The organism is Streptomyces sp. NPDC057438 (assembly GCF_042802995.1).
Lineage (GTDB): Bacteria > Actinomycetota > Actinomycetes > Streptomycetales > Streptomycetaceae > Streptomyces.
On sequence record NZ_JBHVDD010000056.1, the window covers coordinates 1 to 56,817 of the forward strand.

The 56,817-nt window shown below is 71.1% G+C and carries 49 protein-coding genes and 1 pseudogene; 17 read left to right on the top strand and 33 right to left on the bottom strand.

Features of this window, described 5'->3' with window-relative positions; all coding sequences use genetic code 11:
- The 3 genes from ACFU5F_RS26505 to ACFU5F_RS26515 form a co-directional block, all read left to right on the top strand.
- A partial coding sequence (locus ACFU5F_RS26505; protein ID WP_383892018.1) for a DUF6817 domain-containing protein occupies positions 1-456 on the top strand: 456 nt, incomplete at its 5' end.
- Positions 457-517: 61 nt separating this feature from the next.
- Positions 518-1,057 carry a winged helix-turn-helix domain-containing protein gene (locus ACFU5F_RS26510; RefSeq protein WP_383892021.1) on the top strand — a complete coding sequence of 180 codons (540 nt, stop codon included), beginning with the start codon at positions 518-520 and terminating at the stop codon, positions 1,055-1,057.
- Complete coding sequence (locus ACFU5F_RS26515; protein ID WP_383892024.1) at positions 1,054-1,584, top strand: transposase; 531 nt, start codon at positions 1,054-1,056, stop codon at positions 1,582-1,584. The genes ACFU5F_RS26510 and ACFU5F_RS26515 overlap by 4 nt, the downstream gene beginning before the upstream one ends.
- 238 nt (positions 1,585-1,822) lie before the next feature.
- Here ACFU5F_RS26515 and ACFU5F_RS26520 read toward each other — a convergent pair whose 3' ends face one another.
- Both ACFU5F_RS26520 and ACFU5F_RS26525 read right to left on the bottom strand, forming a co-directional pair.
- Positions 1,823-2,305 carry a Pycsar system effector family protein gene (locus ACFU5F_RS26520; RefSeq protein ID WP_383892027.1) on the bottom strand — a complete coding sequence of 161 codons (483 nt, stop codon included), beginning with the start codon at positions 2,303-2,305 and terminating at the stop codon, positions 1,823-1,825.
- 202 nt (positions 2,306-2,507) lie between these two features.
- Positions 2,508-4,397 carry a tetratricopeptide repeat protein gene (locus ACFU5F_RS26525; RefSeq protein WP_383892030.1) on the bottom strand — a complete coding sequence of 630 codons (1,890 nt, stop codon included), beginning with the start codon at positions 4,395-4,397 and terminating at the stop codon, positions 2,508-2,510.
- 650 nt (positions 4,398-5,047) lie between these two features.
- On the opposite strand from ACFU5F_RS26525, the gene ACFU5F_RS26530 reads away from it, so the two are divergent.
- Both ACFU5F_RS26530 and ACFU5F_RS26535 read left to right on the top strand, forming a co-directional pair.
- Positions 5,048-5,638: a TetR/AcrR family transcriptional regulator gene (locus ACFU5F_RS26530; RefSeq protein ID WP_383892033.1), complete on the top strand. Its 591-nt coding sequence runs from the start codon at positions 5,048-5,050 to the stop codon at positions 5,636-5,638.
- Positions 5,638-6,396 (top strand): GAP family protein, encoded by a 759-nt coding sequence (locus tag ACFU5F_RS26535; RefSeq protein WP_383892036.1) that lies wholly within the window; start codon positions 5,638-5,640, stop codon positions 6,394-6,396. Before ACFU5F_RS26530 ends, ACFU5F_RS26535 begins: the two co-directional genes overlap by 1 nt.
- A 279-nt stretch (positions 6,397-6,675) precedes the next feature.
- Here ACFU5F_RS26535 and ACFU5F_RS26540 read toward each other — a convergent pair whose 3' ends face one another.
- Positions 6,676-7,158 (bottom strand): GNAT family N-acetyltransferase, encoded by a 483-nt coding sequence (locus tag ACFU5F_RS26540; RefSeq protein ID WP_383892039.1) that lies wholly within the window; start codon positions 7,156-7,158, stop codon positions 6,676-6,678.
- A gap of 50 nt (positions 7,159-7,208) precedes the next feature.
- Positions 7,209-7,379 (bottom strand): hypothetical protein, encoded by a 171-nt coding sequence (locus tag ACFU5F_RS26545; protein ID WP_275455035.1) that lies wholly within the window; start codon positions 7,377-7,379, stop codon positions 7,209-7,211.
- Between the two features lie 495 nt (positions 7,380-7,874).
- Here ACFU5F_RS26545 and ACFU5F_RS26550 point away from each other — a divergent pair, with 495 nt between their 5' ends.
- Complete coding sequence (locus ACFU5F_RS26550) at positions 7,875-8,423, top strand: hypothetical protein (RefSeq protein WP_383892042.1); 549 nt, start codon at positions 7,875-7,877, stop codon at positions 8,421-8,423.
- Here the strand turns inward: ACFU5F_RS26550 and ACFU5F_RS26555 are convergent.
- The 5 genes from ACFU5F_RS26555 to ACFU5F_RS26575 all read right to left on the bottom strand — a co-directional run bounded on the left by ACFU5F_RS26555 (position 8,402) and on the right by ACFU5F_RS26575 (position 14,997).
- Positions 8,402-9,904 (bottom strand): SDR family NAD(P)-dependent oxidoreductase, encoded by a 1,503-nt coding sequence (locus ACFU5F_RS26555; RefSeq protein WP_383892045.1) that lies wholly within the window; start codon positions 9,902-9,904, stop codon positions 8,402-8,404. The two genes, ACFU5F_RS26550 and ACFU5F_RS26555, sit on opposite strands and share 22 nt — an antisense overlap.
- A gap of 269 nt (positions 9,905-10,173) precedes the next feature.
- The gene (locus ACFU5F_RS26560; RefSeq protein WP_383892048.1) at positions 10,174-11,520 is read right to left on the bottom strand and encodes a wax ester/triacylglycerol synthase family O-acyltransferase; all 1,347 of its coding nucleotides are present in this window, start codon (positions 11,518-11,520) and stop codon (positions 10,174-10,176) included.
- 216 nt (positions 11,521-11,736) lie between these two features.
- The gene (glgC, locus tag ACFU5F_RS26565; RefSeq protein WP_383892051.1) at positions 11,737-12,957 is read right to left on the bottom strand and encodes a glucose-1-phosphate adenylyltransferase; all 1,221 of its coding nucleotides are present in this window, start codon (positions 12,955-12,957) and stop codon (positions 11,737-11,739) included.
- Positions 12,958-13,006: 49 nt separating this feature from the next.
- Entirely contained in the window at positions 13,007-14,158 is a 1,152-nt protein-coding gene (gene glgA, locus ACFU5F_RS26570) for a glycogen synthase (RefSeq protein ID WP_383892053.1), read from the bottom strand.
- 95 nt (positions 14,159-14,253) lie between these two features.
- The gene (locus ACFU5F_RS26575; RefSeq protein ID WP_383892055.1) at positions 14,254-14,997 is read right to left on the bottom strand and encodes a (2Fe-2S)-binding protein; all 744 of its coding nucleotides are present in this window, start codon (positions 14,995-14,997) and stop codon (positions 14,254-14,256) included.
- Positions 14,998-15,225: 228 nt separating this feature from the next.
- Between ACFU5F_RS26575 and ACFU5F_RS26580 the strand changes: the two genes are divergently transcribed.
- Positions 15,226-16,368 (top strand): DMT family transporter, encoded by a 1,143-nt coding sequence (locus ACFU5F_RS26580; RefSeq protein WP_383892058.1) that lies wholly within the window; start codon positions 15,226-15,228, stop codon positions 16,366-16,368.
- A 52-nt stretch (positions 16,369-16,420) separates the two neighbouring features.
- Here ACFU5F_RS26580 and ACFU5F_RS26585 read toward each other — a convergent pair whose 3' ends face one another.
- Entirely contained in the window at positions 16,421-17,524 is a 1,104-nt protein-coding gene (locus ACFU5F_RS26585; RefSeq protein WP_383892061.1) for a transglycosylase family protein, read from the bottom strand.
- A gap of 335 nt (positions 17,525-17,859) precedes the next feature.
- Here ACFU5F_RS26585 and gndA point away from each other — a divergent pair, with 335 nt between their 5' ends.
- On the top strand, positions 17,860-19,299 hold the full coding sequence (gndA, locus tag ACFU5F_RS26590) for an NADP-dependent phosphogluconate dehydrogenase (protein ID WP_383892064.1): 1,440 nt from the start codon (positions 17,860-17,862) through the stop codon (positions 19,297-19,299).
- Positions 19,300-19,767: 468 nt separating this feature from the next.
- Here gndA and ACFU5F_RS26595 read toward each other — a convergent pair whose 3' ends face one another.
- The 4 genes from ACFU5F_RS26595 to ACFU5F_RS26610 all read right to left on the bottom strand — a co-directional run bounded on the left by ACFU5F_RS26595 (position 19,768) and on the right by ACFU5F_RS26610 (position 22,321).
- Positions 19,768-20,112 (bottom strand): GNAT family N-acetyltransferase, encoded by a 345-nt coding sequence (locus ACFU5F_RS26595; protein ID WP_383892067.1) that lies wholly within the window; start codon positions 20,110-20,112, stop codon positions 19,768-19,770.
- Between the two features lie 48 nt (positions 20,113-20,160).
- Complete coding sequence (gene panD / locus ACFU5F_RS26600; RefSeq protein WP_383892070.1) at positions 20,161-20,580, bottom strand: aspartate 1-decarboxylase; 420 nt, start codon at positions 20,578-20,580, stop codon at positions 20,161-20,163.
- A gap of 338 nt (positions 20,581-20,918) precedes the next feature.
- Entirely contained in the window at positions 20,919-21,695 is a 777-nt protein-coding gene (locus ACFU5F_RS26605) for a hypothetical protein (RefSeq protein ID WP_383892073.1), read from the bottom strand.
- A complete protein-coding gene (locus ACFU5F_RS26610) occupies positions 21,692-22,321 on the bottom strand; it encodes an ABC transporter ATP-binding protein (RefSeq protein WP_383892076.1) in 630 nt (209 codons plus the stop codon). Before ACFU5F_RS26610 ends, ACFU5F_RS26605 begins: the two co-directional genes overlap by 4 nt.
- Positions 22,322-22,614: 293 nt before the next feature.
- Between ACFU5F_RS26610 and ACFU5F_RS26615 the strand changes: the two genes are divergently transcribed.
- Positions 22,615-23,844 (top strand): flavin-containing monooxygenase, encoded by a 1,230-nt coding sequence (locus ACFU5F_RS26615; RefSeq protein ID WP_383892079.1) that lies wholly within the window; start codon positions 22,615-22,617, stop codon positions 23,842-23,844.
- Positions 23,845-24,579: 735 nt separating this feature from the next.
- Complete coding sequence (locus tag ACFU5F_RS26620) at positions 24,580-26,265, top strand: ribonuclease J (protein WP_383892082.1); 1,686 nt, start codon at positions 24,580-24,582, stop codon at positions 26,263-26,265.
- Positions 26,266-27,186: 921 nt separating this feature from the next.
- Here the strand turns inward: ACFU5F_RS26620 and ACFU5F_RS26625 are convergent.
- The 18 genes and pseudogenes from ACFU5F_RS26625 to ACFU5F_RS26710 form a co-directional block, all read right to left on the bottom strand.
- Entirely contained in the window at positions 27,187-27,675 is a 489-nt protein-coding gene (locus tag ACFU5F_RS26625; RefSeq protein ID WP_383892085.1) for a GNAT family N-acetyltransferase, read from the bottom strand.
- A gap of 146 nt (positions 27,676-27,821) precedes the next feature.
- Positions 27,822-28,007, bottom strand: a pseudogene (locus tag ACFU5F_RS26630) (MBL fold metallo-hydrolase); the annotation flags it as partial.
- Positions 28,008-28,425: 418 nt separating this feature from the next.
- Positions 28,426-29,670 carry an ATP-grasp domain-containing protein gene (locus ACFU5F_RS26635; RefSeq protein WP_383892088.1) on the bottom strand — a complete coding sequence of 415 codons (1,245 nt, stop codon included), beginning with the start codon at positions 29,668-29,670 and terminating at the stop codon, positions 28,426-28,428.
- A 53-nt stretch (positions 29,671-29,723) separates the two neighbouring features.
- On the bottom strand, positions 29,724-30,566 hold the full coding sequence (ddaH, locus tag ACFU5F_RS26640; RefSeq protein WP_383892091.1) for a dimethylargininase: 843 nt from the start codon (positions 30,564-30,566) through the stop codon (positions 29,724-29,726).
- Between the two features lie 54 nt (positions 30,567-30,620).
- On the bottom strand, positions 30,621-31,808 hold the full coding sequence (locus ACFU5F_RS26645; protein ID WP_383892094.1) for an acyl-CoA dehydrogenase family protein: 1,188 nt from the start codon (positions 31,806-31,808) through the stop codon (positions 30,621-30,623).
- Position 31,809: 1 nt separating this feature from the next.
- Positions 31,810-32,316 carry a flavin reductase family protein gene (locus tag ACFU5F_RS26650; RefSeq protein ID WP_319109024.1) on the bottom strand — a complete coding sequence of 169 codons (507 nt, stop codon included), beginning with the start codon at positions 32,314-32,316 and terminating at the stop codon, positions 31,810-31,812.
- A gap of 19 nt (positions 32,317-32,335) precedes the next feature.
- On the bottom strand, positions 32,336-33,691 hold the full coding sequence (locus tag ACFU5F_RS26655; RefSeq protein ID WP_383892098.1) for an FAD-binding oxidoreductase: 1,356 nt from the start codon (positions 33,689-33,691) through the stop codon (positions 32,336-32,338).
- Complete coding sequence (locus ACFU5F_RS26660; RefSeq protein ID WP_383892101.1) at positions 33,688-34,032, bottom strand: hypothetical protein; 345 nt, start codon at positions 34,030-34,032, stop codon at positions 33,688-33,690. The genes ACFU5F_RS26655 and ACFU5F_RS26660 overlap by 4 nt, the downstream gene beginning before the upstream one ends.
- Positions 34,029-35,327: an acetyl-CoA carboxylase biotin carboxylase subunit family protein gene (locus ACFU5F_RS26665; protein WP_383892104.1), complete on the bottom strand. Its 1,299-nt coding sequence runs from the start codon at positions 35,325-35,327 to the stop codon at positions 34,029-34,031. The genes ACFU5F_RS26660 and ACFU5F_RS26665 overlap by 4 nt, the downstream gene beginning before the upstream one ends.
- On the bottom strand, positions 35,324-36,397 hold the full coding sequence (locus ACFU5F_RS26670; protein ID WP_383892107.1) for an FAD-dependent oxidoreductase: 1,074 nt from the start codon (positions 36,395-36,397) through the stop codon (positions 35,324-35,326). Before ACFU5F_RS26670 ends, ACFU5F_RS26665 begins: the two co-directional genes overlap by 4 nt.
- Before the next feature lies 1 nt (position 36,398).
- Complete coding sequence (locus tag ACFU5F_RS26675) at positions 36,399-37,937, bottom strand: class I tRNA ligase family protein (RefSeq protein ID WP_383892109.1); 1,539 nt, start codon at positions 37,935-37,937, stop codon at positions 36,399-36,401.
- Entirely contained in the window at positions 37,934-38,305 is a 372-nt protein-coding gene (locus ACFU5F_RS26680; RefSeq protein ID WP_383892112.1) for a cupin domain-containing protein, read from the bottom strand. The genes ACFU5F_RS26675 and ACFU5F_RS26680 overlap by 4 nt, the downstream gene beginning before the upstream one ends.
- Positions 38,305-39,585 carry a SidA/IucD/PvdA family monooxygenase gene (locus ACFU5F_RS26685; protein ID WP_383892115.1) on the bottom strand — a complete coding sequence of 427 codons (1,281 nt, stop codon included), beginning with the start codon at positions 39,583-39,585 and terminating at the stop codon, positions 38,305-38,307. The genes ACFU5F_RS26680 and ACFU5F_RS26685 overlap by 1 nt, the downstream gene beginning before the upstream one ends.
- A gap of 168 nt (positions 39,586-39,753) precedes the next feature.
- Entirely contained in the window at positions 39,754-41,130 is a 1,377-nt protein-coding gene (locus tag ACFU5F_RS26690; RefSeq protein ID WP_383892118.1) for a helix-turn-helix domain-containing protein, read from the bottom strand.
- Positions 41,131-41,278: 148 nt separating this feature from the next.
- Positions 41,279-42,106, bottom strand: coding sequence for an isocitrate lyase/phosphoenolpyruvate mutase family protein (locus tag ACFU5F_RS26695; protein WP_383892121.1), 828 nt, complete (start codon positions 42,104-42,106; stop codon positions 41,279-41,281).
- 352 nt (positions 42,107-42,458) lie between these two features.
- Positions 42,459-43,733: an MFS transporter gene (locus tag ACFU5F_RS26700; protein ID WP_383892124.1), complete on the bottom strand. Its 1,275-nt coding sequence runs from the start codon at positions 43,731-43,733 to the stop codon at positions 42,459-42,461.
- 110 nt (positions 43,734-43,843) lie between these two features.
- Positions 43,844-45,766 (bottom strand): FixH family protein, encoded by a 1,923-nt coding sequence (locus ACFU5F_RS26705; protein ID WP_383892127.1) that lies wholly within the window; start codon positions 45,764-45,766, stop codon positions 43,844-43,846.
- A gap of 121 nt (positions 45,767-45,887) precedes the next feature.
- Complete coding sequence (locus ACFU5F_RS26710) at positions 45,888-46,697, bottom strand: dimethylarginine dimethylaminohydrolase family protein (protein ID WP_383892130.1); 810 nt, start codon at positions 46,695-46,697, stop codon at positions 45,888-45,890.
- A 681-nt stretch (positions 46,698-47,378) separates the two neighbouring features.
- On the opposite strand from ACFU5F_RS26710, the gene ACFU5F_RS26715 reads away from it, so the two are divergent.
- The 6 genes from ACFU5F_RS26715 to ACFU5F_RS26740 all read left to right on the top strand — a co-directional run bounded on the left by ACFU5F_RS26715 (position 47,379) and on the right by ACFU5F_RS26740 (position 54,189).
- Positions 47,379-48,617, top strand: a complete 1,239-nt coding sequence (locus ACFU5F_RS26715; RefSeq protein ID WP_383892133.1) for a 3-deoxy-7-phosphoheptulonate synthase — start codon at positions 47,379-47,381, stop codon at positions 48,615-48,617.
- A 73-nt stretch (positions 48,618-48,690) separates the two neighbouring features.
- Positions 48,691-49,509, top strand: coding sequence for a 2,3-dihydro-2,3-dihydroxybenzoate dehydrogenase (locus ACFU5F_RS26720; protein ID WP_383892137.1), 819 nt, complete (start codon positions 48,691-48,693; stop codon positions 49,507-49,509).
- Positions 49,510-49,663: 154 nt separating this feature from the next.
- Positions 49,664-50,341: an isochorismatase family protein gene (locus ACFU5F_RS26725; protein ID WP_383892140.1), complete on the top strand. Its 678-nt coding sequence runs from the start codon at positions 49,664-49,666 to the stop codon at positions 50,339-50,341.
- Positions 50,338-52,536: an anthranilate synthase family protein gene (locus ACFU5F_RS26730; protein WP_383892143.1), complete on the top strand. Its 2,199-nt coding sequence runs from the start codon at positions 50,338-50,340 to the stop codon at positions 52,534-52,536. Before ACFU5F_RS26725 ends, ACFU5F_RS26730 begins: the two co-directional genes overlap by 4 nt.
- A 30-nt stretch (positions 52,537-52,566) precedes the next feature.
- Entirely contained in the window at positions 52,567-53,265 is a 699-nt protein-coding gene (locus ACFU5F_RS26735) for an HAD family phosphatase (protein WP_383892146.1), read from the top strand.
- Between the two features lie 150 nt (positions 53,266-53,415).
- A complete protein-coding gene (locus ACFU5F_RS26740) occupies positions 53,416-54,189 on the top strand; it encodes an SDR family NAD(P)-dependent oxidoreductase (RefSeq protein ID WP_383892149.1) in 774 nt (257 codons plus the stop codon).
- Between the two features lie 187 nt (positions 54,190-54,376).
- On the opposite strand, the gene ACFU5F_RS26745 is transcribed toward ACFU5F_RS26740, so the two are convergent.
- Positions 54,377-55,375: a ScbA/BarX family gamma-butyrolactone biosynthesis protein gene (locus ACFU5F_RS26745; RefSeq protein WP_383892152.1), complete on the bottom strand. Its 999-nt coding sequence runs from the start codon at positions 55,373-55,375 to the stop codon at positions 54,377-54,379.
- A 178-nt stretch (positions 55,376-55,553) separates the two neighbouring features.
- On the opposite strand from ACFU5F_RS26745, the gene ACFU5F_RS26750 reads away from it, so the two are divergent.
- Entirely contained in the window at positions 55,554-56,195 is a 642-nt protein-coding gene (locus tag ACFU5F_RS26750) for a ScbR family autoregulator-binding transcription factor (RefSeq protein WP_383892156.1), read from the top strand.
- Positions 56,196-56,817 lie beyond the last annotated feature (622 nt).

Consider the following 56,817-nt stretch of genomic DNA (forward strand, 5'->3'; position numbering starts at 1 on the left):
GCCCATCTGAAGAGGGTCGAAGCTCTGCTCGCCTCGTGGGAAGGTCGCCCGGCCCTGCGGGCTGCGGGTTTGTGCCATGCCTTCTACGGCACCGACGGGTTTCCGGTCCCACTGCTGGACTTGGAACATCGAGCAGACTTGGCACAGGCGATCGGAGCAGACGCCGAGGCGCTCGTCTACCTGTACGCCTCCTGCGACCGCAAGGCCACCTATCGGACGCTTGCCGAGGATGACGCGATGCTCCTCGACCGATTCACCGGTGCCAGAGTCCAGCCAAATCTCGGCCAGCGTCGGGATCTCGCCGAGCTGACCGCCGCCAACGAGCTGGATCTCGCCGCGATCAGTCCGGAGATCCGAACGGAGCATGGCGCCAGTCTGCTCAGCCTGTTCGCCCGGTGGCGCCCACTGCTGTCCGAGTCGGCATGGGCGCACTGCCGCAACGTGTTGGGCTACTGAGGTTGAACTCGTGTTGTCGTGGGGGCTGTCGGGCGGCTTCCTCCTGCGGTATCACCGTGGGATGCGGTATCCACAGGGTGGCGGGCTGACGGCCGAACGGCAGCAGTTCCGGGAAGAGTTACGGCTCCGGGCGGCCGACAGGTTCGCCCAGGGCGAGGCGAGCTCGGTGATCGCCAAAGACCTGCGCGTCAGTGTCCGGTCGGTGCAGCGGTGGCGGCGGACGTGGGACGAGGGTGGTCCCCGCGCTCTGCGGTCCCAGGGGCCTCCATCGCTGCCGAGGCTGAGCGAGAAGCAGTTCGCACAGTTGGAAGCAGAGCTTGCCAAGGGGACGGCCGCGCACGGCTGGCAGGACCAGCGGTGGACCCTGGCACGGATCAAAACCGTGATCGGCCGGCGCTTCCACCTGACCTACACGGTCCAGGGCGTGCGCAAGCTGCTGGTCCGCAACGGCTGGTCCTGCCAGGTCCCAGCCCGCCGCGCGATCGAGCGGGACGACGAAGCCGTGGCCGGGTGGGTCAAGGATGTGTGGCCCTGCGCGGAAGACTCGCGGCGGCCCGTGGAGCCTGGCTCGTTTTCGAGGACGAAGCCGGCTTCTCCATGACGCCGCCGCAGGCGAAGACCTGGTCACGGCGCGGCCGGACCCCGGTGGTGAGAGTCCGCGGCCGCTCCCGCAGACGCATCTCCATCGCCGCACTGACCTGCTACAGACCCGGCCACCGATCCCGGCTGATCTACCGGCCGCGCCGGGACGACGGCCGACGCGACGGCCGCAAGAGCTTTTCCTGGCGCGACTACCGCGACCTGCTCATCGCCGCACACCAGCAGCTCGGCGGCCCGATCGTGCTCGTCTGGGACAACCTCAACGTCCACAAGGCCGCCGACCTGCGGGAGTTTGCTGAGGCCCGGGACTGGCTGACCATGTACTACCTGCCGCCCTACGCACCCGACCTCAACCCCGTCGAAGGGATCTGGTCACTTCTGCGACGCGGCTGGCTCTCCAACGTCGCCTTCAGCACCCCCGAACACCTCGTCCAGACCACCCGGCGGGGCCTGCGGCACATCCAGTACCGCAGCGAACTCATAGACGGCTGCCTCGCGGAAACCGGCCTGACCATCAGACCCGCCTGAGACACAGCACGACACCACGAGTTCAACCTCAGTAACCGCAGTCACCAATCCCTTTGCCATCCACAGGTATTGACTATTTCTCACCAACCGGACAGGCACATCCGATCAACCGACGCGCAGATCAAGGAGACACGCTCTAGTGTTCGTGTGCGCCAACGAGGCGAGCCACGCCCGGAGTTGCACGAGGCTCGCTCGGTGTGTGGTGTCCTGCTACCGGGTCCGGGACTGGTAGGACGTGTCAGTCCGCCAGGGCGGCAAGTACTGCGTTGATGACGACGGCCAGGACGAGGAAGCTCACGCCAGTCAGCATGCAGTCAACCGCGTGCTGAATCTGACGGAACTTGAGGTGGACAGCTGCCTGGAGAGCCCGGACATCGGCGACGCTGTGTCCACGGGTGAGCCAGCCCTGCAGCTCAGCGTCGGCGAGCTGGTGCCAATTCGTCCAGCCAGTGCCGCCCAACCTGGGCCGGACGGTCAGAAGCAGAAGCACGGTCGCCGACACGAGTGCGAGCGCTCCAAAAACTCCTGCGGTCATCGCTGCCGCGTGGATGTCGAGATCTGGCGCGACGGAGCTGATGCCGGCGAGTCCGGCCCCGGTGAGCGCCAGTAATATCGACGCCTTGCTGTCGGCACGCCCCAGCTCGCCCCGGAGCATGGCGGCCGCCTGATCAGCCCCCTGTGTGGTGGTGGCGCGGACAGGCTCCGGTCCTACGGTGGTCATAATGTGGCTACTCCCTATCGTGCCGCCCCGGCTTGAACACGCGGAGAGTCTCGACAATGTTCATCGCCTGCAAACCGTCCGGAAATGGATCATTGCCTCGCCTCCGCTGATTCGTTTGTCCTCGGAGCTGGCAACAGCCTGGTGGTCTCCCGGTCACCCATGACGGGCGGGCGCCGCGTTCTGCCACGAGGGATGGTGGGAGCTACCACTGAGGAGAGGGCCTGCCGTCGGGGTCGAGACCATATGGCCACAGACCCATCTTTCTGTCCGCATGGGCGCTATCTCGAATCTTCGCGAGCCAGAGAAAAATACCGATGCTGCCCGTGTCCGCCGCCTGCCGGGCGATCTCCTCGGCTCCCTCCGGATCACCCTTCTCCTCCCGCGCTTTGGCGAGCCAGAGCCAAACAGTAGTGTCGCCAACTTCCGCGGCCCGCCGCGCGATCTGCTCGGCGCCCTTCCGATCTCCGTCCCCTTCCTGCGCTTTGGCGAGCCGGAGAAGGGCACTGGTGTCGCCCGCGTCCGCGGCCCGCTGATAGAGCTGTTCGGCCTCCTGCAGATCCCCGTCCTGCTCCCGCAGCACAGCGAGCTTGACCAGAACGCCAGTGTTGCCGGCGTCCGCGGCCTGTCGATAGAGCCGTTCGGCCTCCAGCAGCTCTCCGCCCTTCTCCCGAATCTCAGCGAGACGAACCAGAGCACCGATGTTGCCTGCGTTCGCGACCTGCCGATAGAGGCGTTCGCCTCCTGCCAAGTCCCCAGCTTTCCCCTGCATCTCGGCTAGCCGGACCAAAGCAGCCGTGCTATCCGCATCTGCGGCTTGTTGGGCGATCTGTTCGGCTCCTTCCCGGTCCCCGTCCTCCTCTCGAATTTCGGCAAGCCAGAGCAGAGCAGTGGGATCGCCCGCGTCCATGGCCCGCTTATAGAGCCGTTCGGCTTCCAGCAGCTCTCCGTCCTTCTCTCGCAGCACAGCGAGCCAAACAAGGGCATCCGTGTCGCCTGCTTCCGCAGCACGCACGGCGACCTGTTCGGCTCCTTCCCGGTCCCCGTCCTCCTCCCGTAGCCTGGCGAGCCGGATCAGGGGCCTGGTGTCGCCTGCATCTGCGGCTCGCTGGGCGATCTGTTCGGCTCCTTCCCGGTCCCCGCCCTTCTCCCGAATTTTGGCAAGCCAGAGAAGGGCACCGGTGTCACCCGCGTCCGCAGTTTGCCGGTACAACTGCTCGGCCCGTTGCCTGTCCCCGTCCTTCTCCCGCAACACAGCGAGCTGGATCAGGGCGGTGGTGTTGCCTGCGTCTGCGGCTTGCTGGGCGAACTGTTCGGCTGCCTGATGGTCCCCCTCCTCCTCCCGAACCCTGGCAAGCCGGATCAAGGCAGAAGTGCTGCCTGCATCCGCGGCCTGCCGGTACAGCAGCTCGGCCCCCTGAAGGTCCCGGTCCTTCTCTCGCATCCGGGCGAGCCAAAGAAGGGCGGTGGTGTCGCCGGCGTCTGCAGCTTGCTGGGCGATCTGTTCGGCTGCCTGCTGGTCTCCGGCGTCCTCCCGCATCCTGGCGAGTGAGAACAGGGCAGTGGGGCTGCCCGCATCGGCGGCCCGCCGAAACAGCTGTTCGGCCCAGCGAAGACGGTGACGGACGCGGGCTGAAGCGGCGAGGTTGGCGACGTTGTCAGACGTGAGGTGGTCGTGCGCGGCCTGCCAGAACGATTCCGGTGGGCACAGGTGTGCACGCTGGCGGCGTCCGTGCTGTTCGAGGTAGTCGGCCAGGCGGTAGGACATGGCAGGCGGGCTCGCCGCCGATGCAGTCCGGCGCGAGGGGCGTGGGCGGATGCGGCGCAGGGGGGCGAGACGGCCGTGGACAGGGCGAGTGGTGTCGGCGATGGCCTGTTCGAGCCAGTTGTCGGAGAGGTCGTCGTACTCGTCGTCACTGAGGTAGTCCTCTGCCGCCTGTTCAAGGAAGCCCACCGGCAAGTGGAGTCCGGCGCCGAGGCGCCGGGCATCCATGGCTACTTGCAGTAGCGCGCGGGCTGAGGGCGACGCGGCGGCGTAGCGGCGCAGCAGTTCTGGCGCACCGGCCAGGAACTGCGTCAGCCGCCCGTTGTTCATGTGATCCAAGGCGTGGGCGAGCTGCCTGAGGTTCCCCCGCACTGCGGGGGAACCTCAGTGCTGCTTGTCCACCTCGGCGCCGCATCCGAGCATGGTCCCTACGGCCACGAGCACGTACATGCCGTGGACTGCCCTCTTGGCCTGCGGCACTGTTCCCCCCTTTTGTGGGCGAGCGATCGCTGGTGATCCTTGCATGCTCACTGCACACCAGAAGATGCGGGTCAGAGTCTCAGCGCGCAGGACCGTTCAGCCGGCTGAGTTCTGCGGCAATGGTGGCGGGCGTGGAGCGGGCACGCTCCCGGCCCCCCGAGACGCCCAGGTCGCCCGTTTGAAGGCCGAGAACCACACCCGGTGGTGGCCGGGCCGGTGACCATCAGGGACGGGCGGGCGGTGACCCTCTGGTGGCGGCCCAAGATCATCAGGGGGCGCACGCTGCCCGAGAGGTTCTCGACGAACCGCGTCACCAGTCCCGACACAGATCCAGACCCCGAAACGCCGAAGTGAGTAAACCGCCTCAAGCGGCACCGGGCCGTGGCCACCCGCTACGAAAAGCTGGCGGTCCGTTTCGAAGCCACCGTCCTCGTCGCCGCCATGAACGAGTGACTGTGACGTACCGGTCACCAAAATAATATTGCGGTACTATTTTTTTCATGACGCAACACGCCGACGCTGACACAAGACGCGGCCAGGTCGCCTCCGCGCTGATGAGCGTGGTCGCCGAACAGGGATTGGCGCGGACCACCCTCGCTGACGTGGCACGGACGGCGGGTGTGTCCGTGGGACTCGTCCAGCGCTACTTCCGTTCAAAGGACGAGCTGCTGAGGTTTGGCATCGAGTATGTCTACCAGCGCGCCGAGGAGCGCATCGCCGCCATCCCGGTCGAGCCGCCGGTCCGTGGGTTCGTCGTGCGGCTGATGGAGACGTTCCTACCGCTGACGGTCGAGCGCGGCGCCGAGCTCCGGGTCTGGCTCAGCTTCGTGCAGGCGTCGCTTACCGACGCCGACATGGCTGCGATTCACCGGGACGCTACCGTGCGGCTCCTGCGGGGTGTCGAGGAGGCATTGTGTGGCGCGCAACGGGCCGGCGAACTCGCCGCGGGTGTCGACACCGAGGCCGAGGCGGCGGCGCTGGTCGCGTTCGTGGACGGGATGTGCCTGCACCACGCGGCGACCGGGGACGGGTTCGACGTGTGCCGCGTCAGCGCCGCGTTGGAGGCCTACATTGACCGGCTGTTCGACTGATGAACGCGACGCTGGCGCTGGCGCTGGCCGGGCTTGGGCTGCTGGACAGTACAAGCTTCGGCACCCTCCTGATTCCCATCTGGCTGTTGCTCACTCCGGGGCGAGTGCGCGTCGGCCGGATCGCCGTCTACCTGGCTACGGTTGCAATGTTCTACTTCTGCGTCGGCGTTCTCCTGGTGCTGGGGGCCGATGCGGTGCTGGAGGCCGTCCGGGCGGCCTTCGCCGACGTTGCCCCGACGCACCTGCGGATCGGGCAGCTCGTCCTCGGTTTCATCGTCATCGTCTTGAGCTACCGGCTGGAGGCACGCGCCCGCAGCCGGGCGGGCAGGCCGGGCCGACTGCAGCGCTGGCGGGCGGCGGCGATGTCGGGTGCCGTGCCGGACAGCGAAGGCCTGGAGGGCCGGGACACGCGAGGCGGAGGCGCGCGCGGCCTGATGAGCCTCGCGTTGGTGGCCACGGCGCTGGAGATCGTCACCATGGTGCCCTACCTGGCGGCCGTGGGCTTACTCGCGAACGCCGATCTGACCTGGCAGGTCATCGGCGGGGCGCTGGCCGGCTATTGCGTCGTCATGATCCTCCCGGCGGCCCTCCTCGGCGTCGTCCGGATCACCGCGCACGACCGCGCCGAGCCAGTGCTGCAGCGGATCAACGACTCGTTCACCCGCAACAGCGCCAAGGCGCTCGGCTGGACTGTCGGGGGGATCGGCATTGGAATGGCCCTCAACGCCGTGATCGCCCTGCTCGCTCAACCCGTCTGAACTTGCGTCAGACTCCGGAGTCTCCAACAACTGCAACTTTCGATACACGCCCTAGAAAGCTCATGAAGATCTTGGGTTCTGGCCCTGCCGGCGGATCTCCGTGGGAGAAGGAGCGGTGTTCGGTGCGTGCTCTCGGCGTGCCGGGCGGAAGACCTCGTACTGGACGTACGTGGGCTTTCGCCCACTGCGGCGAGAGGGCGTGCCGGGCGTCGCGACGCCGCGGAGATCCGTCACAAGGGCCCTAGCCCCGTTCCACCGGCCGCGTCGGAACGCCCCGGATCACAGGGCCTTGTACATGATGTGCAGCCCCACCAGGCCGTCCTTCGGATGCTCGAAGGCGTCCGGGACGGTGCCGAGGACGGTGAAGCCGAGCGAGGTCCACAGCCGTACGGCGGGGTTGGTCTCGACGACCGCGTTGAACACCATGCCCCGGAAGCCCTGGGCCCTGGCCTCGGCGAGGACGTGGACGGCGAGGGCACGGCCGATACCCCGGCCGCCGTGGTCGGGGTCGACCATGAAGCCCGCGTTGGCGACACGGGCGGCGGGACCGCCGTAGTTGGGGGTGAGGAAGGCGGAGGCGACCGGTGTCCCGGTCTCGTCCTCGACGACGTAGACGCGCTTGGCGGGGGCCATCCACAGGGCGCGGGCGGCCTCCTCGGAGGTCTCCGGGTCCCAGGTGTAGGTGTCCGCGGCGGCGACGACGCGGTGCCAGAACGGCCAGATACCGGGCCAGTCGTCGGCGGTGGCTTCTCTGATCTGCATGGGCGCGAGTCTGGCACGCCCATGCAGACGGCGATCGTGCGTCCTGCCGGTCAGTCCACGCTGGGCAGGATGTGGGGCTCGGCGAGGTCGTCCTCGTAGCCCGCCAGCCGGATCGGGGCGGACCTGGCCCACACGTCCAGGCTGCCCAGGTCCTTCTTCGACCGGCCGCCCTCGGTACGTTCCTTGGGGCGTTGATCGCCCTTCGTCTTCTCTGGTGTCACCGCGCACTCCTTATGTGTCGGTCACCCTCGGGATGTCGGCCCAGCCTGCCGCTGTGCGCCTGACGCCCGCTCGGGTCTGAGTCGATGTCAGTTCGGACGCGGTGGCGCCGGATCGTATGGGTGTGAGATCAGGCCGTGGTGACCGGCTTGTCCCGGGACGGACCATGGGTGTGGGTGGGACCCAGATAAGGCTGTCCGTCCGGTACAGAGTAACCAAATGAGCGGGTGGCCGCTCTATGGGGCTGGAAACAAGAGGTAACTGTCTTGAGTCGTTCAGCGCCCAGCAGGCCCCACCCTAGGGCAATTTGACCCATTTAGCGGGTTTTCTCATCACCCGTTCGGCTCAGTTCCCGCTCCGCGCACCGGTCCGACGACCCATCGGATCACCGGCCTCGGCGCGTAGTTCAGGTCCCGTTGGCCGAATGGCAAGCCGACCATGATCTGCTCATGTGCCGCAACGGCATTTCTCGCGGGCGGACTCGGGAGGACCGGCGGATGGAACTGCGCGGCGTCGATGAGCTGATGGATCTGCTGCACGCCCGCCGGAGCGGCGGGCCGGCGCCGGATCAGCGCCGGGACGGTCCGGACCTCCCTCCGGGCACCCGCCCGGACCCGCACGACCACGCGCTGCGGACCGCCGCGCTGCTGCGCCGGGGCCGGCCCGCCGACAAGGAACTGCAGGTGGCCGGTCTGGTGCACACCCTCGGGCAGTTGCTCCGACCGGGTGACGACACGAGCCACGCGGATCTGGCGGCCGACGCGGTCCGGCCGCTGCTCGGCGACCGCGTCGCCCGTCTCGTACGCCTGCACGCCCTCGGCCCCGACCACCTCGTACGACTGCACGCGGGCGGCTGGGTGGACGCCGGTCTCGTCGAGGACGTACTGACGCTACGCCAGGCGGACGAGGCGGGCCGGTCGGCCGGGCTGGACGCCGGGGACCCGGAGGACTGGCGCTCCGTACTGGAACTGGTGGCGGACCGGGCGGACCGCGCCGAGCGGGCCCGCCGGGTCGGTGCGTCGTCTCACCACTTGCCGGGCGCGTAGTCCTTCAGGAAGACGCCGTACACGTCCTCGCCTCGCTCACCGAGCACGACGGGGTCGTAGACACGGGCCGCGCCGTCGACGAGGTCGAGCGGGGCGTGGAAGCCCTCGTCGGCGAGGCGCAGCTTGTCGAAGTGGGGACGTTCGTCGGTGATCCAGCCGGTGTCGACCGAGGTCATCAGGATGCCGTCGCTCTGGAACATCTCCTGGGCGCTGGTCCGCGTGACCATGTTCATCGCGGCCTTGGCGGCGTTGGTGTTCGGGTGGCCCGCGCCCTTGTAGCCGCGGCCGAAGACGCCCTCCATCGCCGAGACGTTCACGACGTACGCCCGTCCGCTGGCGGCCTTCCTCGCGGCCTCGGCCATGACCGGGCGGAGCTTGCTGATCAGGATGAAGGGCGCCGTGTAGTTGCACAGCTGGGTCTCCAGCAGCTCCACCGGGGAGATCTGCTCGATGGTCTGCACCCAGGTGTTGCTGTCGACCACGTCGGGGACGAGGCCGCCCGCGTCGATGGCGGTGCCGTCGAGGTGCCGGGCCACGCTGGCGTTGCCGGCGACCAGGGCGAGGTCGGCGACCTGCTGCGCGTCGAGTCCGCTGACACCCGCCGGGAGCGCGGTCAGCCCGGTCAGGCCGTCCACCGCGCCGGAGTTGAAGGCGCCGATGACGTGGTGCGGGGGGAGCTCACCGGCGGGCAGCGGGGCGCTCTCCCCCTCGACCAGGGCGGCGTAGGCGGAGGGCAGCCGGCGTACGGTCTGGGTCGCGTTGTTGATGAGGATGTCCAGCGGGCCCGCCTCGGCGACCCGCTCGGCGAGGGCCACGGCCTGGGCCGGGTCGCGCAGGTCGATGCCGACGACCTCCAGGCGGTGCATCCAGTCCGCCGAGTCGTCCATGGCGTTGAAGCGGCGGATGGCGTCCTTGGGGAAACGCGTGGTGATCGTCGTGTGCGCGCCGTCGCGCAGCAGCCGCAGGGCGATGTACATACCGATCTTGGCGCGGCCGCCGGTGAGCAGGGCGCGCTTGCCGGTGAGGTCGGCGCGGGCGTCGCGCTTGCCGCGGTTCAGGCGGGCACAGTCGGCGCAGAGCTGGTGGTAGAAGTAGTCGACCTCGACGTACCGGGTCTTGCAGGTGTAGCAGGACCGGGGGCGCTGGAGTATCCCCGCGATCTTCCCTTCCTCGGTCACGGACGACGGCAGGATGCCCTCGGTCTCGTCGTCGATGCGCTGGGCGGAGCCGGTGGCGGTGGACTCCGTGACCGCCTTGTCGTGGGCGGTCTTGGCGGCGCGGCGTTCCTGGCGGCGGCGCTGCTTGACCGTGCGGTAGACGCCCGCGGTCGCCCGGCGCACCGCGATGGCGTCCGGGTGGTCGACCTCCAGCTTGTCCAGCTCCTCCAGCACGCCGAGGCACACCGCGAGCCGGTCCGGGTCGATGCCCGGGCCGTACACGACCTCGTCCGTGGTCGCCGGGCCGTCCTCTGTCACCGTCATCGCGCTGCCGCTTCCCTGATCACCCGCGGTCCGCCGGGGCGCGTCCGCTGTCGAACGGGGAATTGTACGGAGGGGAGGCTGTGGTGGCCAAACTTCGGGCGCGGGCCGGTGGGGGCTGGTCGCGCAGTTCCCCGCGCCCCTGAGAAAGCGGGGCTGCGCCCCTGCTTTTTCGCCCGAAGAGCACCGGGCGCAGCCCCGGCTCTTCAGGGGCGCGGGGAACTGCGCGCGAAGCCCCACTCACCCGCACCCGACGAACGCACCCCTACGCATCACACCTCACACGCCGCCAACAGCTCCCGCACCTCCCGGGTGACCGCCCCGGCCAACCGCTCCAGGTCCGGGACCGCCTCCGCGTCGGCGACCAGGCCGTAGTGGACGCTCCCCCGGTACGTCGAGACGGCCACCGCGAGGGACTGGCCGTGGGCGAGCGGGGCCAGGGGGTAGATCTCGGCGAGAGGGCAGCCGCCGAGCCGGAGGCCGAGGCTGGGGAGGGGGACACTGGTGACGAGGATGTCGAACCAGAGGCGGGCCGCCTGGCTGACCAGCGGGCCGCCGAGCCGGTGGCCGAGCGGCAGCACATGGTCCGCGAGGAGGGCGACCGCGCCGGCGCCCCGGTTGGGGCCGGCGTCCTTGTTGCGGTCCATCGCCGCACGCACCGTGCGCAGCCGCCCGAGCGGGTCCGGATCGTCCACGGGCAGTTTCATCAGATATCCGGAGAGCCGGTTGCCCTGCGGGTGCGCCGTGCGGGGGCGGCGCCTGGAGACGGGGATCAGGGCCCGGGGCGCGACGCCCTCGCTGCCGTCCCCACGCTCGTCCAGCCACCGGCGCAGCGCCCCCGCCACCACGGCGATGAGGACGTCGTTGACGGTGCCGCCGACGGTCTTGCGGATCCGGTGCACGTCGTCAAGGTCCACGAGCACCCCGGCGGTACGGCGGGTGCCGCTGGCGGCGGAGGTCAGCGCGGCGGAGGAGCGGGCGGCGAGGGTCGCGTCGAGCGTGGTGCGGGCCACGGAGGCGCCGATGTCGAGGGCGCGTCCGAGGTCGGAGAAGGTGCCCCGGACCAGGTCGGGCAGTTTGCGCACCTCGTCGAGGAGGCCGCGCGGCGGCTCCGCGGGGCGCGGCCGGGGCGCGGGCATCTCGACGGGGTCCATGACGGCGGCGGCGAGCGTCAGTGCCCGCAGTCCGTCGGCCAGGGCGTGGTGGAACTTGAACAGCACGGCGAAGGAGGCGCCGTCCGCCGCCGGCAGCACGTGCGCCTCCCAGGGCGGCCGGCCGCGCTCCAGCGGACGCTCCATCAGCCGTCCGGCCGCCTCGTGGAAATCGGGGGTCGGCGCGTGCAGCCGTACGTGGTCGAAGGGCTCGAAGTCGGCGACCGGTTCCCGGGTCGCGCCGCCGAACGCCAGCGGCAGCCGTACGTCCGGGACCCATACGTCCCGGATCCGCATCCGCAGCCCCGGCACGGCGGCGGCCCGCGTGGCGAGCAGTTCGGCGGCGTGGGCTCCCGCGGTGGGCGAGTCGGCCGTGAAGACGCCGAGCGCGGCCAGGTGCATGGGGTGTTCGGCGGACTCGATGTTCCAGAACGCCAGGTCGAGGGGGGCGAGCAGGTCGGAAGTCAATGGCTTGCCTCGCGTCGACGACGGGTGAGTCAGCAGTCAATCGCTGTTGGCCGATTACGGTCAAGTACGATCAAGCTACGCACAGTTAACAACAGATTACGCCTCACCTCCTGGCGAAGGCGGGACGTATGGGACATCTGTGTTCACCGGGGTCACCCTGACGGACCATCCGGCCATCCGGCGGGCGCCCCGCCGGACCGCCGGACCGCCCGGCGACTACGGGACCTGCTGGCCCTTCCCCAGAGCGATCACTCCGCCCCGGGAGACCGTGTACAGCTCGGCGTCCCGCTCGGGGTTGACTCCGATGGTCGCGCCCGGGGGCACCTGGACATTCTTGTCGAGCACGGCGCCCCGGACCACCGCGCCCCGCCCGATGTGCACGTTGTCGTGCAGGACCGAGCCCTGGACGACGGCGCCCGGATCCACCACGACCCCGGGAGAGAGGACGGATCTGGTGACCTGGCCGCGGATCAGGCAGCCCGCGCTGATGATCGACTCACTGGCCATGCCGCCCGCGTTGAAGCGGGCCGGGGAGAGCTGGCCGGAGCTGGTGTAGATGGGCCAGCTGCGGTTGAAGAGATTGAAGGCGGGGCGCTCGGCGATCAGGTCCATATGGGCGTCGTAGTAGGCGTCGAGCGTGCCGACGTCCCGCCAGTAGCCCTGGTCGCGGGTGGTCTCGCCGGGCACGTGGTTGGCACTGAAGTCGTACAGCTGCGCCTCGCCCCGGTCGGTGAGCTGGGGCAGGATCGACCCGCCCATGTCGTGGACGGAGTCCTCCTCCTCGGCGTCCCGCTGGAGCGCCTCCACCAGGGCCTTGGTGGTGAAGATGTAGTTGCCCATCGAGGCGAACACGCATTCGGGGTCGTCGGCCAGGCCCGGCGGGTCGGACGGCTTCTCCAGGAAGCGTTCCACCGTCCGGCCGTCGGAGCCGGGCGTGATCACACCGAAGGACGACGACTCCGTGCGCGGCACCCGGATGCCGGCCACCGTCACACCGGCGCCGCCCTCGATGTGCTGCGCCAGCATCTGACGCGGGTCCATGCGGTAGACGTGGTCGGCGCCGAACACGGCCACGTACTCGGGCTGCTCGTCGTGGACCAGGTTCAGGGACTGCAGCAGCGCGTCCGCGCTGCCGAGGTACCAGCGCGGGCCCAGCCGCTGCTGCGCCGGGACCGGCGTGACGTAGTTGCCGAGCAGGCTCGACATCCGCCACGTCGTGGTGATGTGCCGGTCCAGCGAGTGCGACTTGTACTGCGTGAGCACGCAGATGCGCAGGATGTCCGCGTTGACGAGATTGGACAGGACGAAATCCACCAGGCGGTACGTCCCGCCGAAAGTCACCGCCGGTTTCGCACGGTCGGCGGTCAGGGGCATCAGCCTCTTGCCCTCCCCGCCCGCCAGTACGATCCCCAGCACCGAAGGTCCACCGCGCCGCATCCCGCCGCCCCTCTACACCCAACCGGTTGTGCCGAACCCTGTTCCCTGACTACCCCAGTTTGAGGACTTCCTCGTAAAGCCGGGCGGTCCGCCGCGCCACCGCGTCCCAGCCGAACTCCCGCACCGCGCGTTCCCGCCCGGCCTCGCCCATCCGGGCGGCCGTCGCGGGATCGGCGAGCAGCGAGTCCAGGGCGCGGGCCAGCCGGCCCTCGAAACCGTCCTCGGTCTCCACGAGCAGGCCCGTGACACCGTCCTCCACGACCTCCGGGATACCGCCGACCCGCGAGGCCACCACGGCCGTGCCGCAGGCCATGGCCTCCAGGTTGACGATGCCGAGCGGCTCGTACACCGACGGGCAGACGAAGACGGCGGCGTGGGTCAGGAGCTGGATGACATCCGGGCGCGGCAGCATCTGCGGGATCCAGAACAGTCCCTCGCGGACGCGGCCGAGCTCCGCGAAGAGGTCGCGGAACTCCTGGTCTATCTCGGGGGTGTCGGGGGCGCCCGCGCAGAGCACGACCTGCGCGGCCGGATCGATGTCCCGCACGGCGCGCAGCAGGTGGGGCACGCCCTTCTGGCGCGTGATGCGGCCGACGAACAGGACGTAGGGGCGGCCGCGGTCGACACCGATCCGTTCCAGGACGTCCGTGCCGTGGTCCGGCGCGTAGAGGGAGGTGTCGATGCCGTTGTGCACGACGTGCAGCCTCGCCGGGTCCAGGGCGGGATAGCAGCCGAGGATGTCGTCACGCATGGCGCCGGAGACTGCTATCACGGCGTCGGCGGACTCCACGGCGGTGCGCTCGGCCCAGCTGGACAGGGCGTAGCCGCCGCCCAGCTGTTCGGCCTTCCAGGGGCGCAGCGGCTCCAGCGAGTGGGCGGTCATCACGTGCGGGATGCCGTGCAGCAGCTTGCCGAAGTGGCCGGCGAGGTTTGCGTACCAGGTGTGCGAGTGGACCAGTTCCCGGTCCTCGAGTCCGGCGGCGATGGAGAGGTCCACGGAGAAGGTGCGCAGCGCGTCGTTGGCCCCGTCGAGCGCGGACCAGGACCGGTGGCGTACGACACCGCCGCCCGCACCCTCGCCCCAGCAGTGCACGTCCAGGTCGACGAGGGACCTCAACTCGTGGGCGAGGAACTCGACATGGACGCCCGCGCCACCGTAGACGTCGGGCGGATACTCCCGGGTCAGCAGGCCGACTCGCACCCGGAACCCCCTGTCTCAGCGGCTGGTTCCCACATGGTCACCCAGAAGGGTCGGTTGGGGAAGACCACGATTCTCGCGCGGCCGTGCTCGCACGGTCAGGCGGGGCGGGGGCCTCCCGGGGAGCGCGAGTGGGGCGGCCGGTCGAAGCAGCAGTCGCCGCACAGGCCGCCGGCCGGCAGCCGGTAGTGGAGACAGCAGCTGCGGCGGCGGGTCGTCACCGGGTCGAGGGCACCCGCCAGCGTGGGGTGCGCGAACAGGACCGCGGCGAGCGCACGGGCCCGATCCGCCGCCTCCGTACGCCCGTTGGCGGCCGCCCAGCGGTCGATCTGGCGCACGGCTCCCATGAGCGCGGAGGCCGCGTTTCCCCACAACAGACGCTCTGAGATAGGCAGTTGAGCCCGCAGAGCGGCCGCCAGCGGCAGCAGGTGGCCGTCCCGTACGACCGCGCCGATCCGGTCGGCGGGCAGGCCGCGCACCTCGGTCAGCCACAGCTCGTCCGGGGCGCTCGCGTCCGCGTCCCAGCGCAGCAGACGCGGGTCCAGATCGGGGACGCGGCCGTACACCGCGGCCGCGCCGAGGGCCACCGACCACAGGCGGGCGGCGAAGCCGAGGTGGGCGATGGAGGCGGCCACGCGCAGTTCGGGGGCCCGCACACCTCGCGCGACTTTTCGGACACGGAAAATTACCGGATTCTCGTAAACCTCCCTTTTCACATCGGCATCCCGTGCCTCGTAGGCCCGGGCGAGCGTGGGCAGGGACGCGCGCGGCGGTTCGCCCGTGTGTAGTACGAAGAAGCCGCCGAGGGCCGAGAGCGCGGTGAGTCCGGGGTCGTGATCCACGAGGACGAGTAGTACCAGCCCCCGGCCGGCCGTTCACCTGGGGGCTTGCACTCCGTGTCGCCCCTCCTGGGGATGACACGGGGCCGTTCGTACTCCATCGGCAGTAGGACGCATTGAGTGCTCAGGTACGACGACGCGGACGGTTTCGCGAGGCATCGTGGTCACCATGAAAGCCGAGCGTTCACCGCGCCGGGCCCGGAGCCCCCGCGCCGCGTCGAGGAGCACCTCATGAATGCCCTCGCGTTGTCCGTGCTGCTGTCGTTCGTCTCCGCCGTGGCGTACGCGGGAGGGGCGATCGTCCAGGAGCGGGTGGCGGTGTCCTCCTCCGGCCGGTCCTTCGCTCCGTTGCGCCGGCCCGTGTGGTGGGCCGCCGTCGGACTGAACGGCCTCGGCGGCCTGCTGCACGTGGTGGCGCTGGCCTACGGCCCGCTGAGCCTGGTGCAGCCGCTGGGCGCACTGACCATCGTGTTCGCCCTGCCCATGGCGGCGCTGTTCGTGGGCCGCAGGGCAGGGGCCACGGCCTGGCGGGGCGCGATCATGGCGACGGTGGGTCTCGCGGGCCTGCTCTCCCTGGTGGGCTCGGCCGACGCGCGGTCGCTCGACACGGCCCAGCGGGTGCTGGTGGCCGTGGTCAGCGGTGGTGCGGTGGCGGCGCTGACGGTGGCGGGCCGTGCCGCGCACCGGCACCCGGCGGTGCGCAGCATCCTGCTGGCGGTGGCCTCCGGTGTCGCGTTCGGCATGTCCTCGGTCTTCACCAAGACGGTCGCCGTCGACTGGACCGACGGCGTCGCGCTCGCGGACCTGCCGACCCTCGCGGTCATAGGCGCCTTCGCGACGGCCGGTCTGCTGCTCTCCCAGGCCGCCTACCGGGGCGGCGGTCTCGCGGCCCCGCTGGCCACGCTCACCGTGGTGAACCCGGTGGTGGCGGCCGCGGTCGGCATCACGATGTTCGGTGAGACGTTCCGCTACGGCACGACCGGCACCCTGCTCGCGCTGGGCTGCGGTGTCGTCGCGGCGGGCGGTCTGATCCTGCTGACCACCGAGCGCCTCGCCACCGAGATCGCGGCCGAACGCGCGGACGAGGACGTCACGGTCACGGCGGTCACGGCATCCGGCCCGGAGTCCGACCGGGACTCCCAGACCCTGGAGGAGCTGCTCGCGGGGCTGCCGCGGCGGACCGCGGAGGCGGTCCCCGACGCCGGCTACGCGATCGGCCTGGACGAGCGTGTGGTCGTACCGGCCCCGTTCCTCGGGAGGAGCACGGCCGGGGAGGAGGACGCCCCGTCCGGTCTGCTGCTGCAGCCGTTCCACGGTGAGCTGTACGTGCCCCGGGCGCTCCTCGACCGGCATCGTGACCGCGTGAAATCCTGAGCGGGAGGCCCGGACCGGGCCTCCCGCACCACGTCGGACCCCGTGCGGGGCGTCAGATCCGGACTCCGCCGGCCCGCAGATAGGCGATCGGGTCGATGTCGCTGCCGAAGCCGGGCCCCGTCCGCACCTCGAAGTGCAGATGCGGGCCCGAGCTGTTGCCGGTGGAGCCGGAGCGCCCGATGCGCTGACCGGCGCTCACGCTCTGGCCGGATCTGACGGAGATCGCCGACAGATGGGCGTACTGCGTGTAGCGGCCGTCGGCGTGCCGGACGACCACCTCGTAGCCGAAGGACCCGCCCCAGCCCGCGGAGACGACCTGCCCGGCGGCCACGGACTTCACGGAGCTGCCGGTCGACACGGGAAAGTCGACGCCCGTGTGATACCCCTTCGACCAGGAGGAACCCGAGGCGCGGTAGGGCGTGCCGAGGGAGGCGCTGACCGGCGCGACGAAGGAGCCGGACTGCTGCCGCTTCTCGGACGTCTGCTGCTTGCCGCCCTTCTGCTCCTTGTGGACCTGCTTCTTCTCCTGCCTGCTGTCCTGCTTCTGCTCTTTCCTCTGCTCCTTCTTCTGGCCGGCCGAGTGCAGACTCAGCCGCTGGCCGGGGATGATCACGTCCGGGTCGGAGCCGATGGTTCTGCGGTTGTTCTCGTAGAGCTTGCGCCAGCCGCCCCGCACGTCCTCGGAGTCGGCGATCCCGGAGAGGGTGTCGCCCCGCACGACCGTGTACATCTCGACCTTGCCCGCCTGCGACTGGGGCGTGGTCTGCGGTTTCACGTCGCCGATCGTGAGGCCCGCGCGGCCCGAGCACACCGGCCAGGCGTCGGGGCCCTGCCCGTCGAGGACCTTCTCGGCGATCGCGATCTGCTGTTCCTTGGTGGCGAGGTCCGCGCGGGCGGCGTAGGCCGTGCCCCCGAAGGCCTCCCAGGTGGACTGGCTGAACTGGAGTCCACCGTAGTACCCGTTCCCGCTGTTGATGTTCCAGTCGTTGGTGGACTCGCAGGCCGCGACCTTGTCCCAGGTCTCGACGTCGGCGGCCTCCGCGGCCCCGGTGCCGATCAGCGGGAGCGCCATCCCCGCGCCGCCCGCCGTGACGGTGAGTGAGGCGCGGTTGATCCTGTTCGGCTGGTACCGACGGTGCCGACCGCTTGCGGCCATGGAGAGCCCCCCTCGCCTATGCCATGAGCCGCAAAAGTAAGGGCCTTGAACCGGCCAGGACAAGACGAAAATTCAGCCGCTCTGGCACCGCGCGTGGCGGGTATGCGACCTGCTCCGGCGCGTAAGTGCCCTCGTCCGGCGCGCGAGTGAGCAGGGGCGGCGCGCAAACGACCGGGTTGCGCTCCCCATTGAGGCAGGCAGGGCGCTTCCTGCGTACTCAAGCCCGGCAGACCGCGCAGTGCGGACGGGGCCGGTGCACGTCAGGATGGCCGCAAGGACAATACTGGCGGGCAGGAACGGCACCACCGATATCAGGATCCATAGGAGCCAACCGTATGAGCACTTCAGCCCAGATCGGCGTCACCGGCCTCGCGGTCATGGGGAGCAACCTCGCCCGCAACTTCGCCCGCAACGGCTACACGGTCGCCGTCCACAACCGCTCCGCGGCGAAGACCCACGCGCTGATCGAGGAGCACGGGCACGAGGGCGACTTCATCGCGGCCGAGACCGCCAAGGACTTCGTCCAGGCGCTGGAGCGCCCCCGGCGCCTGGTCGTCATGGTGAAGGCGGGCGGGCCGACGGACGCGGTGATCGAGGAGTTCGCGCCGCTCCTGGAGCCCGGCGACATGATCATCGACGGTGGCAACGCGCACTTCGCCGACACCCGCCGCCGTGAGGCCGCGCTGCGCGAGCAGGGCATCCACTTCGTCGGCGCGGGCATCTCCGGCGGCGAGGAGGGCGCGCTCAACGGCCCGAGCATCATGCCGGGCGGTCCGGTCGAGTCGTACGACTCCCTCGGCCCGATGCTGGAGAAGATCTCCGCGAAGGCCGCCGACGGCGCGCCGTGCGTCACGCACGTGGGGCCGGACGGCGCGGGGCACTTCGTGAAGATGGTCCACAACGGCATCGAGTACGCCGACATGCAGCTCATCGGCGAGGCGTACCAGCTGCTGCGCGACGTGGCCGGATACAGCCCCGCGCAGATCGCGGAGATCTTCCGCACCTGGAACACCGGCCGTCTCGACTCGTACCTGATCGAGATCACGGCCGAGGTGCTGGCGCACGTGGACGCGGACACCGGCAAGCCGTTCGTGGACGTGGTCGTCGACCAGGCGGAACAGAAGGGCACCGGCCGCTGGACCGTCCAGATCGCGCTGGACCTCGGCGTCCCTGTCTCCGGCATCGCCGAGGCCGTCTTCGCGCGCTCCCTGTCGGGCCACGCCGCGCTGCGCGACGCCTCCCGCTCGCTGGCCGGCCCCAAGGCCACCCCGCTGAGCGCGGCCGAGGCGGGGGCCTTCGCCGACCGGGTCGAGCAGGCGCTGTACGCCTCCAAGATCGTGTCGTACACCCAGGGCTTCCACGAGATCGACGCGGCCCGCGACGAGTACGACTGGAACATCGACCTCGGCAAGGTGGCGTCGATCTGGCGGGGCGGCTGCATCATCCGCGCGGCCTTCCTCGACCGCATCCGGGCCGCGTACGACGCCCGGCCCGACCTGCCGAGCCTGCTCTCCGACGACGCGTTCGCCCAGGAGATCGCGGCGGCGCAGGACGACTGGCGCGAGGTGCTGGTGGCGGCCACGCGCCAGGGTGTGCCGACGCCCGGGTTCGCGGCGGCGCTGGCGTACTACGACGCGCTGCGTGCCGAGCGGCTGCCCGCCGCGCTCACGCAGGGGCAGCGGGACTACTTCGGGGCGCACACCTACCGACGGGTGGACCGCGAGGGGTCGTTCCACACGCTGTGGGGGCAGGGCCGGTCCGAGGTCGAGGCCTAGAACGCCCGAGGGGAGACGGCCGCCGGCCGTGTCCGGCCGGTCGCGCCCGCGCGGCGGCGCCGCGCGGGTGACGGCCGCGCGCCCCTGATCATGACGATGCGGCCCGGCGTGGAGGTCCTCCACGCCGGGCCGTTTCGCGTCCTCGTCCGCTCTCAGGACAGCGGCCCCGGCCCGGGTTCCCCCGGCACCGGCTCCGGGCCCGGGGGCTGCGGGATCGGGTCCGGGGTGGGGACTGGGCGGGGGTCCGGGGTGGGGACGGGGTCGGGGAACGGGGGCTGCGGAAGGGGTTCCGGGCGGTCGGGGCCCGGGACGGGGTCCGGGTGCACGGGGTCCCGGTCGGGGTACGTCATCGCGTCCTCCAGCCATGGGGTACGTCGGTCCTAGGACCACTGCCACGGGTACCCGTCGCCCGCACGGGCAGTCACCCGGCCGGCCGAGCCGCCGCGACCGCTCCCGCCGACCCGCCCCTCAGAAGCCCTCGGGGTGGGCGATCAGCCAGTCCTTCGCCGCCCGCAGCAGCTCCGGATCGGCGGCCGGGGCCTCCTCGGGATGGCGTTCGGCCCACTTGACGACGTACGGACACAGCGGTGCGACGACGACGCCCTCCCGGGCCGCGATGCCGTACAGCTCCCTGGCCAGCGAGCCCGCGACGCCCTTCCCCTCGTGCGCGGACTCGACGATCGTGTGGACCGGGACGAGCGCGCGGCGTGGGGCTTCGAGGACGAAGTACTGGATGTGACCGGCCAGTTCGTCACCGGCGAAGGCTTCGAGGCGGCCAGCCGCCCGGTCGTCACGGATCTCTGCGTCGCTCATGGCACTCCTCGCGTACGGATCGGGGACGCCGGGCGCTCGCGCGTGGCCTCAGGCGGTGACGGCCCGCGGGTTGCGCCGCTGGTCCGAACCCGGCACCGGCTCGGCGGCGTCCGAGCCCAAGGCCACGATCCGGTTGCCGCGGTCGACGTGCACGATCCTGGGCTCCAGGGCGCGGGCCTCGGCGTCGGAGACCTGAGCGTAACTGATGATGATCACCAGGTCCCCGGGGTGGACGAGATGGGCCGCGGCACCGTTGATCCCGACCACCCCCGACCCGCGCTCGCCCTCGATGACGTACGTCTCCAGGCGGGCACCGTTGGTGACGTCGACGATGTGCACCAGCTCGCCGGGCAGCAGGTCGGCGGCGTCCAGCAGGTCGGCGTCGATGGTCACGGACCCTACGTAGTGCAGGTCGGCCTGGGTGACGGTGGCTCGGTGGATCTTGGACTTCATCAAAGTGCGCAGCATCGTGGACTCCTGGAAGACGGCTCCCTGCCTGCTTGCTGCAGGTCAAGGGCGTTCTTCACTGTACAACTGCGCGCCGGGACTCGACGATTGTGAGAAACATCGCTTCACTCCGGCGAGAAGGCTCCCTGCCTGCGACTCGGGCGGCGGCCGGGGGCCTTCAGTACCGCCGCGCAGCCGGGCACGACCGCCGCGGGCGAGGACGGTACGGCCGCGCGCGAGGCGGTGCAAAAGCGCGGTTGGTCGTGGCTCCCGCAGGTCCGCCTGGCCCGTGGCGACGGCCAGGACACCCGTGAAAGGGCCCGGGGGAACCGTCCTCACCGTGATCGTCCTGCCTGGACTCACGTCCAGTGGGACCGCGGGGCGCGGGAAGGCCGATGGGTGTGGAGGAGTAGCAGTGCCAGGGCGCCGGTCGCTGCGGACCAGGTGAGGGAGAGCAGGCCGTGGGACCAGGGGATGTGTGGGGTGAGGACTGAGCTCAGTGCGAGCTGGTTCACGCCGTACAGAGGAAGCGCGGACACGCCCGCCACATCCATGAGTGTGTTGAACACGGGATTCTGCAGGCCGGTGTCGACCAGGCTGAGCATGACGATGAGGAAGAAGCCCTCCAGCTCGCCGCGGACCAGGGAGCCGAGCAGAAGGCCGATCCCGCCGTAGGCGAGGCCCGCCGCTGCAAGGGCGAGCCCCAGGGGCCCTGTGTGGCGCACGGGCAGGGAGATCCACAGCAGGATCGTCGTGTAGAAGGCCAGCAGGGCGGCGGTGAGGGCGACGGCAGCGAGTTTGGCCAGCAACATCGGAAGACGGGGGTAGCCGGCCAGCAGCAGACGGCGGTCCATCTGCCGGGACTGGAAGGTCTCCGTGAAGGTGATGAAGCCGACGACCATGGTGACGGCGCCCAGCGCACTGGCCACCTGGCCCACCTGGCTGGCCGGGGCGGAGGCGGAGGCGCTGAGGGCGTCCAGCCAGATGCGCACCACCTTGTCGGAGGTGCACAGGCGGGCCACGGCGATCCAGAGCGGGATGAACGCCACCGCCAGGGCCAAGGCCAGCCGGTTGCGCAGGTGGCCCAGCAGAGTGCAGCGCAGTAGTTCGGCGAACGCCGTCCAGGAGAGCCTCAACGGTTGGTCTCCTCGAAGTGCAGACGCCCTTCACGCAGATGAGCGATCGCGTCGAAGTGGTGCAGTTCGTGCAGCAGATGCGAGACCACGATGACCGACCGGCCCTGATCGCGCAGTTCGGCGGCCAGGGTCCAGAACCGCTGATGGGTGTCCCAGTCAAAGCCCTGGTAGGGCTCGTCCAGAACCAGCAACTGCGGATCGTGCATGAGTGCGATCAGCAGGTTCAGCTTCTGTCGCGTGCCGCCGCTGAGCTCGCCGACCTGCTGTCGTCGGCAGCCGGTCAGCGCCAGCAGCTCCATCAGCTCGTCGGTGCGCTCGAGCGCCGGCAGCCGGTAGGCCATCTGGAACAGCCTCAGGTGCTGCCCGACGGTGAACGCTTCGTTCAGTACCGCTCGTTGCGGGCAGTAACCCACAGCCCCGGCCCGAGTCACCGTTCCGCGGTCGGGTGCGAGGTGTCCTACGGCGATCTGCAGCAGCGTGCTCTTGCCGGCCCCGTTCTCACCGACGACTCCTACCAGCGTCCCGGCGGGTACCTCGAGGTCGACGTCGCGCAGGACCTGCCTGCCGCCGTACGCCTTGCACACTCCGCTGATCCGAAGCCGTGGCCGGTGACGCGTCGTTGCCATCTGCACATCAGCCCCTCGTGAGGTCGGATGGGCGTAGCGCGTCGGCCCGCAGAGGACCCACCGGCAGATCAACACCTACCTGCCTCATCCGGGTTTGGCCGGTCAGCCGTGCCCGCCCCGGACGGTCCGGTCCCGGCGGACCGATCGCCCGCACGCCGCCGACGCTGGTGCGCGGTTCAACGAGTCCGTACCGCTGGTGTAACGGCGATCACCGCATGAGCATCGCCGCTTCACAGGCCTTGCGCCTCCAGGTCGGGCGTGACGTGCGGCGCCACATGCCGTTGTAGAAGGCGATGCCCCCGACACCACAGCCAGACTTCCACGCACCCACGATCGTGATCGGAGCCGGTCCCCATGGCCTCGCGGCCGCCGCGCTACTGCGCCGCGCCGGAGTGGCGACCGTGATCCTGGAAAAGGCGGACCGCGTAGGAGCGAACTGGACGCAGCGATATGACCATCTGAGTCTGCACACCACCCCCGGCACCTCCAAACTCCCGGGCCTGCCGGTGCCCCGCCAGGCGGGCCCATGGGTGAGCCGGGACGACTACGTCCGATACCTGGAGCGCTACGTCGCCCATCACCGGCTCGACGTCCGGGTGGCCACCCCGGTGCAGCGCATCGAACGGGCCGAGCCCGGCCGGGGAACACGGTGGCTGGTCCACACCCCTGACGGCCCGTTGCCCACCGGCGCTGTCGTGGTGGCCACCGGCCGCTGCCATACTCCGAACCTCCCCCAGTGGCCCGGGCGTTCGACCTTCACCGGCACGCTGCTGCACTCGGCCCAGTACCGCTCTCCGGCGCTCTACCGCGGGCAGCACGTCCTGGTGGTCGGGGCCGGCAACAGCGGTACCGAGATCGCGAGCGTCCTGGCCGGGGCCGGAGCCGAGCGGGTACGGATCGCGGTCCGTACGCCACCCAACATCCTGCCCCGCTCCAGCGCCCGATGGCATGCGGTCGGTCGGCTGACGGAGGCCCTCCCGCTCGCGTGGCGCGACCGCATCTCCCTGCTCACGCAGCGTCTCGCCGTGCCCGACCTGACGTCGCAGGGACTGCCGCGGCCCCGCACGGGCCTGTACACCCGCAATGCCCGCGAAGATGTCAATCCGGTGCTCGACCACGGCTTCGTGGACGCCGTCCGGTCCGGGCGGGTCGAGCCGGTCGCGGCCGTCCAGGCGTTCGACGGCCCCGACGTGATGCTGGGCGACGGCACCCGACTGCGACCCGACACGGTGATCGCAGCCACCGGCTACCGGCCCGGCCTGCACGACCTGGTCGGGTCCCTGGGCGTACTCGACGAAGCCGGGCAACCCCTCGCCGTGGGGGCACAGACCCATCCGGAAGCCCCGCGCCTGTACTTCGCCGGGTACACCAATCCCCTCACGGGCGTCCTGCGTCAGGCGGGCATCGAGGCGCGCGCCATCACCCACGCACTTCGGCGTGAGACGGCGCGGGCATCCCTGCTCGCCCCCCACCTTGGCGACCGCACGGCCGACACTCTCCACAAAGGGCCTACTCCGAGCTGACGGGGATTCCGGAACCTGGCCCGGGTGGTGGACGCTTCGGCGGAGCCCGTCGCACAGGCGTGCATGAGGTGGCCACGTCGGTGGGTGCGCCCCACTCACGCCGTGCAGGGGCGGGCAGCTGGTACCCGTCCCTGCATGCGTGGCTGGAGCCATTCCTGGGCGTCCGGGCGCTCTGCACCGGGCCGTCGCCAGTCTTGGCGCGGGCGCTGACGGGAAGGGCGCGACCGCCGAGCACGGCCCGCGCGGCGGCCTGCGTATCGAGCGGGTCCGACTTCCGAGCAGACGACGGGTCGTACCGTCGGGCCGTTCACTTCTGGTCGTCACGGTCATGCGCCTCGCGCGTGGTGGTGTTTCGGGGCGCCCGACACCTGTCTGCTCGGGCGGTCTGAACCGTGATGCCACCTGATCGTCAGCAAGGAGATCTCAGGAGTCAGACCCCGCCGCAGGACAGCGCCCGCCGATTCTCCCCACCGTCGGGGCCCGGCCCGGGAGCGCAGAATACACACAATCCCTCATGGAACACCCTGAATCCGACTCCGGCCGACCCCAACGGGCCGTGAAGGTCGACATCACACGCAGCCTCGATGCTTCAGCGGCCGTGATGGCCTGCCCGGGCCGTCCGCCGACGTGATCCGATCGTCCCGGGGACCCGTTGCGGACGCACCGCTCCATCGGGAAGAAGAGATCACACAGGCGATGGATCATGCCGTCCCACTCTCCGGGTACCGTCTGGGTATGAGTCATCCGCACCCCGAGCTGAAAGCCGCCCCGCCCCTTCCCGCAGGAGGGCTGCGGATCGTCGCCCTGGGCGGCCTGGGTGAGATCGGCCGCAACATGACCGTCTTCGAGCACGCCGGCAAGCTGCTCATCGTCGACTGCGGCGTGCTGTTCCCCGAGGAGACCCAGCCCGGCGTGGACGTCATCCTGCCGGACTTCACCTCTATCCGGGACCGGCTGGACGACATCGTGGCCGTTGTCCTCACCCACGGTCACGAGGACCACATCGGCGGCGTGCCGTACCTGCTGCGCGAGCGGTCCGACATTCCCGTCGTCGGCTCCAAGCTGACGCTGGCGTTCCTGGAGGCCAAGCTCAAGGAACACGGCATCCGGCCGCGCACGGTTCGGGTGCGGGAGAACGACCGGCGTGGCTTCGGGCCCTTCGACTGCGAGTTCGTGGCGGTCAACCACTCCATCCCGGACAGCCTCGCGGTCGCGATCCGCACCCGGGCCGGGATGGTGCTGCACACCGGGGACTTCAAGATGGACCAGTTCCCTCTCGACGACCGCATCACCGATCTGCGCGCCTTCGCCCGCCTCGGCGAGGAGGGTGTGGACCTGTTCCTCACCGACTCCACGAACGCCGAAGTACCCGGCTTCACCACCTCCGAGCGTGAACTGAACCCGGCGATCGAGCAGGTGATGCGCACCGCACCGCGCCGGGTCATCGTCTCCAGCTTCGCCAGCCACGTGCACCGCATCCAGCAGGTCCTGGACGCCGCCCACCAGCACGGCCGGAAGGTCGCCTTCGTCGGCCGGTCGATGGTCCGCAACATGGGCATCGCCCGTGATCTGGGCTACTTGAAGGTCCCCTCCGGTCTCGTCGTCAGCACGAAGGAGCTGGAGAAACTCCCGGACCACAAGATCACTCTGGTGTGCACCGGTTCCCAAGGCGAACCGATGGCCGCGCTGTCACGGATGGCCAACCGTGACCACATGATCCGCATCGGCAAGGACGACACCGTCCTGCTCGCCAGCTCCCTCATCCCCGGCAACGAAAACGCCATCTACCGGGTGATCAACGGACTCACCCGGTGGGGCGCCCACGTGGTCCACAAGGGCAATGCCAAGGTGCACGTCTCCGGGCACGCCAGCGCAGGCGAACTCGTCTACTGCTACAACATCGTCAAGCCCCGCAACGTGATGCCCGTGCACGGCGAATGGCGCCACCTGCGAGCCAACGGCGACCTCGCCATCCGCACCGGCGTCGACCCCGACCGGGTCGTCATCGCCGAGGACGGCGTCGTCGTGGACCTCGTCGACGGGCGCGCGTCCATCACCGGCAAGGTCCCCGCCGGCAACGTCTACGTGGACGGCATGGAAGTCGGCGGCGCCACCGAAGCGTCCCTCAAGGACCGCCTCACCCTCGCCGCCGAAGGCGTGGTCACGGTCGTGGCGATCGTGGACGCGGACACCGGAGCCCTCGCGGAGGCCCCCGACTTCCTGGCCCGCGGCTTCGTCCACGACGACACGACCTTCGAGTCGGTCATCCCGGTCATCGAGAAGACCCTGGCCACAGCGGCCAAGGAGGGCGTCGGGGACGCGCATCAGCTCGAACAACTCGTCGCCCGCGCCGTGGCGAACTGGGCGTTCCGCACCCACCGCCGCAAGCCCCTCATCATCCCCGTCATCATCGACGCCTGAGCCACAGCACTGTCCCCGGTTCCACGGCCGGCGGGCATCGAGGTCGGGCATGTGAGTCAGCAGAACGTGTCGTCTGCTGTTATGGCACCTCTCCGTGGAACGCGTCGAGGGGCCCTGGCGCCGTACTGGCACCAGGGCCCCGAAGGAACTGCTACACCATCTGCCGGCCCTGATAGTGCACCGGCCTTCTGTTTCCGCAGACCCGACCGAGATGCCGTCGGGGGTGCGGGGATCGCGGTTGCCTGACCGGAGACCACCTCACTGTCGATGTCCTGCGGTACCCGGGCCCAAGACTTCCGCCCGGGCGATCCTGATGGTGCTCGCTCCTCCGTTCTTCCCTCTTGATCAACTGTTCACTACTGGTGACCTCGAACAGCGCCACTCTTCGGCAGCCAGCCCCGTCGCCCGTCCTGCGTCCGCTCCGGCTTGGAACCCCACTGCCGAACCTCCCGGTGCGCGCGCCCGCAGCCGACGCCTTCACCGAGGTACTGCCACTGACTTCACTGCTGGGTACTGCGAACCTTCACTTACCGGTACTGCCACTGCGGTACTGCTCGTGGCAGCCCCTGATCACTGCGGGCCGCCCGGTCCGGTCGTCAGTCCCGTCACCGTCCTGCAACCGCTCTGGCTTCGGAACTCCACCACCGCACCGTCCTGCAACTGCGTACTGCTGCCCGGCAGTTCATCTCTGCCTGACTCGCTCGATCTCGGCTACGAGAGAAACCATAACCACACCGCCGTCAAAAGTCTACTGTGACTGGTGCAGATTTACGTGCGGTCGAGGATGAGGTAATCCGCCTCGCCGGTGGTCGTTGGATGGTTCTAACAGCTCCGAGGCTCAGTCCGGCGCTCGCCGTGCCCCACCGCCGCGCAGCACGTCGGGCTGAGCGTGGCGTCGCCGACCGAGCCACGGCGGCCGTGTCATTCCGAAGGAATGCGAAACTCGAATTCGGGACGGTCCCACGGTACGGCGGGCGGGTTCGCGAGCGCGGTCCCGGTCCGCACTGCACCGACGCGGTGGTAGAAGTCCTCGGCGGGACGATGCGACACGACGTGGACACGGTCGAGCCCGGCGGCACGGGCCTCGGACTGCATGTGCGCGACGAGCAGCCGTCCAATGCCACGTCCTTGCGCCTCGTCAGCGACGAACAGCAGGTCGAGCTCCGGTGGAGCGAGGACGAGCGAGTAGAACCCGAGGACCCGGGCTCCATGCTCGTCGGCGCCGACGGCCACGAAGGCGCGGTGGGCCTCGATGTAATCAGGACCGACCCGGTAGCCCGCGACTGCGGCTGCGTACTTACCCGCGTAGGCGCCTGAGCCACGCACGAGCCGTGTGAGCCGTCTGGCATCCCGCGCGACGGCCCTCCGTATCGTGATCGGCCGGCTGATCGCGGAAGTGCGTGAACTCACCGGGGGAGTATTTCGCACCGGGTGGTGCCTCCGTGCGGCGGGTCGGCTGCTCGGACTGGAGATCCTGCAGCACTCCCGGGAACGAACGGGTGGTCGACGGCTGCTTCCCCTGGGCCTGCCGCAGCGAAGGAAGCCGGCCGCACACGGTCGTCCAGGTGCAGGAGGATCGGCGCGCCGGTGCGGTCGGCGAGGGCGGGAGCGGCGTCGATGTGGTCGTGGTGGGCGTGGGCGCACACGATGGCCGTCAGCCGGCGGTCGCCGATCGCCTGCGCGAGGGCGTCCGCGTCGTGGGCGGCGTCGATCACGAGCGCCTGGTCGTCGCCGACCAGCCACCACACCGGCCCCGAAGACACCACCAGCATCGGAGCTGAAGCCCTGCACCTGGACGCCTGGATCGAGCGCGGTCACCGACGAAGCGCCTGTGCGCCGCCACGCCGTCCGGTGTCCTCTGGTCGAAGACCACAGGCGAGCCTTCGGAACCGCCCGGTTGCAGTTCGGCACGGCAGCGATGCCGGCGGCACGGGCAGCGCCCGAACCTGGCCTTGCGTTGCCCGCCCCGGACACGCATGCCGACACAGCTCACCGCGCGGGCCGGGGTCGCGGGACGACGCCCCGGAACGTACTGAGAGCCCCTTTCACGGAGCGGGCCGGGTGGGCCGGGCTCCGGGGCACCTTGTCCGGCGGGGGAAAGCGCGAAGCGGGGGCCTGGTCAGGCCCCCGGTCGCATCGGCGTGCGTGGCGCGGGTGTGCTCAGACGGTGGTGATCCGGATCGAGTCGACCGTCTCCTCGGCCGTGCGCAGGGCGTCCGCCGACGTGGCTCCCCTGGTCATCACCGAGCCCACGCGGTCCCAGGAGCTCTGCAGTTCCCGCACGGTGTCCCCGGGCTTCAGGTGCAGCGAGAGGGAGAGGACGTCGTCCCTCCGGCCGGCCTCCTCGGCGCCGTCGACCGACACCACCTCGCCGGGCGCCGCCTCCATGAAACGGACCGCGGCGCCGCCCGCAGCCTTCCGCGGCAGCGGCTCCGGGCGCAGGCCCCGCATGACGGTGTAGAACGCCCCCGCCAGATCGATCCCGTACGCCTCCTCGATCAGCATCGGGATGCCGTCGCCGGGGAACCGGCCGGCGCACTCCACCAGGTACGGGCGGCCGTCGCTGACGATCCACTCGCAGTGCACCATGCCGCTGCCGAACCCGACCGCGCGCAGCACCTGCTCGGTCTGGGACACCATCAGGTCGTTCAGGTCGTCGGGGAGGCCGGCGGCGGGCACCGTGTGGCCCAGCTCGACGGGGCGCGGGCCGGGGAAGAGCAGCTTGCCGGTGACGTTGGAGAACAGCGTCTCGCCCTCACGGACCAGCAGTTCGACGCTGTACTCCGCGCCGCGGACGTACTGCTCGATGATCATCCGCAGTTCGCGCTCCCGGTCCGGCACCCGGTCGCCCTCGTCCTGGCTGGTGCACTCCACCCAGGCCGCGTCCAGGTCGTCCAGCGAGTGCAGCACCTTGGTGCCGACGGAGGCCTGCCGGTTGGCGGGCTTGAGGACCAGCGAGCCGGGGTGGGCGGCCGCGAACTCCCGTACCTCGTCCGGGGAGGTGACCTCCCGGGACGCCGGGTTGGGGACACCCGCGGCCCGGGTGACCCGGCGCAGCAGCGACTTGTCCCGCATGAGGGCGGCCGCTCCGGCGCCCGCCCCGGGCAGGCCGTACCGCTCGGCGAGCCGGGCCGCGAACGGCGTGGCGTACTCGACCAGGGGGGCCACGACGGCCGGGGCGAGGTCGGGGTAGGTGGTGTAGAACTCGTCGGCGGCGGCGGGGAGCTGGTACTCCCACTCGATCAGTTCGCGGAGTATCGCGGCGCCTTCGAGGGCCTGCTTGACGTCCTGCTTGCGGATCACGTCCGGTTCGTCGATGACGATCACGGAGTTGGGGGCGAACTCCTTGATGTAGGGGAGGATGTTGACGAATCCGACGATGATCCAGGGCTGCTGCTCGGTCATGATGCTTCTCCAGTGCCGGGGCGGGGGGCGCGGGTCGGGGGCGCGGGTCGGGGTCAGTGGCGGAGTTCGAGCGTGCAGCACTTGACGCTGCCGCCCGCCTTGAGCAGCTCGGACAGGTCCACGTGGTGGGTGGTGAAGCCGTGGGCGCGGAGCTTGGCCGCGAGACCGGTGGCCGGCTCGGGGAGGATGACGTTGCGGCCGTCGGAGACGAGGTTGAGTCCGAAGAGCAGGGCGTCCTCCTCGTCGGCGAGGACGGCCTTCGGGAACAGGCTCTCCAGGACCCGCAGGCTCTCGGCGTCGAAGGCGCCGGGGTAGTACACGATCTCGTCGTCGTCGAGGGCGGCCAGGGCGGTGTCCAGGTGGTAGAAGCGCGGGTCGATCAGTTTCAGGCCGATCACCGGGCGGCCGAACAGTTTCCGGGCCTCGTCCTGGGAGCGGGGGTCGGAGCGGAAGCCGTTGCCGGCCAGGACGGCCCGTGCGGTCGTCACGTAGTCGCCCTCGCCCTCGCTGGTGAAGGCGGCCTGGACCACTTCCGTATAGCCCCGGCCCCGGAACCAGTCGGCCCAGAACCCGGCCTCGGCCTGGCGCTCGGGGTGGCGGAACCGGGAGATCAGCGCCTTGCCGTCGACCACGAGAGCGCCGTTGGCGGCGAACACCATGTCGGGCAGCCCGGGGGCGGCGTCGATCGTGCGGACCCGGTGGCCGAACTCGACGTACAGGGCGCGCAGGTCCTCCCACTGGGCGAGGGCGAGTGCCTTGTCGGTGGGCTTCTCCGGGTTCATCCACGGGTTGATGCTGTACGTGACCTCGAAGTGCTCGGGGCGGCACATCACGTAGTCCCGGGTGCGAGCCCGACGCTCGGTCAGTTCCAGTGCGGGCGCGAGGAGTTCGGTCATGACAGGGGTGTCCCTTCGAAGTGAGGATGGGGTGGAGCGGGCGCTGGTGCGCGGTCAGCCGGTGATGCCGAGGCTGAGGGGGAAGGCGGGCCTCGCGCCGAGGAGGTGCGCGCCGGCGGACTGCAGGATCTTGTCCTGGGCCACCACGTGCTGGCACATCGTCATGGTGTCGCGCAGCCAGCGGTCGAGCGGGCTGGGCTTGTAGATGGAGGCGGTCTGCATCAGGTCGTACAGGCGCATCACGATGGAGCGGGCGGAACGGAAGGCGTGCAGCCGGGACAGGGGCAGCGCGGCGCGCTCGTCGGGGGTGAGGTCGTCGAGGGTGCCGCCGGCGGCCAGCACCTCCCACTGGCGTTCCATCGCGCCGTAGACGGCGGCGCGGGTGGCGTTGAAGTCGGCCTCGCACTCGGCCAGTCCGACCTGGATCCGCCAGTTGTCGGCCCAGCCACCGCCGCCGGGCGGGGACTTGGCCACGACCTGCTCGCGCACCCAGTCCAGCGCGGCCCTGGCGACGCCGAGCGGGACGCCGGGCATGTTGCGCATGTGGACCTCGGGCTGGGCCAGCGGGCCCTCGCCGTTGCGGACCGTGCCGAAGGTGAGCGTGTGCCCCTCGGGGACGAAGACGTCGTGGATCGCGTAGTCGCAACTTCCGCTGCCCGCGAGGCCGGTGGTGTTCCAGGTGTCGATGATCTCGACGTCCGACTGCGGGACCATCAGCAGGATGGAGTCGTGCGCCCCGTCGACCAGGTACGGTTCGCCGTCCTCGTAGACGAAGGCGCCGGAGATCACCCAGTCGGCGTGGGTGATGCCGCTGCCGAACTGCCACTTGCCGGTCAGCCGGTACCCGCCGTCGACGCGTTCGGCCCGGCCGGTGGGAAAGAGCAGGCCGGCGGTGGTCATGTCCAGCCGGGGAAACATCTCCTTGGCGACCGTCTCGTCGAGGAAGGAGGCGTAGAGGCCGGAGTCCATCCCGATCATCACGGCCCAGCCGGCCGAGGAGTCGCCGTAGGCCAGGGCCTCGACCACCTGAGTCTGTTCGACGGAGGTCAGCTCCGGGCCGCCCCATGCCTTGCTGAAGCCCATCCGGAACGCTCCGGTGGAGCGGATCAGTTCGACCACGTCGGCGGGCAGACGGCGGTTCTGCTCGATCTCGACCGCCCGCTCACGCAGTCGCGGTGCCAGGGCCCGGGAGGCGGCGAGGATCTCGGCGGCGGTGTTGGGGATCGCCTGGGTGTGCGTCATGTCAGGACTCCTTGGCCGTGGCGGTCGCGAGCTGGTGGAAGTTGCCGTGCAGGAAGAGCAGGGGAGGCTGCTGGTCGCGGACGCCGGTGGAGACCACCTCGCCGATCAGCATCGTGTGGTCGCCGAGGTCGAAGCTGTCCCAGAGCACGCACTCCAGGCTGCTCTGCGCGTCCAGCATCAGGGCGCCGGTGGCGGGGCCGGGGTTGGCCTCCAGTTCGGCGACGGCCTCGGCGCGGGCGTCACGCCCCTTGGCCAGGCGCCGGGCCAGCGGCTCGGCGTCGCTGTCCAGGATGGAGACGGCCCACTTCTTGGTCTCCAGCAGATCGCCCAGGAACTGGGAGTCGCGGTGCAGCGACATGGAGACCAGGGGCGGGTCGAGCGAGACGGAGGTCAGTGAGTTGAGCGTCACGGCGTCGTGGCGGCGCAGGCCCCCGCGGTCCGTGTAGGTCGTGGCGACGCAGACTCCGGTGGCGAAGTTGCGCATCGTGCCGCGCAGATCGGGTGACATGACGGCTTCTCCTCGAAAACTAGACGGCCTGGGCGAAGGTGAAGACCCGCTCGGGGTCGTAGCGGCGCTTGATCTCGCGGAGCCGGGGCAGGTTGGGGCCGAAGTAGGCGGCCTGCGCCTCGGACAGGTCGGGGTCGGCGAAGTTGACGTAGGAGGCGTCCCGGGCGTGGGCGCCCATCGCGGCGTGCAGCTCGGTCAGCCAGTCGAGGTTGGCGCGGCGCACCTCGGCGGGGTCGTCGGTGGACCAGGAGGTGTCCATGGAGACCAGGAAGAGCACGTCCCGGTGCGGGAAGGCGGTCTCGGTGACGGGGACGCGGTTGATGGCGCCGCCCCAGGTGAACAGGGCGATTCCGGCGCCGTCGGGGTTGCCGCTGCCGGGCCACTTGCGCAGGGCGGTCAGCATGGTGTCCACGCCGGCCTCGGTGAGCGGCTCGCCGACCGTGCGGGTGCGGACCGCGAACGGGTCCCCCGAGGTCTCGTGCCGCAGGTAGTCCTTGGCCTCCCAGTAGCCGCGGTCCTCGATCTCCACGGTGGACGGCGAGCCGGTCTCCAGCGCGGGGGCCAGCAGTGCGCGCAGTTCGGAGGCCGGGCCGAGGTGCTGACCGATCACCGAGACGACCCCGTCGTCGTCCCCGGCACGGTTGACACCGATCCGGGCGGCGAACCGGTCCGGCGCGTCCCGCATGATGCGCTGCATCACCGGCAGGACCGCCTCGGCGTCGTCCATCGGCCACAGCACGAGACAGGTGGAGCTGTCGACCGTCGGACGGGCCTGGAAGGTGAAGGAGACGTTGATCCCGAAGTTGCCGCCGCCCCCGCCCTTGCAGGCCCAGAACAGGTCGGGGTGGCGGGTCTCGTCGCAGACGACGAGCGTACCGTCGGCGAGGACGATCTCGGTCTCCACCAGGGAGTCGCAGGTCAGACCGAAGGCCCGGGAGACCGCGGCCACGCCGCCGCCGAGGGTGAGGCCGCCGATGCCGACCTCGTCGGAGTTGCCGAGCGGCACAGCCAGGTCGTGGCGCTGGAGTTCGGCGTACAGCTCGCCGGAGCGTGCCCCGCCGCCGACCGTGACCAGTTCCCGCTCGCGGTCCACCGTGATGGTGTTCAGCCCGTGCAGGTCGAGCACCAGTCCCGGGGTTGCGGCCTGGCCGGCGTAGCTGTGGCCGCCGCCGCGGGCCACCACCGGCAGCCCCTGCTCGCGGGCCCAGGTGATGCCCCGGGTGACGTCCGCGACGCTCGCCACCGAGAGGACGCCGGCCGGACGGATGTCCGCGTAGCGCTTGTTGAAAGCACCGCTGTTCTCGTCGAAGCCGGGCTCCCCCGGCAGCCGCACCGTTCCGTCGACCCGCTCGCGCAGGCCCTGCCAGTCGGTCATCCCGCTTCCTCCGGTTCCGTGACTTCCGTCAGGTACGAGACGCCGGTCTCGGAACGCGGGGTGTACCGCTTCCACTCCTCGCGGAGCAGCAGACCGAACTCGATGTCCTGTTCAGGGGTGTTGACGGTGCTTCCGGCGATGACCTCGCCGCCGTCCAGCACCATCGTGTAGGCGAGTCGGAGCGTGCCGTCCGGCTCGCAGATCCCGTTGACGCTCCCCCGGCGCACCTGGCCTCCGGCGAAGTCCGCCCACACCAGGTCGTCCTTCTGGTGGTAGTGGGCCGTCACCCCGTCCGCCGCGGCCAGTTTCCGGAACTGGCGGCCGTTGTAGTCGATGCTCATACGTCGGCGTCCAGCAGCCCGGCGGGCATCTCCAGCCGCGCGGCGACGTCCTTGCGCTCCAGTGGGTCAGCGTCCAGCTCGACGGCCGCGACGGCCGCGCCGAGGCGCTCCCGGCAGGTCCCGGTGTCCTCGCCGGCGCAGACCACGAAGGAGTGCCGGGAGAGGTATCCGCCGGGCGGGAGCCGCAGTTCGGTGCCCGGTTCGACCATCGGGGAGGCGGTCACCAGGCCCGGCAGTCCGGTCGGTACCCGTACCGCGTGGATGGTGGAGTCCTCCGCGGGATAGCCGAAGCGGATGCCCGCGACCTCGTGCCGGGTGAAGGCGGTGTCCGGGCGGAGTCCGGCCGCGACCTCCACCAGCACCTCGCCGGTGTCGATCCCGGTGGCGATCCGACCCAGGAAGGGGATCAGGTCGCCGCCGAGCCGGCCGTTGATCTCGATGATCACCGGGCCGTACGAGGTGAGCTTGACCTCGGTGTGGGTCAGCCCGTTCTCGACGCCGAGCACTTCGTGGGCCTTGGCCAGGACGTCGATCAGCTCCGGGTCCCGCAGCAGCGGGTCCGCCGCGTCCACGACATGGCCCACCTCCTCGAAGTACGGGTAGTGCCCGGTCTCCTTGCGGGCCACGAACAGCGCCCGGTACTCGCCCTGGTGGACGACGCCGTCGATGCTGATCTCGGGACCGCGGGCGTAGCCCTCGACGATCGCGCCACCCCGGAAGGGCTCGTCGCCGACCAGGCTGGCGTTGGAGGCGACCAGGTAGGCACGCTCCAGCTGGGTCTCGTCCTCGGCGAGGACGACGCCCATCGAGGCGCCCAGCGCCCGTGGCTTGACGACCACCGGGTAGCCGATCCGGGCGGCCACCTCGCGGGCCTGCTCCAGGGTGTCGGTCAGCTCGAAGCCGGGCTGGGGCAGCCCGGCCGCGGTCAGCATCGACCGGGTCCGGTGCTTGTCGCGGCAGCCCTGCACGCCGGCCAGTCCGAGGCCCGGGAGCCCGAACTCGGCGGCGAGTTCGGCGGCCGGCATCACCAGCGGCTCGTCGTAGCAGAACAGCCCGACCACCGTACGGCGGCTCGCGATCTCCCTGGCGGCGGCGCGGAGTTCGTCGTGGTCGAACACGTTGGCCACGGTGATCTCGTCGAAGTAGCCGGTCTGCCAGGTGGGCTTGAGGTTGTTGACCAGGACCAGTTTGAGATCCAGCTCGGCCGCCCGGCGGGCGGCGGACTCGATCAGGTACTCGCGGTAGACCTTGAGTCCGCTGCCGATCACCAGCAGCACGCGGTCTTCGGCGCTCATATCGTCTCCTCCCGGAAGTCAGTGGTGAGTGCTTCGAGAATCCGTTCGGCGACCAGCGGGGCGGTACGGAAGCCGTCTCCGCCGCTGGCCGTCCTCGCCCAGGTGTGCGGGCCGATCTTGACCAGGTGGGCGGCGCCGGTCTCGGCGTCCACCAGGTAGTGGCAGCGCTTGACCGCGATCACGCTGTAGCGGTCGGGGTCGGTCAGGAACCGTTCGGCCAGGACCTGTTCGGCCCAGCGGCGCTCCTCCACCGAGGAGCCGGTGGTGACCGCGTCCGCCTCCCGGCAGACCGAGGCCGAGCTGACCTTGAGCAGCGTCCCTTCGCCGGGCGGCAGCAGCCAGGCCAGGCCCGAGGTGCCGATGCGGCCGATCCCCGGGGTGTTCTCCCAGGCCGACGCCAGCTGCTCCGGCGGCTTGAGGTAGACCAGGGTCTGCCGGTGCAGCACCATCGGCAGGTCGACCAGGTCCTTGGACCAGGGGCCGGTGGCGATCAGGGTGAGGTCGGAGTCCAGGAACTCCGCGTCGGGCAGGTACACCCGGCCGGTCTCCGGGTCCACCGCCTTGACCTGCTGCCAGGGGCGGAGGGTCACGTTGGGCTGCTCGTTCAGCCAGCGGACGAGCACCTGCAGCGCGTGGTCGGCGAGCAGGACGCCGCCGTGGCGCTCCAGCACCCCGACGGTGTTCTCGGGGAACCGGACGTGGGGCACGGACTCCGGGTCGACCACGCTGACGGGCAGGTCGGCGGCGGCCGCGGCGGCCATCACCTCGTCCACCTCGTCGGCGGCCCAGGCGGTGATCATGCCGACCCGGCGGTAGAACTTCGAGCCGGTCAGGGCCTCCAGCGCCATCCAGCGGCGGTGCGCCACCGCGACGCGTCGGGAGGCGGCGCGGTCGGTCAAGTCGAGCGCGCGGACGGCGCGGTGCTGGTCGAAGGAGGTGGAGCCGGGGTTCGGGATGGCGTCCCGGTCGAGGACCGTGACGTGGTGTCCGGCCAGCGCGCAGCGCACCGCCGAGAGCAGTCCGGTGACCCCGGCGCCGACCACCACTACGCGTCGTCTGTCGGTGCCCATCTCACATCGCCTCGCCGTCCAGCCGCGGCAGCGGCCCCACGGTGACCTCGGTGGTCGGGTCGTCATACGTCAGGCGGGTGCCGACGCCGGCGCGTTCGGCGAGGTCGATCAGGAGGGGCGCGGCGCCCCGGAGCACGGTCTGCACCTGGTGGTAGAAGTCGCCGGCCTGTGCGTCGGTGACCTCCCAGCGGTCCAGTCGGCCCAGCTGTTCGGCCAGCGTCTCCGCGGCCCGGCCGAGGCTGAAGGTGGCGAGTTCGTAGGAGGCGGCGAACCGTGCGGTGATCCGGGCGGCGGCCTCACGGGAGGCGGCGGAGACCGGCAGGGTCTGCCCGGCCCAGCGTTCGGCCTTGGCGGCGACCCGGTTCCACGGCTCGACCAGGCGGGCTCCGGTGACGGCGGCCAGAGCCGACCAGCCGAAGTTGGTGCGCTGGTTCTCGGGGCTGGTGGCGGCCAGGTGGTAGCGGCCGATGTCCCGCGGCAGTCTGTCCGCGAGTTCCTGCCCCCAGACCAGGTGGCCCCGGCTGGTGGAGAACTTCTGGTGCTCCAGCTCGTAGAACTCGTTGGTGACGAAGCCGGCGGGCAGGGCGTACCGGTCGTGCAGGGCGAGCAGCATGGCCGCCCCGGCGATGGCGAACGGGAAGGTGTTGTCGAAGCCGAGGAAGTAGACGACCTCGGTGTCGGATTCCGGCCACCACAGCTGGTCGTCCTCGGCCAGCACCTCGCCGCGTATCTCGGCGGAGAGGCCAGTGGTGTAGATGGACCAGGCCATCGTCTCGGCGTTGGGGTTGACGCTCTGTCCGGCGACCTCGGGGAAGGGGGCGGGGATGCCCCAGGAGATCGGGTAGGTGAGGGGGAAGTCCGGCAGCGGACGGGACAGCATCTCCTCGACGGCCTGGGCCATGTGCGGCCGCAGCGCGGCACCGGTGGTCGCGAAGTACTCCCGCAGCCGCCCCCGGTACTCCTCCAGCGGCAGCACCAGGACCGGGATCTCATGCCATTCCAGGACCTCCTCGGGGTTCTCGGCGGAGCGGGCGTCGATCAGGTCGCCGGCGGCCAGCGGGTGGCCGCAGCTCTCGCAGAGCCCGGCGCAGCCCTCGGCCAGGCAGTTGGGGCAGCCGCCCTTGACGAAGCCGTCGACCAGGTACTGGCCGGTGCTCGGCGCGTAGGGGAACAGGGTGGGTCGCAGGACCAGCTTTCCCTCGTCGTGGAGGCGGCTGACGAACCGCAGCACCTGTTTGGTGAAGCGTTCCTCGTCGCGGGTGAAACCGTCCACCGCGATGCCCATCGCGGCGAGGGTGGACTCGATCCTGGCGGTGGAGTCGGCGACCAGGGCCTCGGGGGTGGTGCCCAGCCGGCGGGCCGTGGTGACCACGAAGGTGGAGGTGTCCTGGGCACCGGTGCCGAAGACGGTCTCCCGGCCCACGGCACGCTGGTAGCGGGTGAAGACGTCGGCGGCCAGGAACGGGCCGGCCAGATGGCCGAGGTGCAGGTCGCCGTTGGCGGTCGGGGCGGGTGAGATCACCGCCACGCGCTTGCTCATGCTGTGCTCTCCTTCTGATGGCGGGTCAGGAAGCTCTGCGACATGTCGGTGTCCCACCAGATCCCGTAGTACTCGAAGTCCTCGGCGGAGTCGTTGACCACCTTGTGGTCGCAGCCCGGCGGCAGGTGGACGATGTCGCCGGCGGCGAACTCGCGCTCGGCGCCGTCCACCACCAGGGCGGCACGGCCGCTCAGCGCGATGAAGATCTCGTACTCGTGATGGCTGTGCGGGGTGGACTCGCCCCCGGCCCGGACCACGCACCAGGCGCCCTCGAAGGGGGCGTTGAGCGCGTCCCAGGGCTGCAGGCGTTCGCCCTCGATGCCGTAGGCGGGGGTCAGGTTGGCGCGGTCCAGTCGACGGATCTCCATCAGCGGACCCCGGTCGTCGCGCCGACGCTGCGGCGGTCCAGCAGATCGGTGGTGATCTCGTGCGAACGCTGGGCGAGCACGCTCAGCAGCGAGTCGGAGATGCCGTGGGTGCGCTCGTTGAAGCCCTGCAGATAGAGACCGGCGCGGGCCTCGCCGAGGTCCACCCGGTAGCGGCGGTTCACCTCGACGTGGTCGACGCCCACCTGGCCGGCCAGGCTGCGGACCATCGCGGGCATGCGCTGGTCGTAGCCGGTTCCGAGCAGGACCAGGTCGCAGCGGAGGATCTCGACGCGGCCGGTCCTGCGGTCGCGCAGTTCGAGGACGACCTCGCCGTCCTCCTCGCGGGCCGCGATCACCTCGGTCATGGACCGGACGGCGGAGCGCTGCGAGCCCGTCAGCTTCTGCTCGTAGAGCTTCATGTACATCTCGTCGAGGAACGGAGCCGCCAGACCCGCGTAGTTGGTGAGGTGGACCTCGTCCAGGATCTGCTTGCGGGCGTCCGGGGAGCTGCCGTGGAACTCGTCGATGAAGGACGGGAAGAACAGCTCGTTGACGAACTTGCTGGTCTGGTAGTTCATCAGGCCGATCGAGCGGTGCACCAGGGTCGGCTGACTGAGCGGCAGGTCCTGGTGGACGGCGACGAACATCTCGGCGGCGCTCTGCGCGGCACCGATCACCACCACCCGTACCGGGCGGTCGATCGGGTACTGGGCGATGCGGGTGGAGTACTGGGTGCTGTGGATCAGCCGGTCGTGCGGCAGGCCGGCGAACTCGGCGGGGATGTTGGCGTCGCGGCCGGTGCCGACCACCAGGTCGCGGGCGTCCACGGTGTCGCCGTCGGTCAGGGTGACGCGCCAGCCGACCACGGTGCCGTCGTCGGCCTTGCGCGGGGCGACGCTCTGCGCCCGGGAGTTGTAGCGGACCCCCACGTGGTCCAGGGAGTTGGCCACCCACTGGAGGTACTCGGAGATCTCCCGGCGGAAGGGGTTGAAGGTGCCGAGGTTGACGAACTCGTCGAGCCGGCCCTTGGCGTGCAGGAAGGAGAGGAAGGAGAACCGGCTCTGCGGGTTGCGCAGCGTCACCAGGTCCTTGACGAAGGAGACCTGGCTGCGGGCGAACGGCAGCAGCAGGTTGCGCTGCCACACCACGTCGTGATGCTGCTCCAGTATCAGCGTGTCGGACGCCAGTCCGGTGGCACCGGACTCCTCGATCGCCACCGCCAGGGCCAGGTTGGAGGGGCCGGCGCCGATCGCCAGGACCTCGACCTCGTGGTTAGTCATGCTCAGCCTCTCGTGACTCGTCCTACCGCTCGTTCGAGCGAGCAGGTGAACGGTCCGAAGTGGTGTTCGGTCCGTTCGATAGGACGAGTACAACGAGGTGGGCTGTTGATCGACAGACTTGTCCGGAGCGGACAATCAACGGGCGGCGGCCCGGAGTTGATCGGAGGGTCAGGTCAGCTGCCGGGCACCCGCCCTCGGCCGCATCCGGGGGAACGGCACCGAACGACGAGGCAGCAGGTTGTGGGCGGGATCGCGGTCGGCGACGAAGGCCCGCGCGAGCGGGTCGAGCCGGTACGCGCCGAACCGTTCGGTGGTCCGGAGCATGCCCGCCTCGACCAACTCGTCGATCAATTGATCGGCTCCGGCGAGGATTGATTCGTCGCCCCGCAGCTCCGGCTCGGGGAGGTGCGCGAGCCGGTCGAGCAGATCGGAGGCCGGGTCGCCGAGCTGGACGTGCGCCGAGTTGAGGATCTCGCGCATGGAGAGGTCACCGACGCTGAGCCAGTCCAGCAGCGCCTCCGGGCGGTCGAGCCGGCCCACGGCCGCGCGCAACGACAGCTCGGGGCGGGCGAGCAGCTTGCGGGTGGCGATGTCCAGCGCCAGCGGCAGGTCGCCGCAGAGTCCGGCCAGCCGGTCGGCGCTCGCGGGGTCGGCCTGGGCGCGCTCCGGCAGTCCCCGGGCGATCAGGGCGACGGAGTCGGCCCGCGGCAGCGGCTCCAGCCGGACCCGCTGGACGTCACGCAGGCCGAGCAGCGAGGAGCGGCTCACCACGAGGGTGGTGCTGGTCGGGGAGTCGACCAGCAGCGGGCGGACCTGCCGCTCGCAGTACACGTCCTCCAGCAGCACGAGCACCCTGCGCTGCACGAGCAGCGAGCGGTAGAGCCCGGCCCGCTGGTCGACCGTCGTCGGTATGCGCTCGGCGGGCACCCCGAGGGCGGTGAGGAACGCACCGAGCAGGGAGGACACGTCGTACCCTCCCTGGGGCACCGGTCCGACGACCGCGTAGAGCTGGCCGTCCACCATGTCGGGGGCGAGGTCGTGCGCGTGGTGCAGGGCCAGTTCGCTCTTGCCCACGCCGATCGGGCCGTTGATGACCACCGGGCCGGCGGGGGCGGCGGCGAGCCGGGCCAGTTCCTCGGCGCGGCCCACCAATCCCTGCGGGCGGGGCGGCAGTTGGAACGGCTTCGGCAGCGCCGGCACGGCGTCCCGCGGCTCCGGGGGTGTCGCCACCGACTCCGGTTCCCGGGACTGTGGGGCGGGGCGCGGCGGTGTCACCGGCACCCCGCTGCCGGCCGCCGCCAGCCAGCGCCGGCGCCACTCCTCCCGGTCACCTCCGCAGGCGGCCACGTAGGCCAGGGCGACCTGCAGCGTGGGCAGCCGGTGCCCGTTCGCCGCGCTGGACAGGACCGAGGCCGAGTACATGGCGGCCTTGGCCATGTCCCGGTACGTCGGGCTGCCGGCCTCGGTCCTCAGTCTGCGCAGGCGGCCGGCGAAGTCCGCGACCGCTCCCCCCGAGGCGTCCACCGGTTTCTCCGGTCTCCCCATTTCCATCCCCTAGATCTCTCGTATACGTACTGGATGGGCTCGTATACCTCTGGAAAGCACGAGGGGCGGACCAGTGCGGTGTCACCGACCGACCCGCGCCCCCGTGCGCGGGTACGTCGGACGGGCCGCGAGGTGTGTCCCGCGCCGCTCAGCGACTGAAGCTGCTGTTCACCGCGCCGAAGTCGAGCGCGTCGGCCAACACGTCGTACGTGCCCTCGCCGACCATCTCGGCGGCGGCCCGGTGGGCCACCGTGTAGGCGGCCTGGGCGATGGCGGTGCCGACGCTGACCCGGCGGACGCCGACCGCCTCGAACTCGGACACCGTGGGCGCGCCCGGGCCGGCCATCACGTTGACCGGCAGCGGCTGGCCCTTCACCAGCTCGGCGATCACGGCGAGGTCGAGCAGCCCCGGCACGAACAGGACGTCCGCACCGGCCTCGGCACAGGCCGTGGCACGGGCCAGCACGTCGGCCTGGCGGCCCTCGGGTGCACCGATCCCGAAGAGGAAGACGTCGGTGCGCAGGTTGATCACCAGCTCGGGCAGCCCGGCGCGTTCCGCGGCCTGCCGCGCGGCGCGGATCCTGGCCGCCTGCTCCTCCGCCGTGAACAGCTCGCCGTCGGGCTTGGAGTCCTCGAGGTTCACGCCGACGACGCCCGCCCCGACCATGGCCGTGACGGTCTCGGCGACGTCCTCGGGCGTCGGTCCGTACCCGCCCTCGATGTCGGCGGTCACGGGGACGTCCACGGCGTCGACGATGCGGCGCACGAGGGTCGTCATCTCGTCGCGGGTGAGGGCCTGCTGGTCGGGCCTTCCCGCCGACCAGGACACGCCACCGCTGGTGGTGGCGATGGCCTTGGCGCCGCCCTGGGCGATGAGCGCCGCACTGCCGGCGTCCCAGGCGTTCGGCAGCACCAGGACGCCCTTCTCGTGCAGCTCGCGGAGGAGGACGGCCTTGACCTGCTGGTTGTTCGCCATGACGGCACCTTTCACAAAAGAGGATCTACTCAACATGCTTCCCGAAAAGGGAATAACGGTCGACGGATTCCGGGGGACTCCGTCAGGTCGCGATGCGCGACCGGGGGCTGCGGCCGGGGCCCCGCGACGGCATCCCGGGACCGGTCCACGCAACCGAGGTGGCGCCTCCGTGGAGCACGGCGGGGCGCCACCTCCGGATCGGAAGGGACGGTTCGCGTGGACGGGTGGGAGGGACGGGCCGCAGAGAGACGGGGCGGAGGGGACGGGTCGGAGCGCGTTCGACGGAGGGCGTTGGACGGAGGATGCCGGTCGGAAGGGGGACGGGCGTGTGCGGCGGGACGGATCGCGGACGTCACACGGCCGCGGGCTCCCGCAGCAGCGTCGTCTCGGGCGCCGGACGCTTCATCGTCACGGACATGATCGCCGCGGCGATGCTGAGGGCACCGGCGACGTACCACGCGGGCGCGTAGCTGCCGAAGCCGTCGCGGGTGAGGCCGGCCGCGGTGGCGGCGAAGGCGGCACCGAGCTGGTGGGCGGCGAAGATCCAGCCGAACACGATCGGCGCGGACATGCCGAAGTACTCCCGGCACAGGGCGACGGTCGGCGGCACGGTGGCGATGAAGTCGAGTCCGTAGAAGATGACGAACACCAGCATGAAGCCGGTGACCTCTTCGCTGAACAGCTGCGGCAGGATCAGCAGCGACACCCCGCGCAGCGCGTAGTAGGCGAGCAGCAGGATCCGTGAGTCGTAGCGGTCGCTGAGCCAGCCGGACAGGACCGTGCCGATGAGGTCGAAGATCCCGATCAGGGCGAGCAGCCCCGCGGCGGTGACCGTCGGCATGCCGTGGTCGTGGGCGGCGGGGATGAAGTGGGTGTTGACCAGCCCGTTGCTGGTGGCGCCGCAGATGGCGAACGCCATGGCGAGGAACCAGAACGCCTTGGTGCGGGCGGCGCTCTTGAGACCGTCGATGGCGAGCCGTGCCGCGTTGTTGACGGCCGGCGGCGGGGGGACGATCTCGTCGGCGCCGTACGGCGGGATCCCGACGTCGGCGGGGTGCTCACGGAAGAAGAACAGCACGAGCGGCACCGTGGCGAAGGCGACGACGGCCACCACGATGGCCGCGGTCCGCCAGCCGCCCGGCGCCTCGGAGAGCTTGGCCACCAGCGGCAGGAACACCAGGGAGCCGGTGGCACCGCCCGCCGAGAGCAGGCCGGTGACCAGGCCCTGCTGCTTGACGAACCAACGGGTGCCGATCGTGGCGACGAAGCCCAGGGAGATGGCGCCGGCGCCCAGGCCGACCATCACGCCCCAGAGCATGACCAGTTGCCAGGACGCGGTCATGAAGACGGTCAGGCCGCTGCCCAGGGCGATCAGCGACATGGCGCCCGCGGTCACCTTGCGCACGCCGAAGCGTTCCATCAGCGCGGCGGCGAACGGCGCGGTGACGCCGTAGAGGGCGAGGTTGACGGACATGGCGAAACCGATGGTCCCGTTGGACCATCCGAACTCACGATGCAGCGGCTCCACCAGGGCACCGGGGGTCGCCCGGAACCCAGCCGCCGCGACCAGCGCGACGAATCCGATGGCCGCGATCATCCACGGCCACATGAACTTGTGACGAATCATTCGCCCAGCGTGGTGGATGCCCGACGGCCCGGAAAGCGGAGCGCGGACACCTTGTCAGGTCCGCGCTTACCATGGGCCGGCAGCGCGATCGCCGTCGGCCGGCGGGGTGTTCAGCGCCCGATGGTGAGCCGGCGCTTCTCGGTCGTCTGGTCGATGTCGGACGAGCGTACGGTCAGCGTCACCGTCCACGCGCCCGCCAGCGGGAGCCGGACCGCGCCCTTCCAACGCCCGTCGCCGTCCGCCCGGAGCGTCACCCGCAGCGGTCCGAGGTCCTCGGCCGGCAGTGTGAAGGCCAGACCGGTCTCGGGTACGTCCGCCGGCCGCCCGTCCGCCCCGGCCAACCGCAGCGTCACGGTGCGGCCGCCGGTCGCCGCCGGGACCAGCCGCACCGTCGCCGTGCCCCGGGCGTTCGCGGTCCGGCCGCCGGTGTCGTACGGGATCGTCAGGGTGAGGGGGCGGCCCGGCGCGGCGTTCGCGGCCGGCGCGGCCGGGCCGCGCGGGGCAAAGCCGTCGGCGCCCGCCGTCCGGGCCGGCGGGGTGGCGGTGAGCATCGTGGTCACCGCGAGGACCGCCACGGCCATGACCGACTCCGCGAGGACGGAACGGCGCAGGCCCACCCGCGCGGACCGGCTCGGCTCCATCGGCGCGGACCGGCGCAGGCCCACCCGCACGGACCCGTCCTCGGCCCCCGACGGTGCCGGGCCCGCCGTCGGGTCGGCGGAGGGCGCGGACGGGGCGGCGGAGGGCGCGGACGGGGCGGCGGAGGGCGCGGTCGGCGTCCCGGAGCGCAGGCGAGCGAGGCGGGAGCGGGAGAACCACGCCGCCCCGAGCATCAGGGCCACGCACCCGATCTTGATCAGCAGCAGCCGTCCGTACTCGCTGTCGAACAGCGCCGCCCAGGAGCCCAGACCGCGCCAGGACTGGTACAACCCCGTCAGGACGAGGACCGTCACCGAGCCGGCGGCCACCAGGGAGAAGCGCTCCACCGCGGCGGGCGTGAGCCCGTGGCGGAGCCCGACCGCCAGCGTCACCAGGCCGCCCAGCCACGCCGCCATCGCCAGCAGGTGCAGCGCGGTCACCGGCAGGGCCAGCCAGACCTGGACGCCCTCGGAGGCGTGGTTCGTCATGACCCAGGTCGCCGACAGCCCGACCGCCAGCGCCCCTCCGGCCGCGCCGAGGCGGCCGCGGGACCAGGAGCGGCCCTTCACCCCGTCGTCGGAGTTCCCCGACTGCCCCGACTGCCCTACCAGCAGCACCAGATACACACCGCACGCGGCGAGCAGCAGCAGGCGGATCGCCAGGGCCACGTAGATCCGCTCGTCCACGGGGACATGGGCCTCCGCCGTAGCGGGATCCCCCGACGGCGTGACACCGCTGCCCTGTTCGTACGGGCCGCGCAGCATCATCAGCACCACGGTGGAGCCCAGCAGACCGATCCAGCCGGCCGCCAGCAGCCTCTGCACGCGCCGGACCGCCGCGCCCGCCGGCCAGCAGATCAGGACGAACGCCACCGCGCCCGCCAGCAGCGCGAACGCGGCGTACGCGACCGCCCGCCCGGTGCCGTACAGGAAGGAGATCAGACCGTCGGTCCGGGTGCCTCGGAGTTCGTCGACGGAGACAGAGCTGGCGGACGGCTTCCCGACGGAGAACGTGAACGCGCCGCCGCCAGGGTGCGAGTCCGCGAAGATGACCTGCCAGGCCACCGTGTAGGTGCCGTCGGCGAGGCCGTCGCGCAGGGCCACCCGGGCCGTCTCGTTCCGGCCGCCGGCGTGTCCGGGAGTACCGGTGTCGACCCGTTCGCCCGCTGGATCGAGGACCCGGAGCGAGTCGGCCGGCAGCGTCACCCCCTCGCTGAAGGTGAGCGTGACCGCGGACGGCTGCCGGGGTACGACCGAGTCCGGCGTCGGGTCGGTGGAGTCGAGCTCCGCGTGGGCGGCCGCGGTTCCGGCCCCGCCCAGCACGATCAGCACGGCCGCGAGCACCGCCGTCAGCGCGCCGAGTGCCCGGCGCACCCGCACGGATCCCCTGTTCATACCTGCCTGCTCCCCCGTCGGTGGGTGATCGGCCCGCCCCGCGCGCGAGCGGGGCGGGGTGACGGACTCGTGGCTGTGGACGGCCGCGCGGACCGGGCCCCGGGTGCGCACGGCCCCGGCGTCATGAACTCCGCCGCGCCGGCGGGTTGTCGAGCGTGAGGGCGGTGCAGCGGACCCCGCCGCCGCCCTTGGCCAGTTCGGTCGTGTCGAGTTCGACCACTTGCAGGCCCCGGTCGCGCAGCGCGGCGGCGAGCAGCGGCGCGCCCCGCGTCATGGTCACGGTGGTCCCGTCGCTGACGAGGTTCAGCGCGAACCGCGCGGCCTCCTCGACGGACACCTCCACCAGGTCGGCCCCGAGCCCGCGCAGGGTCCGCAGGCTGGGTGCGTCGAGGGCGTCCGGGCAGTACGCCAGCAGGCCGGGGGCGATGACACCGACGGCCAGGTCGAGGTCGTACCAGTGGCAGCTCACCGTACGCAGCGGTACCACCTCGTAGTCCAGTTCGCGGGCCAGCACCCGGAGCATCCGCTCGTCGGTGCGCTGGCCGTACGCCGTGAGCAGCAGGTCCCCGTACGCCAGCGCGTCGCCCTGACCGCTGAACGCGTACGGCGCCTCGACGACCTCGAACCCGCGGTCGACCAGCCATTCCTCGAAGTATGGCAGTTCGCCCTTGCGTTCGGGCGGCGGGTTGCCGAGGACGGCCCGGTCTCCGCGGAGGACGGCGGCGTTGGCGGTGAACACCATGTCCGGGCAGTTCGGTGCGGACGCCACGTACTCCACCTTGCGGCCCGCCGCGAGGTGGGCGGCCACGATGGCCTGGTGCTCGACATGGGCTGCCTCGATGTCGGGCTGGACGGCCGTGTCCATGTAGGGGTTGATCGCGTAGTCGACCCGGAAGTGGCTCACGTCGGAGACAAGCAGTTCGCTGTTCACGGTGCCCTTTCTGGTGGTCTGCCGGAGCCGCCCGGTCGGCCGGGCCCCGTACGTCTCGCGCGGCCGCGTCGGACCGTACCGACGGTGTGTTCGGTCCGGTCCCGGCTGGGGTGATCGGCGGCCGCGTACCACCGAGTCCACCAGCGCCCCGGATTGACCGGGAGCTTTGAACGGGGAAAGCAATCAAGTCCGCGGTGGGCCGGCGCCGTTCAACCGCCACAGCTCTCCGGGGCGCGAGCCCACCCTGCCCGTGGCGCGCACCCACGCGGCCCGTGGCGCGCGGCACGCGGCCCCGGACGTCGGCAGCTCCGGCAGACGGATGTCGGCACCCTCGGCAGGAACCACCCCGGACCGCGGCACCCCCGCAGGACACCGCCCTGGACCTCGCCGCGCGCCAAAGGTACGGACTTGACGGAGTCCGCCCGGCACTTCCCGAGAAGGGGATCGGGCCGGTGCGCGGTCGCGGAGTATTCGAGGAGCCGGTTTTCGCACGGCTTCGCATTCCGGCGTACGGCGAAGTCCCCCGGATCCCGGCGCAGTCGGCCGCCGCGCGGTCGACCGCCCGTGCCACGACGGCACGCTCGGCGAAGGTCGTCCGTCCGCGCGGCTCGGGGAGCGGTGCGGCGTTTCGGACATGCCCTCTCAGTTTCGGTGAACGATTCACGACCACGGAGGTTCTTGGTGACCAGCGACGCGATCGCGACCCGACCGGTGTCAGCCGGGCCGGCCCTGTTGGAGGACCCGGGAGAGCTGTGGCGGGCCCTCCCCGCACGGCAGCAGCCGGAGTGGGAGAATCTCGACCTCCTGGCCACCGTCACGTTCGACCTCGCCGACCGGCCGGGGCTCGTCACCGCCGGGGAGGTGGCCGAACTGCGCGGTCTGCTGGCCCAGGTGGTGGCCGGACGGTTCCAGGTGGTCCAGGCGGGGGACTGCGCCGAGGACCCGGCCGAGTGCGAGCCCGGCCACGTCACCCGCAAGGTGGCGCTGCTGGAGGCCCTGGCCGGGGTGATGTCCATGAACACCCTGCTGCCCACGCTCAGGGTCGGCCGGATGGCGGGCCAGTTCGCCAAGCCGCGCTCCCGCCCGACCGAGCTGGTGGACGGCGTCGAACTGCCCGTCTACCGGGGCCACATGGTCAACGGCCCGGAGCCGGACGCGCGGTCCCGGCGCCCGGACCCGCGCCGGCTGCGCTCGGGCTACGACGCGGCGAGCCGGGCCATGGAGGCGCTGCGGTCCCGGATCGCGGTGCAGCCCCCGGCCTTCGTCACCCCGGTGTGGACCAGCCACGAGGCCCTGCTGCTCGACTACGAGGCGCCGCTGATCCGCACCGACGAGACGGGCCGGCGCTATCTCGCCTCGACCCACTGGCCCTGGATCGGCTACCGCACCAACCAACTGGACGGTGCCCATGTCGCGTTGCTGGCGTCCGTGGCCAACCCGGTGGCCTCCAAGGTCGGCCCGGACATGCGGGCCGACGATCTCCTGGCCCTGTGCGAACGGCTGGACCCCGACCGCGAGCCGGGCCGCCTCACGCTGATCGCCAGGATGGGCGCGGACGCGGTCGCCGAGCGGCTCCCCGCCATGGCCGCGGCCGTGCGCGACGCCGGGCACCCGGTGGTGTGGCTGTCGGACCCGATGCACGGCAACACGGTCAGCGGCACGGGCGGCCTGAAGACCAGGCTCGTGGGGAGCGTCGTCCGTGAGGTGCGGGAGTTCCAGAAGGCGATCGACGAGGCCGGCGCGGTCGCGGGCGGTCTGCATCTGGAGACCACTCCCGACGACGTCGTCGAATGCGTCGACGACGCGCGCCTCATGGACTCCCTCGGGGAGCGGTACACGAGTCTGTGCGATCCGCGGCTGAATCCGGTGCAGGCACTGGAGGTCGCCGCCGCCTGGCAGGGCCGGTCCCTTCTGCGATGACGCGCCGCGTTCTGACCTCACAGCGAAACCCCTGGCCGGCCCCGGCCGATCGTCGTCGATCTTTGGACTCGTCATGGATGTCGGTGCAACAGACCATCTCGATGGAACAGACAACGTCGATGGAATAGCGCACAGCGTCGCCCTGGTCACCGGTGCCGCCGGAGGCATGGGCGAGGCCGTGGTGCGTACCCTCGCCGCGCGTGGAGCCGTGGTCGCGATGCTCGACCGGAGAGCGGACCGGCTGGAGGAACTGGCCACGCGGATACGGAAGTCGGGCGGGCGGGCGGAGGCGTTCCCCGCCGACGTGACGGACGGTGCCGCCGTCGAGTCCGCCGTCGAACTGGTGGAGCGGCGTCTCGGCCCGCTGGACCACCTCGTCAACGGTGCCGGGGTGTTGCGTGCGGGCCGGGCGTGGGCCCTCACCGACGAGGACTGGGCGGCCACCTTCGCGGTGAACACCGCGGGCGTCTTCCACGTCTCGCGCGCCGTGGTCAAGCGCATGATCGAACGGCGGCGGGGAGCCATCGTGACGGTGGCGTCCAACGCGGCCGGCACACCCCGGACGGACATGGCCGCGTACGTGGCGTCCAAGGCGGCGTCGACCATGTTCACCAAGTGTCTGGGGCTGGAGGTGTCGCGCTTCGGCATCCGCTGCAACGTGGTGGCCCCCGGTTCCACCGACACCCCGATGCTGACCGCCCTCTGGGACGCGGACGCCGAACGGGCGTCGATCGACGGCGTTCCGTCCGCCTTCCGCGTCGGCATCCCGCTGGGGCGCATCGCGCGCCCGCAGCACATCGCCGACGCGGTGGTGTTCCTGCTCTCCGACCGGGCCGCGCACATCACGATGCAGGACCTGACCGTCGACGGCGGCGCGGCGCTGGGTCACTAGGCCGTGTCGTCACCTCCCGTCGACGCCCGGAGGGCGGCCTCGCGGCGTCACGGAGATCCATCACCAGCCCCGGGGGCGCGGGGCACGGTGCGAGTCCCGCACCGCGTCCCCGCGCCTGCGGGGCCGCACCGGCCCCGGAGAGGAGACATCTCGTATGGGAATCCCGGCCATCGCGGCCTACCCGATGCCGACCGAGGACGAGCTGCCGCAGAACACCGCCCGGTGGACGGTGGATCCACGGCGGGCGGTCCTGCTGATCCACGACATGCAGAAGTACTTCGTCGAGCCCTTTCCCGCGGGCCGCTCCCCCGTGACGGAACTGGTCCGCAACGTCACCGCCCTGCGGGAGCGGTGCGCGGCGCTCGGCGTCCCGGTCGCCTACACCACCCAGCCCGGCGGGATGACGGAGGAACAGCGCGGTCTGTTGCGGGACTTCTGGGGCCCCGGGATGACGGTCGCCCAGGAGCACCGCGAGGTGGTCGACGCGATCCGGCCCGACGCGGGCGACCTGGTGCTGACCAAATGGCGTTACAGCGCCTTCCATCGCACCCGGCTCCTCGCCTCGATGCGGGAGCGGGAGCGCGACCAGCTCCTCGTGTGCGGTGTGTACGCCCACGTCGGAATCCTCATGACCAGCGCGGACGCCTTCGCCTCCGACATCCAGACGTTCCTCGTCGCCGACGCCGTCGCCGACTTCACCCCCGAGCACCACCGGTTCGCCCTGCGCTACGCGGCCGAGCGGTGCGCGATGACGCTGACGACCGCGGCCGTCCTCGACCGGCTCTCCCCTGCGGAGACCGGCGGCCGCCCCCGCCGGGAGGGAGCGCCATGACGCGCACGGAACGTGACGCACCGAAGGGACCGAGCGGGACGCGTGAACCGAGCGGGCCGAGCGGGTGGCGTGCACCGGCCGGGCCCGGTGAGCTGGGTGAACCGAGCGGGCCGTGTGAGTCGCGTGAGCCGGGCGCCGCGTACGACGCGTCGCCGCTCGGGCCGGTCCTGGCAGCTCCGCACCCGGAGTTCGCGTTGCTCCACCGGCCGAGGACCGGGCCGGCCGACCGGATCGAGGTCCTGATCGGCGACTCGGCGGAGGTGGCGTGCCTGGCCGACATCCCGCTGCGGGGCGACGCCGTCGGCCGGGACGCCCCACGAGCCGCGGGCACCGGGAGCGCCGAGCACGAGGTGCTGGTCGTGATCCCCTACCGTCAGCTCTCCGAGCGCGGGTTCGAGGCGGTGGACGACGGAGCCCCGGTGATCACGTTGCGGGTCCGTACGCAGACGTCGATGCCCGTCGCCGAGGCGCTGACGCGGCTGCCGGACACCCGGACCGACTTGGCCGGCGGTGACTTCGACCTCGACGACGCGGCGTACGCGGACCTGGTCCGCCGGGTGGTCGAGGAGGAGATCGGCAGCGGCGAGGGCGCCAACTTCGTGGTCAGGAGGACGTTCGTCGCGGACATCTCCGCGTACTCCCCGCTCCTGGCGCTGGCGGTCTTCCGCCGTCTGCTGGAGCGGGAGAAGGGGGCGTACTGGACCTTCGTCGTCCACGCGGGCGGCCGGACGTTCGTCGGCGCGACCCCGGAGCGGCATCTGAGCCTGTCGGACGGCATCGCGGTCATGAACCCGATCAGCGGCACCTACCGGTACCCGGCACAGGGCCCCACGCTGACCGGGATGCTGTCGTTCCTCGCCGACGCCAAGGAGGCCGACGAGCTCTCGATGGTCGTCGACGAGGAACTGAAGATGATGGCCCGGATCAGCGACTCCGGGGTCCGGGCGCACGGTCCGCGGCTGGTCGAGATGGCAGGTCTGGCGCACACGGAGTACGTCGTCGAGGGCCGGACGCGGGCCGACGTCCGCGACGTCCTGCGGGAGACCCTGTTCGCGCCGACGGTGACCGGCAGTCCGCTGGAGAGCGCGGCCAAGGTCGTCCGCCGGTTCGAGCCGCACGGCCGTGGCTACTACAGCGGGGTGCTGGCGCTCATCGGCCGCGACGCCGAGGGCGGGCGCACCCTGGACTCCTCCATCCTGATCCGGACGGCCGTCATCGACGCCACGGGCCGGCTGACCCTCGGGGTGGGCGCCACCGTGGTCCGCGACTCCGATCCGATGGCGGAGGCGGCCGAGACCAGGGCCAAGGCGGCCGGACTCCTCTCCGCCCTCGGCCACGCTCCCGAGCCCGAGCCCGAGCCCGAGCCCGAGCGGACCGTGCCGCCCTCGGAGCCCGGGTCGAGGCCGGGGCCGGGGCCGGGGTCGGCGTCCTTCGCCCGGCATCCCGATGTGCTCGCCGCCCTGCGGCAGCGCAACAGCGCCCTCTCCTCCTTCTGGCTGGGCGACACCGCGCCCGGCGCCCGTCCGGTGCCCGGGCTCGTCGGCCGCAGGGTGCTGGTGGTGGACGCGGAGGACACCTTCACCGCGATGTGGGACCACCAACTGCGTGCGCTGGGACCGGTCGTGACCGTCCGCCGCTACGACCTGGAACCGTACGACCTCGACGCCTACGACCTCGTCGTGCTCGGGCCGGGGCCCGGGGACCCGAGACGGTCGCGGCACCCGAAGATCGCCCGGCTGCGCACGCTCACGCGGCGGCTGCTGGACGAGGGGCGGCCCTTTCTGTCGGTGTGTCTGAGCCACCAGGTGCTGAGCAGCTTGCTCGGCCTCGACCTGGTCCGCAAGGAACACCCCGACCAAGGGGTGCAGAGAAAGATCGATCTGTTCGGGAGGCCCGAACTGGTCGGCTTCTACAACACCTTCGCCGCCCGCGCGGACACCGATCTGATCGTCGCCCCGGAAGTGGCGGACGCCGTCGAGGTGTGCCGGGACCCGGAGAACGGACAGGTCCACGCCCTGCGCGGGCCGGGCTTCCGTTCGGTGCAGTTCCACCCCGAGTCGGTGCTCAGCCAGAACGGCCCGGGTCTCATGGCCGATCTGCTCGTCCCGCTCCTGGAGGAACGGCGCCCGCCCGCGGACCGGGTCCGCACCGGCCCGGGCACGGAACGACGGGATCTTTGCGTCCCCGCTCACTAGGATGACCCCGCCGACAGGAGGGGGAAGGGCATGACGGGCGGACGGCTCCGACATCTGCGCGCGGCTGCGGTGAACATCGACGGGGTGATGCTGAACGACACGTTCAGTCCGGTGATCCACCACTTCATCGTCAGCCGGGGCGGTGTCTACACGGCGGACCTGGAACGGCGCATCTTCTCCCAGCGACAGGCCGACGCCGCACGAGTGATCGCGCAGGCGGCGGGGGTCGCCTGGTCCCCGGAGAAGGTCCTGGAGGTGTACTTCCGCGAAAGGGCCGAGTACGTGGAACGCCACGGCGTGCGGATCCTCGACGGAGCGCCCGCCCTGGTCGGGCTGCTGCGCGCGTCGGGTCTGCGGACGGTCTGTTACGGCGGCCTCGACCGCTCCCACTTCGACAGCGCCCTCGGCGAGCACGCCGGCCTGTTCGACGACCCCGGGTACGTGTGCACCGACGCCTACCGTCCCGGGATCCGCGAGCTCGTCACGGAGACGTTCGCGCTGCGGCCCGACCAGGTGCTCGTCATCGACGACGTGGCGCGGGTCGCCGAGACGGCCCGCGGGCTCGGAGTGCCCTTCATCGGCTGCCCCAGCGACTTCGCGCACGGTTTCCAGCGGGAGGCGATGCGCGAGGCGGGGGTACGGCATCTGGTGCGGTCGCCGGCCGGGATCGGGGAGGAGCTGCTGCGCACCCTGGACTCAGAGGCGGCGGCCGGGACCTGCTGGCGGTGACGGGGAACGGAACCATGGGCGGGGCCGGCGGGGCGAGACCGATGAGCGCGACGCCGATGCGAGACCGACAAGTCGAAGTATCTTGCGCCATCGGCCAATTGAGAGGCGTGATTCCGTTCTGTGACGGCCCGGCTGCGCTATGAAGTGGGCATGACATCCTCAGGGAGTGGACTCCTCGCCGACAAGGTCGCCCTCATCACGGGAGCGAGCAGCGGGATCGGAGCGGCCGCCGCAAGGGTCTTCGCACGCGAAGGCGCCGACGTGCTGCTCGTCGCCCGACGAGAGAGACAACTGGCCGAACTGGTCGACACGTTGCAGGCCGACGGACACAAGGCCCGGTACGCGGTCGCCGACGTGGCACACGGCAGCGAGGTCGCCGAGGCGGTACGGGCGGCCGTCGAGCACTTCGGACGACTGGACGTGGCCTTCAACAACGCCGGATACGGAGTGGGGCAGACCCCGCTCCATCTGATCGACGACGAGACGTACGACCGGATCATGGACACGAACGTACGCGGCGTCTGGAACTGCCTGCGCCACGAGATCGCCGCGATGCTGGAGACGGGCGGTGGCTCCATCGTCAACACCAGCAGCGTGGGCGGCCTGGTGGCGACGCCGGTCGCGGCGCCCTACGTCACGTCCAAGCACGCGGTCGTCGGCCTGACCCGGGCGGCGGCGGCCGAGTACGCCGACCAGGGCATCCGGGTCAACGCGGTGGCTCCGGGGACGACGCGCAGCGAGATGGTGACCGACTGGTTCCGGGAGAACCCCGCCGTGGAGCCGATACTCCACCAGCTGACCCCGCAGTCGCGGACGGCGGAGCCCGAGGAGATAGCCGAGGCGGCCGCCTGGTTGTGCAGCGACCGCGCCTCGTTCGCCACCGGGGTGGTCCTGCCGGTGGACGGCGGGTTCACGATCCTCTGACCGGACGACGAACGGGGTTCCGCATCACGCGGAACCCCGTTCGTCGTACCGCGTCGCGCTTCACGCCTCGGTCGTGTCCGTAGCGCTCCACACGTCCGTCGTGTGCATCGCGTGTGTCGCGTCGGCCGCGACCGGTGTCCGCCGCTTCCGCCGTGGCGGCCGGCGAGCCCCCTCCCCCGAGGCTCGCCTACGCGGTGGGCGCCGCCAGGACGATGGTGCTGGTGAACGCCGTACGGCCGTCCTGTTCGGCCCGCACGGAGACGACCCTGACCGCCGGATCGGCCGACTCGCACTCCTCCGCCTCGATCAGGCAGGGCGCGTCGAACTCCACGTACCGCTCGAACGCGCTCTCGGTGGAGATCACCCTGCTGCCGGGGGCGAGAACCCGTGTGACCTGCCGGGCGGCCTCCAGCAGCACCATGCCGGGTATGTGGTCGTTGGGGTGCTCGAAGAGGATGGGGTGCCGCTGGTCGGCCCGCAGCACCCACCGGCCCGCGGACTCCCCCGGGGCGAGCACCACGTCCGGGGCGTACCGGCGGTCGACCAGCGCGGGCTCGACCGGTTCGGCCAGCGGCGTCTCCACCCGGGAGGCATGCGTCAGCCGCTCGCCGCGGATCCGGCGGTAGACCTGCGGCCGGAGCATGCTGGCCCTCGCCACGCCCGAGCCCACCGGCCGGCCGTCGCGCATGATGTCGACGTGGAAGTCCACCCCGGCCACCTGTCCGCCCCTGCGCCGCACGTTCTTCGTGGTGATGGACAGCGACAGCTCGGCCGGCGTCCCGAGTATCCGCAACTGCTCGGGCTCACAGGTGTATTCGAGACCGTTCAGGATGAAGTGGCTGTCGAGCGGAACACCGAACTCGGCGTGCGAGAGCAGGGTGCCGACCTGACGGATGGTCTCCGCGACCAGCGTCGGGTCGTAGTGCTCCCCGCACGAGGACGTGAAGTAGCTGTGTGCGCGCGGCCACTGCGCGGAGGCCACGAAGCGGGAGTCGTCGAGGCGCTGCCACCCGGTCAGCAGGACCTCGGCCACGGCGGCGCGGTGCACGTACTCCTTGGGCACCGTGGTGGTGAAGCGCGACTGCCGCCTCTGGGCCGGGATGAAGACCTCGGAGCTGGAATCGGAGCCGTAGAGCCGGTCGAGCAGCGGAAGCGGGGCTTCCAGTTCCACGTCGTTCTCGAGCATTGTTACGGACATGTCCCCCCCAAAAGGAGATTCGAACCCCTGTCGGCTCCATCACAATACAGGTCAGCCGGTTTTTTTCCAGCGTCTGAGGGCACTGACTTGATAAGTTGTCGTACCGGCCGTTCCGAGCACCGTCTCCGGTCGGCGGTGGCAAAACCTCGAGTACAGGAGAAACCGCATGGCACAGCAGGCGCGGGCAGTGGAGACGAGGCGGCTGATCCTGCAGGGCGCGGCGTTGGTCTTCGACGAGATGGGCTACGACGCGGCCTCGATCAAGGAGATCCTGTCCAGGGTGTCGGTGACCAAGGGCGCCCTGTACTTCCACTTCCCGTCCAAGGAGGACCTGGCGCGCGGCGTGCTGGAGGAGCAGACGCTCCACCTGCACGTGTCACCCCAGACGTCCAAGCTGCAGGAAGTGATCGACCTGACCATGGCGGTCGCGCACGCGCTGCCGAACGACGCGATGCTGCGCGCCGGGAGCCGTCTGGCGTTGGAACGGGGGTCCATCGACTTCAGGGCGGACAGCCCCTTCCTGTCCTGGGCCAAGGTGTGCGAGGACCTGCTGGAACAGGCCAGGCGCGGCGGCGAGGTGCTGCCGCACGTCGACTGCCACGAGACGGCGGAGCTGATCGTCGGATCCTTCACCGGGATCCAGGCGTTCTCGCAGATCAGCTCGGCTCTGCTGGATCTGGAGAAGCGGGTGTCGGCGATGTGGAAGCACATCCTGCCGTCGGTCGCCATCCCGGCCGCGCTCGCCCGCCTCGACACGGCCCCCGACCGCGGCGCCCGCCTGCAGGAGGCGGCGCTCGCCCAGCAGTGACCAGGGGGCCCTCGGCCGCTGCGAGCGGCGGACGGGCCCCGGACTCACTCGTACCGGCGGCCCCCGCCCAACACTCGGCCCGACTCCGGGCGGCACGGGACCGTCAGCCGCCCGCGCGCCACGGGCGCGTAGAGGGCTCGACCCGTGCCGATCAGCGTGCGCGGGCGCTCGGCCGACCGCGAACCGGTGGCGCACGCCGGCCGCACCCCACGCGTCGGACGCCGCGACGGACGGCGCGGACACACCCGGCCCACCTCCGCCGACGGGCCCCACGGCCACTCCGACCCGCGCCGATCGACGGCGCGGGCGCTCGGCCCTCCCCGAGGCCTCAGGACGCCCGCCGCCGATCCACGCGACGGCGTACGAGGACAGCGCCCGGGGAACAGCGCGAGGAAAATCAGCCCCGTAGGCCCACCCCGCGCGCGGGCGCATCACCCTCGCGGCGGCCGCACAAGAACGGCACGAAGGCACTCCGGCACCTCGGCCGGCCGGCCCCGGGCCGGCCGACCGGGCGGCACGCGGAGCCGCGCCCGCCCGGTTGCACCTCGACTCGCGGGGCCACCCGCAGCACCCACCTCGACCGGCGGGCCCCGAGCGTCGAGTCGGCACCGCGCACCCGGGT

Coding starts and splice junctions, on each gene's coding strand:
- ACFU5F_RS26655 (WP_383892098.1), bottom strand. CDS start 33,691: ATGACCGACTGGCAGGGCCTGCGCGAGCGGGTCGACGGAACGGTGCGG.
- ACFU5F_RS26555 (WP_383892045.1), bottom strand. CDS start 9,904: ATGACGGTGACAGAGGACGGCCCGGCGACCACGGACGAGGTCGTGTAC.
- ACFU5F_RS26690 (WP_383892118.1), bottom strand. CDS start 41,130: ATGGGGAGACCGGAGAAACCGGTGGACGCCTCGGGGGGAGCGGTCGCG.
- ACFU5F_RS26650 (WP_319109024.1), bottom strand. CDS start 32,316: ATGTCACCCGATCTGCGCGGCACGATGCGCAACTTCGCCACCGGAGTC.
- glgC (WP_383892051.1), bottom strand. CDS start 12,957: ATGCGGCGCGGTGGACCTTCGGTGCTGGGGATCGTACTGGCGGGCGGG.
- ACFU5F_RS26720 (WP_383892137.1), top strand. CDS start 48,691: ATGGATGTCGGTGCAACAGACCATCTCGATGGAACAGACAACGTCGAT.
- ACFU5F_RS26750 (WP_383892156.1), top strand. CDS start 55,554: ATGGCACAGCAGGCGCGGGCAGTGGAGACGAGGCGGCTGATCCTGCAG.
- ACFU5F_RS26515 (WP_383892024.1), top strand. CDS start 1,054: ATGACGCCGCCGCAGGCGAAGACCTGGTCACGGCGCGGCCGGACCCCG.
- ACFU5F_RS26695 (WP_383892121.1), bottom strand. CDS start 42,106: ATGGCGAACAACCAGCAGGTCAAGGCCGTCCTCCTCCGCGAGCTGCAC.
- ACFU5F_RS26660 (WP_383892101.1), bottom strand. CDS start 34,032: ATGAGCATCGACTACAACGGCCGCCAGTTCCGGAAACTGGCCGCGGCG.
- ACFU5F_RS26685 (WP_383892115.1), bottom strand. CDS start 39,585: ATGACTAACCACGAGGTCGAGGTCCTGGCGATCGGCGCCGGCCCCTCC.
- ACFU5F_RS26530 (WP_383892033.1), top strand. CDS start 5,048: ATGACGCAACACGCCGACGCTGACACAAGACGCGGCCAGGTCGCCTCC.
- gndA (WP_383892064.1), top strand. CDS start 17,860: ATGAGCACTTCAGCCCAGATCGGCGTCACCGGCCTCGCGGTCATGGGG.
- ACFU5F_RS26580 (WP_383892058.1), top strand. CDS start 15,226: ATGAATGCCCTCGCGTTGTCCGTGCTGCTGTCGTTCGTCTCCGCCGTG.
- ACFU5F_RS26540 (WP_383892039.1), bottom strand. CDS start 7,158: ATGCAGATCAGAGAAGCCACCGCCGACGACTGGCCCGGTATCTGGCCG.
- ddaH (WP_383892091.1), bottom strand. CDS start 30,566: ATGACCGAACTCCTCGCGCCCGCACTGGAACTGACCGAGCGTCGGGCT.
- ACFU5F_RS26620 (WP_383892082.1), top strand. CDS start 24,580: ATGAGTCATCCGCACCCCGAGCTGAAAGCCGCCCCGCCCCTTCCCGCA.
- ACFU5F_RS26700 (WP_383892124.1), bottom strand. CDS start 43,733: ATGATTCGTCACAAGTTCATGTGGCCGTGGATGATCGCGGCCATCGGA.
- ACFU5F_RS26645 (WP_383892094.1), bottom strand. CDS start 31,808: ATGACGCACACCCAGGCGATCCCCAACACCGCCGCCGAGATCCTCGCC.
- ACFU5F_RS26615 (WP_383892079.1), top strand. CDS start 22,615: ATGCCCCCGACACCACAGCCAGACTTCCACGCACCCACGATCGTGATC.
- ACFU5F_RS26520 (WP_383892027.1), bottom strand. CDS start 2,305: ATGACCACCGTAGGACCGGAGCCTGTCCGCGCCACCACCACACAGGGG.
- ACFU5F_RS26745 (WP_383892152.1), bottom strand. CDS start 55,375: ATGCTCGAGAACGACGTGGAACTGGAAGCCCCGCTTCCGCTGCTCGAC.
- ACFU5F_RS26725 (WP_383892140.1), top strand. CDS start 49,664: ATGGGAATCCCGGCCATCGCGGCCTACCCGATGCCGACCGAGGACGAG.
- ACFU5F_RS26535 (WP_383892036.1), top strand. CDS start 5,638: ATGAACGCGACGCTGGCGCTGGCGCTGGCCGGGCTTGGGCTGCTGGAC.
- ACFU5F_RS26525 (WP_383892030.1), bottom strand. CDS start 4,397: ATGAACAACGGGCGGCTGACGCAGTTCCTGGCCGGTGCGCCAGAACTG.
- ACFU5F_RS26740 (WP_383892149.1), top strand. CDS start 53,416: ATGACATCCTCAGGGAGTGGACTCCTCGCCGACAAGGTCGCCCTCATC.
- ACFU5F_RS26595 (WP_383892067.1), bottom strand. CDS start 20,112: ATGAGCGACGCAGAGATCCGTGACGACCGGGCGGCTGGCCGCCTCGAA.
- ACFU5F_RS26510 (WP_383892021.1), top strand. CDS start 518: ATGCGGTATCCACAGGGTGGCGGGCTGACGGCCGAACGGCAGCAGTTC.
- ACFU5F_RS26610 (WP_383892076.1), bottom strand. CDS start 22,321: ATGGCAACGACGCGTCACCGGCCACGGCTTCGGATCAGCGGAGTGTGC.
- ACFU5F_RS26585 (WP_383892061.1), bottom strand. CDS start 17,524: ATGGCCGCAAGCGGTCGGCACCGTCGGTACCAGCCGAACAGGATCAAC.
- ACFU5F_RS26680 (WP_383892112.1), bottom strand. CDS start 38,305: ATGGAGATCCGTCGACTGGACCGCGCCAACCTGACCCCCGCCTACGGC.
- ACFU5F_RS26675 (WP_383892109.1), bottom strand. CDS start 37,937: ATGAGCAAGCGCGTGGCGGTGATCTCACCCGCCCCGACCGCCAACGGC.
- ACFU5F_RS26670 (WP_383892107.1), bottom strand. CDS start 36,397: ATGGGCACCGACAGACGACGCGTAGTGGTGGTCGGCGCCGGGGTCACC.
- ACFU5F_RS26635 (WP_383892088.1), bottom strand. CDS start 29,670: ATGACCGAGCAGCAGCCCTGGATCATCGTCGGATTCGTCAACATCCTC.
- panD (WP_383892070.1), bottom strand. CDS start 20,580: ATGCTGCGCACTTTGATGAAGTCCAAGATCCACCGAGCCACCGTCACC.
- ACFU5F_RS26550 (WP_383892042.1), top strand. CDS start 7,875: ATGGAACTGCGCGGCGTCGATGAGCTGATGGATCTGCTGCACGCCCGC.
- ACFU5F_RS26705 (WP_383892127.1), bottom strand. CDS start 45,766: ATGAACAGGGGATCCGTGCGGGTGCGCCGGGCACTCGGCGCGCTGACG.
- ACFU5F_RS26665 (WP_383892104.1), bottom strand. CDS start 35,327: ATGAGCGCCGAAGACCGCGTGCTGCTGGTGATCGGCAGCGGACTCAAG.
- ACFU5F_RS26730 (WP_383892143.1), top strand. CDS start 50,338: ATGACGCGCACGGAACGTGACGCACCGAAGGGACCGAGCGGGACGCGT.
- ACFU5F_RS26735 (WP_383892146.1), top strand. CDS start 52,567: ATGACGGGCGGACGGCTCCGACATCTGCGCGCGGCTGCGGTGAACATC.